General features: G+C 64.4%; 51 protein-coding genes (2 of these 51 only partly in view). 29 read left to right on the top strand and 22 right to left on the bottom strand.

The window, feature by feature from the left end:
• Positions 1-904: the 5' portion of an acetate--CoA ligase family protein gene (locus tag ACIPUD_RS17505; RefSeq protein ID WP_204510723.1), read on the bottom strand. It extends 1226 nt beyond the left edge of the window; 904 of the gene's 2130 nt are visible here — the first part of the coding sequence; its start codon is at positions 902-904; its stop codon lies beyond the left edge, outside the window.
• Positions 905-1252: 348 nt separating this feature from the next.
• Between ACIPUD_RS17505 and ACIPUD_RS17500 the strand changes: the two genes are divergently transcribed.
• The 4 genes from ACIPUD_RS17500 to ACIPUD_RS17485 all read left to right on the top strand — a co-directional run bounded on the left by ACIPUD_RS17500 (position 1253) and on the right by ACIPUD_RS17485 (position 5655).
• Positions 1253-1945, top strand: a complete 693-nt coding sequence (locus ACIPUD_RS17500) for a GntR family transcriptional regulator (protein ID WP_162496371.1) — start codon at positions 1253-1255, stop codon at positions 1943-1945.
• A 78-nt stretch (positions 1946-2023) separates the two neighbouring features.
• Positions 2024-3757: an oxalyl-CoA decarboxylase gene (oxc, locus tag ACIPUD_RS17495; protein ID WP_007608367.1), complete on the top strand. Its 1734-nt coding sequence runs from the start codon at positions 2024-2026 to the stop codon at positions 3755-3757.
• 64 nt (positions 3758-3821) lie between these two features.
• A complete protein-coding gene (gene frc, locus ACIPUD_RS17490; RefSeq protein ID WP_018458582.1) occupies positions 3822-5099 on the top strand; it encodes a formyl-CoA transferase in 1278 nt (425 codons plus the stop codon).
• A 373-nt stretch (positions 5100-5472) separates the two neighbouring features.
• A complete protein-coding gene (locus ACIPUD_RS17485) occupies positions 5473-5655 on the top strand; it encodes a hypothetical protein (protein WP_007608360.1) in 183 nt (60 codons plus the stop codon).
• A 64-nt stretch (positions 5656-5719) separates the two neighbouring features.
• Here the strand turns inward: ACIPUD_RS17485 and ACIPUD_RS17480 are convergent, their stop codons facing one another.
• The 3 genes from ACIPUD_RS17480 to ACIPUD_RS17470 form a co-directional block, all read right to left on the bottom strand.
• Positions 5720-5944, bottom strand: a complete 225-nt coding sequence (locus ACIPUD_RS17480) for a hypothetical protein (protein WP_026233616.1) — start codon at positions 5942-5944, stop codon at positions 5720-5722.
• 54 nt (positions 5945-5998) lie between these two features.
• The gene (locus ACIPUD_RS17475) at positions 5999-6241 is read right to left on the bottom strand and encodes a hypothetical protein (protein WP_026233615.1); all 243 of its coding nucleotides are present in this window, start codon (positions 6239-6241) and stop codon (positions 5999-6001) included.
• 98 nt (positions 6242-6339) lie between these two features.
• The gene (locus ACIPUD_RS17470; RefSeq protein ID WP_007593324.1) at positions 6340-6549 is read right to left on the bottom strand and encodes a cold-shock protein; all 210 of its coding nucleotides are present in this window, start codon (positions 6547-6549) and stop codon (positions 6340-6342) included.
• A 398-nt stretch (positions 6550-6947) separates the two neighbouring features.
• On the opposite strand from ACIPUD_RS17470, the gene ACIPUD_RS17465 reads away from it, so the two are divergent.
• The gene (locus tag ACIPUD_RS17465) at positions 6948-7391 is read left to right on the top strand and encodes an SRPBCC family protein (protein ID WP_026233614.1); all 444 of its coding nucleotides are present in this window, start codon (positions 6948-6950) and stop codon (positions 7389-7391) included.
• Positions 7392-7430: 39 nt separating this feature from the next.
• Here the strand turns inward: ACIPUD_RS17465 and ACIPUD_RS17460 are convergent, their stop codons facing one another.
• Entirely contained in the window at positions 7431-8762 is a 1332-nt protein-coding gene (locus tag ACIPUD_RS17460) for an Hsp70 family protein (RefSeq protein WP_018458577.1), read from the bottom strand.
• Between the two features lie 278 nt (positions 8763-9040).
• Between ACIPUD_RS17460 and ACIPUD_RS17455 the strand changes: the two genes are divergently transcribed.
• The 13 genes from ACIPUD_RS17455 (at position 9041) to ACIPUD_RS17395 (ending at position 24759) form a co-directional block, all read left to right on the top strand.
• Positions 9041-9178, top strand: coding sequence for a hypothetical protein (locus ACIPUD_RS17455; protein WP_018458576.1), 138 nt, complete (start codon positions 9041-9043; stop codon positions 9176-9178).
• Between the two features lie 251 nt (positions 9179-9429).
• On the top strand, positions 9430-10716 hold the full coding sequence (gene oxlT / locus ACIPUD_RS17450) for an oxalate/formate MFS antiporter (RefSeq protein ID WP_026233613.1): 1287 nt from the start codon (positions 9430-9432) through the stop codon (positions 10714-10716).
• A gap of 255 nt (positions 10717-10971) precedes the next feature.
• Positions 10972-12294: an oxalate/formate MFS antiporter gene (oxlT, locus tag ACIPUD_RS17445; protein ID WP_018458574.1), complete on the top strand. Its 1323-nt coding sequence runs from the start codon at positions 10972-10974 to the stop codon at positions 12292-12294.
• 173 nt (positions 12295-12467) lie between these two features.
• Positions 12468-12893, top strand: a complete 426-nt coding sequence (locus ACIPUD_RS17440; protein WP_018458573.1) for a CBS domain-containing protein — start codon at positions 12468-12470, stop codon at positions 12891-12893.
• 104 nt (positions 12894-12997) lie between these two features.
• The gene (locus ACIPUD_RS17435) at positions 12998-14017 is read left to right on the top strand and encodes a 2-dehydropantoate 2-reductase (protein ID WP_085352314.1); all 1020 of its coding nucleotides are present in this window, start codon (positions 12998-13000) and stop codon (positions 14015-14017) included.
• Positions 14017-14802: a fumarylacetoacetate hydrolase family protein gene (locus ACIPUD_RS17430; protein WP_018458571.1), complete on the top strand. Its 786-nt coding sequence runs from the start codon at positions 14017-14019 to the stop codon at positions 14800-14802. The genes ACIPUD_RS17435 and ACIPUD_RS17430 overlap by 1 nt, the downstream gene beginning before the upstream one ends.
• A 285-nt stretch (positions 14803-15087) precedes the next feature.
• Positions 15088-16494, top strand: a complete 1407-nt coding sequence (locus ACIPUD_RS17425) for a hypothetical protein (RefSeq protein ID WP_446481216.1) — start codon at positions 15088-15090, stop codon at positions 16492-16494.
• 183 nt (positions 16495-16677) lie between these two features.
• Positions 16678-16878, top strand: a complete 201-nt coding sequence (locus ACIPUD_RS17420) for a hypothetical protein (RefSeq protein WP_007608336.1) — start codon at positions 16678-16680, stop codon at positions 16876-16878.
• Between the two features lie 70 nt (positions 16879-16948).
• Entirely contained in the window at positions 16949-17596 is a 648-nt protein-coding gene (locus tag ACIPUD_RS17415; RefSeq protein ID WP_085352311.1) for a hypothetical protein, read from the top strand.
• Positions 17597-18623: 1027 nt separating this feature from the next.
• Positions 18624-19619, top strand: a complete 996-nt coding sequence (locus tag ACIPUD_RS17410; RefSeq protein ID WP_247370872.1) for an NAD(P)H-dependent flavin oxidoreductase — start codon at positions 18624-18626, stop codon at positions 19617-19619.
• Between the two features lie 25 nt (positions 19620-19644).
• On the top strand, positions 19645-20613 hold the full coding sequence (locus ACIPUD_RS17405) for a zinc-binding dehydrogenase (RefSeq protein WP_204510718.1): 969 nt from the start codon (positions 19645-19647) through the stop codon (positions 20611-20613).
• Between the two features lie 214 nt (positions 20614-20827).
• Positions 20828-22201, top strand: a complete 1374-nt coding sequence (locus tag ACIPUD_RS17400; RefSeq protein ID WP_204510717.1) for a cation-efflux pump — start codon at positions 20828-20830, stop codon at positions 22199-22201.
• 227 nt (positions 22202-22428) lie between these two features.
• On the top strand, positions 22429-24759 hold the full coding sequence (locus tag ACIPUD_RS17395) for a PAS domain-containing sensor histidine kinase (RefSeq protein WP_446481215.1): 2331 nt from the start codon (positions 22429-22431) through the stop codon (positions 24757-24759).
• A gap of 3 nt (positions 24760-24762) precedes the next feature.
• Here the strand turns inward: ACIPUD_RS17395 and ACIPUD_RS17390 are convergent, their stop codons facing one another.
• The 14 genes from ACIPUD_RS17390 to ACIPUD_RS17325 form a co-directional block, all read right to left on the bottom strand.
• Positions 24763-25656 carry a LysR family transcriptional regulator gene (locus tag ACIPUD_RS17390; RefSeq protein WP_018458564.1) on the bottom strand — a complete coding sequence of 298 codons (894 nt, stop codon included), beginning with the start codon at positions 25654-25656 and terminating at the stop codon, positions 24763-24765.
• Positions 25657-25808: 152 nt separating this feature from the next.
• On the bottom strand, positions 25809-28799 hold the full coding sequence (locus ACIPUD_RS17385) for a bifunctional [glutamine synthetase] adenylyltransferase/[glutamine synthetase]-adenylyl-L-tyrosine phosphorylase (protein WP_354264352.1): 2991 nt from the start codon (positions 28797-28799) through the stop codon (positions 25809-25811).
• Positions 28796-30250, bottom strand: a complete 1455-nt coding sequence (locus tag ACIPUD_RS17380) for a sensor histidine kinase (protein ID WP_247394488.1) — start codon at positions 30248-30250, stop codon at positions 28796-28798. Before ACIPUD_RS17380 ends, ACIPUD_RS17385 begins: the two co-directional genes overlap by 4 nt.
• Entirely contained in the window at positions 30234-30914 is a 681-nt protein-coding gene (locus tag ACIPUD_RS17375; RefSeq protein ID WP_035969420.1) for a response regulator transcription factor, read from the bottom strand. The genes ACIPUD_RS17380 and ACIPUD_RS17375 overlap by 17 nt, the downstream gene beginning before the upstream one ends.
• A gap of 283 nt (positions 30915-31197) precedes the next feature.
• On the bottom strand, positions 31198-32781 hold the full coding sequence (locus ACIPUD_RS17370) for a Do family serine endopeptidase (protein WP_018458561.1): 1584 nt from the start codon (positions 32779-32781) through the stop codon (positions 31198-31200).
• Between the two features lie 232 nt (positions 32782-33013).
• Complete coding sequence (locus ACIPUD_RS17365) at positions 33014-33496, bottom strand: cytochrome c-type biogenesis protein (RefSeq protein WP_026233610.1); 483 nt, start codon at positions 33494-33496, stop codon at positions 33014-33016.
• A 4-nt stretch (positions 33497-33500) separates the two neighbouring features.
• Entirely contained in the window at positions 33501-35483 is a 1983-nt protein-coding gene (locus ACIPUD_RS17360) for a heme lyase CcmF/NrfE family subunit (RefSeq protein WP_446481214.1), read from the bottom strand.
• Complete coding sequence (gene ccmE / locus ACIPUD_RS17355) at positions 35480-35989, bottom strand: cytochrome c maturation protein CcmE (RefSeq protein WP_026233609.1); 510 nt, start codon at positions 35987-35989, stop codon at positions 35480-35482. Before ccmE ends, ACIPUD_RS17360 begins: the two co-directional genes overlap by 4 nt.
• A 37-nt stretch (positions 35990-36026) precedes the next feature.
• Complete coding sequence (gene ccmI, locus ACIPUD_RS17350; protein WP_026233608.1) at positions 36027-37142, bottom strand: c-type cytochrome biogenesis protein CcmI; 1116 nt, start codon at positions 37140-37142, stop codon at positions 36027-36029.
• 131 nt (positions 37143-37273) lie between these two features.
• Positions 37274-37543, bottom strand: coding sequence for a hypothetical protein (locus tag ACIPUD_RS17345; protein WP_007593394.1), 270 nt, complete (start codon positions 37541-37543; stop codon positions 37274-37276).
• 100 nt (positions 37544-37643) lie between these two features.
• Entirely contained in the window at positions 37644-39044 is a 1401-nt protein-coding gene (locus ACIPUD_RS17340; protein ID WP_018458556.1) for a hypothetical protein, read from the bottom strand.
• 158 nt (positions 39045-39202) lie between these two features.
• Positions 39203-40579, bottom strand: coding sequence for an ATP-binding protein (locus ACIPUD_RS17335; protein WP_446481213.1), 1377 nt, complete (start codon positions 40577-40579; stop codon positions 39203-39205).
• 121 nt (positions 40580-40700) lie between these two features.
• Positions 40701-41372 (bottom strand): response regulator transcription factor, encoded by a 672-nt coding sequence (locus ACIPUD_RS17330; protein ID WP_018458554.1) that lies wholly within the window; start codon positions 41370-41372, stop codon positions 40701-40703.
• Between the two features lie 231 nt (positions 41373-41603).
• On the bottom strand, positions 41604-41759 hold the full coding sequence (locus tag ACIPUD_RS17325; protein ID WP_007593402.1) for a hypothetical protein: 156 nt from the start codon (positions 41757-41759) through the stop codon (positions 41604-41606).
• 233 nt (positions 41760-41992) lie between these two features.
• Here ACIPUD_RS17325 and ku point away from each other — a divergent pair, with 233 nt between their 5' ends.
• From ku to ACIPUD_RS17290, 7 genes are all read left to right on the top strand, one after another.
• A complete protein-coding gene (gene ku, locus ACIPUD_RS17320; RefSeq protein WP_018458552.1) occupies positions 41993-42976 on the top strand; it encodes a non-homologous end joining protein Ku in 984 nt (327 codons plus the stop codon).
• A 57-nt stretch (positions 42977-43033) separates the two neighbouring features.
• Complete coding sequence (locus ACIPUD_RS17315) at positions 43034-43270, top strand: hypothetical protein (RefSeq protein WP_018458551.1); 237 nt, start codon at positions 43034-43036, stop codon at positions 43268-43270.
• A gap of 169 nt (positions 43271-43439) precedes the next feature.
• A complete protein-coding gene (locus tag ACIPUD_RS17310; protein ID WP_018458550.1) occupies positions 43440-43622 on the top strand; it encodes a hypothetical protein in 183 nt (60 codons plus the stop codon).
• Between the two features lie 192 nt (positions 43623-43814).
• Complete coding sequence (locus ACIPUD_RS17305; RefSeq protein WP_018458549.1) at positions 43815-43979, top strand: Flp family type IVb pilin; 165 nt, start codon at positions 43815-43817, stop codon at positions 43977-43979.
• 185 nt (positions 43980-44164) lie between these two features.
• Positions 44165-45727: a hypothetical protein gene (locus ACIPUD_RS17300; protein WP_446481212.1), complete on the top strand. Its 1563-nt coding sequence runs from the start codon at positions 44165-44167 to the stop codon at positions 45725-45727.
• Between the two features lie 175 nt (positions 45728-45902).
• Positions 45903-46898 carry a glycosyltransferase family 2 protein gene (locus ACIPUD_RS17295; protein ID WP_018458547.1) on the top strand — a complete coding sequence of 332 codons (996 nt, stop codon included), beginning with the start codon at positions 45903-45905 and terminating at the stop codon, positions 46896-46898.
• A gap of 8 nt (positions 46899-46906) precedes the next feature.
• The gene (locus ACIPUD_RS17290) at positions 46907-47590 is read left to right on the top strand and encodes a class I SAM-dependent methyltransferase (RefSeq protein ID WP_018458546.1); all 684 of its coding nucleotides are present in this window, start codon (positions 46907-46909) and stop codon (positions 47588-47590) included.
• Between the two features lies 1 nt (position 47591).
• On the opposite strand, the gene ACIPUD_RS17285 is transcribed toward ACIPUD_RS17290, so the two are convergent.
• Positions 47592-49037, bottom strand: a complete 1446-nt coding sequence (locus tag ACIPUD_RS17285; RefSeq protein WP_247366786.1) for a hypothetical protein — start codon at positions 49035-49037, stop codon at positions 47592-47594.
• Between the two features lie 198 nt (positions 49038-49235).
• Between ACIPUD_RS17285 and ACIPUD_RS17280 the strand changes: the two genes are divergently transcribed.
• The 3 genes from ACIPUD_RS17280 to ACIPUD_RS17270 all read left to right on the top strand — a co-directional run bounded on the left by ACIPUD_RS17280 (position 49236) and on the right by ACIPUD_RS17270 (position 54121).
• A complete protein-coding gene (locus tag ACIPUD_RS17280) occupies positions 49236-49655 on the top strand; it encodes a hypothetical protein (protein ID WP_446481211.1) in 420 nt (139 codons plus the stop codon).
• A 215-nt stretch (positions 49656-49870) separates the two neighbouring features.
• Positions 49871-51505 (top strand): thiamine pyrophosphate-requiring protein, encoded by a 1635-nt coding sequence (locus tag ACIPUD_RS17275; RefSeq protein ID WP_018458542.1) that lies wholly within the window; start codon positions 49871-49873, stop codon positions 51503-51505.
• Between the two features lie 114 nt (positions 51506-51619).
• Positions 51620-54121 (top strand): GAF domain-containing protein, encoded by a 2502-nt coding sequence (locus ACIPUD_RS17270; protein ID WP_446481210.1) that lies wholly within the window; start codon positions 51620-51622, stop codon positions 54119-54121.
• Between the two features lie 6 nt (positions 54122-54127).
• On the opposite strand, the gene ACIPUD_RS17265 is transcribed toward ACIPUD_RS17270, so the two are convergent.
• Together ACIPUD_RS17265 and ACIPUD_RS17260 are read right to left on the bottom strand one after the other, a co-directional pair.
• Positions 54128-55708 carry an MDR family MFS transporter gene (locus tag ACIPUD_RS17265; protein WP_018458540.1) on the bottom strand — a complete coding sequence of 527 codons (1581 nt, stop codon included), beginning with the start codon at positions 55706-55708 and terminating at the stop codon, positions 54128-54130.
• A 155-nt stretch (positions 55709-55863) separates the two neighbouring features.
• Positions 55864-56379: a YcgN family cysteine cluster protein gene (locus tag ACIPUD_RS17260; RefSeq protein WP_026233606.1), complete on the bottom strand. Its 516-nt coding sequence runs from the start codon at positions 56377-56379 to the stop codon at positions 55864-55866.
• A 295-nt stretch (positions 56380-56674) separates the two neighbouring features.
• On the opposite strand from ACIPUD_RS17260, the gene ACIPUD_RS17255 reads away from it, so the two are divergent.
• Positions 56675-57671: the 5' portion of a transglycosylase domain-containing protein gene (locus tag ACIPUD_RS17255; RefSeq protein WP_085352296.1), read on the top strand. It continues 1292 nt past the right edge of the window; only the first 997 of its 2289 coding nucleotides appear in the window; the start codon lies at positions 56675-56677; the stop codon falls past the right edge of the window.

Below are 57671 nucleotides of genomic sequence, written 5' to 3'. Positions count from 1 at the left end.
TCTCGGCGGCCTTGGGATGGATCGGGTAGATGTCGCCCTTGTAGCCGCCGTTGATGAGGTTCTTCATCACGGAATTGCCGATCTTGCCGTCTTCGGCCGAAGCGCCGACCACGGCAACCGCCTTCGGCTGCATGATGCGGCTCATCGCCGCGACGATCTCTTCGGTCGGGCGCGGCTTCGGCTTGGGCACGTAAGCGAAGTCGACGACGATGCGGACGTCGGCCGCGATCGCGTCCTTGGCCGTCGCGAACACCGGGTTGAGATCGAGCTCGACGATCTCGGGGAAATCGGTGACGAGCTGCGAGACCTTGACGATGACATCGGCGAGCGCCGTGCGGTTCACCGGCTCGCCGCCGCGAACGCCCTTCAAAATTTCATGCGCCTGGATGCCGTCGAGCATCGACAGCGCATCTTGCTTTGTCGCGGGCGCGAGGCGGAAGGTGATGTCCTTCAGGACTTCGACCAGCACGCCGCCGAGACCGAAGGCAACCAGCTTGCCGAACGAGGCGTCGGTGATCGACCCGACGATCACTTCGGTGCCGCCGGCCAGCATCTGCTGCACCTGGACACCCTCGATCTTGGCATCAGACTTGTACTTCCTGGCGTTGCCGAGAATGGTCTCGTAGGCCTTCTCGGCGTCTTCTGCCGATTTGAGGCCAACGATGACGCCGCCGGCTTCGGTCTTGTGAAGAATGTCCGGCGAGACGATCTTCATCACCACCGGGAAGCCCATCGAGGCGGCCATCTTGCCGGCCTCGCCGGCCGATTTCGCCACCCCCTCCTTCGGCACCGCAATGCCGTAGGCGTCGCAGACCAGCTTGCCTTCCGGCGCGGTCAGGCTGGTGCGCTTGTCCGCCTTGACCTGGTCAAGCACCTTGCGGACGGCATCTTTGGAATTGGACATGTGGCTCTCCCTTGACCTTGGTTCTTGCGTTCTCAAAGCGCGCGCGCGTTGCGGCTGCCCGTGATGCTTTCCATTCGCCGCGCTCTGTTCCATGTCGCGGAACGGAGTGGCATAAAGCCGAGATTACTCCGCCGGCTTGGATCAAAAATGGCTGGCGATGGCATTTGGTATGCCAGAAGCCAACTTGTCAAGCTGCAGCGCACCTTAGAACGCTGCAAAAAATAGGCAGCTTGACATTCTGGTATTTGGTATGCCAAAAACTTTCCCGTTAATAATCCTGTAAAAGACGACTCCCACTGGAGGAGATTCGTCGTGTCACTGCGGAAACCAACCAAGGCGTTGCCGAACATGGCCGAGGCAGATATCGCAATCGTTCGTATTGCCCCGGAGTCGAGCTTCAAGAACAAGGCGTATGACGCCTTGAAGGAAGCCATCCTCAAGATGGACATCTACTCGACGCCCGAACCCGTCATGCTCGACGAGCGCGCGTTGTCCGAGCGCCTCGGCGTGAGCCGCACGCCGATCCGCGAAGCCATCGCGATGCTAGAGCAAGACGGTTTCGTGAAGACGGTTCCTCGCCGCGGCATCATGGTGGTCCGAAGGACCAAGAGCGAGATCGTCGACATGATCCGCGCCTGGGCGGCGCTGGAGAGCATGGCGGCTCGCCTCATCACCGCCACAGCGCGCAAGAAAGACATCACGGCGCTGCGCGACTACTTCAAGGAATTTGGCAAGGATCGCCTGCCCGAGGATCACGTCGAGGAATATTCGCGCGCCAACATCGCCTTCCACCAGGCGCTGATCTCGCTGTCGGAATCACCGGTGCTGGTCGATCTCACCAACGACTTGCTGCTGCATGTGCGTGGCTATCGGCAATTGACCATCGGACGCAAGGACCGCACCGCGACGTCGCTTCCCGAGCATCTCGGCATGATCGAAGCCCTGGAGGCGCGCGATACCGAGCTCGCCGAGAAGCGCGCCCGCGATCACACCCTTGGCCTTGCCGCTTACGTCGAAGCGCATGGTCAGGAACTCTTCTAGCCGGCAACGTTCACCAAAGGGCGAGGCATCGCCCCCAAAAGCCTGAAACGGCATCTTGAGACCAGGGAGACAAGGCCCATGCTGAATACCGCGACCAAGTCCGAAGCACCGGGCACCGAGCAGGAATTGACGGATGGTTTTCATCTCGTCATTGACGCGCTCAAGCTGAACGGCATCAACACCATCTATAATGTGCCGGGCATCCCGATCACGGATTTGGGCCGCATGGCGCAGGCGGCCGGTATTCGCATGATTTCGTTCCGCCACGAGCAGAACGCCGGTTATGCGGCGGGCATCGCCGGCTACCTCACCAAGAAGCCCGGCATCTGCCTCACCGTCTCCGCGCCCGGCTTCCTCAACGGTCTCACCGCGCTCGCCCACGCCACCACCAACTGCTACCCGATGATCCTGATCTCGGGCTCCTCCGAGCGCGAGATCGTCGACCTCCAGCAGGGCGACTATGAAGAGATGGACCAGCTCGCGATCGCCAAGCCGCTGTGCAAGGCAGCCTACCGTGTGCTGCACGCCCAGGACATCGGCATTGGTCTTGCCCGTGCCATCCGTGCCGCCGTCTCCGGCCGTCCGGGCGGCGTCTATCTCGACCTGCCGGCAAAGCTGTTCGGCCAGGTGATGAACGCCGATGCCGGCCAGAAGTCGCTGGTCAAGGTAATCGACGCGGCTCCCGCGCAGATCCCCTCGCCCGCTTCGATCAAGCGCGCGCTTGATGTTCTGAAGAGCGCAAAGCGCCCTCTCATCATCCTCGGCAAGGGCGCGGCCTACGCGCAGGCCGACGAGGAGATCAAAACCTTCGTCGAGAAGAGCGGCATTCCCTTCCTGCCGATGAGCATGGCCAAGGGCCTCCTCTCCGACACCCATCCGCAGTGCGCAGGCGCCGCCCGCTCGACGGTGCTGAAGGAATCCGACGTCGTGCTGCTGATCGGCGCCCGGCTGAACTGGCTGCTCTCGCACGGTAAGGGCAAGAACTGGGGCGAAGCGCCCAAGAAGTTCATCCAGGTCGACATCGAACCCAGGGAAATGGACTCCAACGTCGAGATCGTCGCGCCGGTCGTCGGCGACATCGGCTCGGTCGTCTCCGCCTTCAATCAGGCGATGGCTTCGGGCTGGACCGCCCCGCCCGCCGAATGGACCAAGGCGATTTCGACCAAGCGCGAAGAGAACGTCGCCAAGATGGCGCCGAAGCTCATGAACAACAAATCGCCGATGGACTATCACGGCGCGCTCGGCGTGCTGAAGAACGTCATCAAGGATCATCCCGAGGCGATCCTCGTCAACGAGGGCGCCAACACGCTCGACCTCGCCCGCGGTGTCATCGACATGTATCGCCCACGCAAGCGTCTCGACGTCGGCACCTGGGGCGTGATGGGCATCGGCATGGGCCAGGCAATCGCGGCGGCTCTCGAGACTGGCCATCCCGTGCTCGCGGTCGAAGGCGACTCGGCGTTCGGCTTCTCCGGCATGGAAGTGGAGACCATCTGCCGCTACAATTTGCCGATCTGCGTCGTCATCTTCAACAATGACGGCATCTATCGCGGCACCGACGTCAACGGCGCCAACGCCGATCCGGCGACGACGGTGTTCGTCAAGGGCGCCCGCTACGACAAGATGATGGAGGCCTTCGGCGGCGTCGGCGTCAACGCGACTTCGCCGGACGAGCTCAAGCGCGCCGTCAACGAAGCCATGGCTTCGGGCAAGCCGACGCTCATCAACGCCGTGATCGATCCGGCCGCCGGTTCCGAGAGCGGCCGCATCGGCAATCTCAATCCGCAGAGCGTTCTGCAGAAGAAGAAGTAAGCATCCCCTTCAACCCACAAGGTCCCTGCGGGTGCAGGGGTAGATCAGAGTACGGAGCAACACGATGACAAAAGCGCTCGAGGGCGTTCGCATTCTCGACTTCACCCACGTCCAGTCCGGGCCGACCTGCACGCAGTTGCTCGCATGGTTCGGCGCCGACGTGATCAAGGTGGAGCGCCCGGGCGTGGGTGACATCACCCGCGGCCAGCTGCAGGACATCCCGAATGTGGACAGCCTGTATTTCACCATGCTCAACCACAACAAGCGCTCGATCACGCTCGACACCAAGAACCCCAAGGGCAAGGAAGTCCTCACCGAGCTCATCAAGAAGTGCGACGTGCTGGTCGAGAATTTCGGCCCCGGCGTGCTCGACCGCATGGGCTTCCCCTGGGAGAAGATCCAGGCGATCAACCCGAAGATGATCGTCGCCTCTATTAAGGGCTTTGGTCCCGGACCATACGAGGACTGCAAGGTTTATGAGAACGTCGCCCAGTGCACCGGCGGCGCCGCCTCCACCACGGGCTTCCGCGACGGCTTGCCCCTCGTGACCGGCGCGCAGATCGGCGACAGCGGCACCGGTCTGCATCTGGCGCTCGGCATCGTCACCGCACTCTATCAGCGCACCCATTCCGGCAAGGGCCAGCGCGTCACCGCCGCGATGCAGGACGGCGTGCTCAATCTCGCGCGCGTCAAGCTGCGCGACCAGCAGCGCCTCGCCCATGGTCCGCTCAAGGAATACAGCCAGTTCGGCGAAGGCATTCCGTTCGGCGATGCCGTGCCGCGTGCCGGCAACGATTCCGGCGGCGGCCAGCCCGGCCGCATCCTGAAGTGCAAGGGCTGGGAGACCGATCCCAACGCCTATATCTACTTCATCACCCAGGCCCCGGTCTGGGAGAAGATCTGCGACGTGATCGGTGAGCCCTCCTGGAAGACCGATCCGAACTACGCCAAGCCGGCCGTCCGCCTGCCGCGCCTGAATGAGATCTTCGGCCGCATCGAACAATGGACGATGACGAAGACGAAGTTCGAGGCGATGGAAATCCTCAACAAGGACGACATTCCCTGCGGCCCGATCCTGTCGATGAAGGAGATCGCCGAGGACCAGTCGCTGCGCGCGACCGGCACCGTGGTCGAGGTCGACCACCCCACCCGCGGCAAGTACATCTCCGTCGGCAACCCGATCAAGCTGTCGGACTCCCCGAGCGAGGTGGAGCGATCCCCGCTGCTCGGCGAGCACACCGACGAGATCCTGCGCACCGTGCTGGGCTTCTCGGACCATCAGGTCGCCGATATCCACAAGTCCGGCGCGCTCGATCCACCGCAGAAGCAGGCCGCCGAATAAGCGGGCTTATCTCACGACGCGAAAGGCCGCCGGCTTCGGCGGCCTTTTTGTTGGCGCGCAAAGGCTGCATCGCACGATCGGCGCGCTTGCCGCGCCGCCAAGGCTGGATTAAAGATTGGTTCGCGAGGAACAGATGCGGTGGCCGGCCGTTGCTCCCTCGACCGGTGTGCTCCCGGAAATGCGAGCATGCCGGAAATGCCAGCATGCCATCTCCACGGCGAGTGCAGCACGCCTCGCAAAGACCCTGCCCCACGCTGAAGAACTGATCGCCTTCGCTTCCGAGGATGGCAAGTCGGCCTTTCAGTTCGGGCACGGGTGGCGTCGCGTCCGGCACTCGCCAGGACCACGCTCGTTGATCAAATTGAGGGCTTAAATGTCGAAAGATCAATCCTCTGATCGCGCCAAGCGTGAAGCCAACAAGGCGTTCAAGCCTGCGACAACGCAGAAGCCGATCAATGACTATGCGAAGGACCAGAACTCCTTCAACGAGAATCGCGAACGGCTGAAAGCGGAGCGATTGGCCCGGGAGGCGAAGCCGGGAAGCGGCTCCGAATAGGCACGACGATCCCAGACTCCGACCGCGAATTCCGCTAAAGGCGGGGCGCCGAAATCCGCCTGGTCTACAGCATCGAGAGCACGACGATTCCGTCTTCGACTGCACCAGAAGCGAGCTGCGCCCGCGCCATGCGCTCGAACTCGGTCCGGTTCTTGCGAAGATAACTGAAAGCCTGCTTCTGCGTCAGGAACGTCGTCGCAAGACGGCACATCTGTCGTCCCGCGCCAAGCGCGAGAAAGAAGGTGATGGTGCCACCGCCATCCGACTTTATTCTAGGCACGACCCGCACTCTTTGGCATGTGATCGGCCCTCTCCAAATTGTCCTCGGCGCAATGGAAGCCAGTTATGGCGTCACCTTCTTCTTGCGCTTCGTCGGGACGGGCGGCGGCAGCGACGCCTGAAGGGCGGCGTCTGCCGCTTCCTTGGCCTGGCGCAGCTCTCGAAGCCGCGCCATGTTCTTGCGAACATCGACGGCTTGCTTTCCAACGTCCACCATCGCCCGCGCGCCTTCCTCAGCGGCCAAACGCTGACGGTTAGAACGCGCGATGCTTTCGGGTGACGGTTCGGCCGGTCTCTTGGCGCTCATTATTCACCCTGCTCTGCAACGGACAAAAACCCGCTCAATCCTGGGATCGAGCGGGTGGCATGGCCGTTTCAGTACATCCGTGAAACGGCACCAAGGCTTTAGGCCAGCGAGAGATTCTCAGCGCTGACCTTGCCCCGCATCTTGTCGGTCTTGAGTTCGAAGTTGACCTTTTGGCCTTCAGCGAGACCTGCAAGACCAGCCCGCTCGACCGCGCTGATGTGAACGAACACATCGTTGCCGCCGTCGTTCGGCTGAATGAATCCAAAGCCCTTCTGGCCGTTAAACCACTTTACAGTACCTGTCGTCATTTTCTTCTCCAAAGCGCATACGCGCAGGTTCCGCGTGATCGTCACGCAGAACAAATTCTATTCGTCGATGTCTATGGAAAAGGAGCCCGCGGGCGCATTCAACAAGGCACAGCGGCTGAACGAACAGCCTCAACGTATACCTCATCCTCGCCATTTGCAAGGCTTGACGGAATTTAACGGCTCGGGAGCCCGGCGGTAGGTGCAGGACGCGCGCTATTCAGCGCTCATCTTTCGCCCCCCGGCGAGCTGCTCTCGAAGGCTGCCGAGCGCCCCATGCGTGGATCCATCAAAAAAAATCGAGACGCCGCGTCGGATCGGCAGCATCTCCTTCGTCATCTGGACATGAACGGGCAGTAGACGCCCACGTCGAGCCCGGCGATTCATGAGGAAGAATGATCATGCCCAGCACTGTCCGCCTGCACCGCGTTCTCACGACCAGCCCGGAGAAAGTCTATCGCGCCTTCCTGGAGGCGGATGCGTTGGCAAAATGGCTTCCGCCGAATGGCTTCACCTGCACCGTCCATCATTTCGAGCCGAAGGTCAGGGGCACGTTCAAGATGTCGTTCCGTAACTTCACGACGGGCAACAGCCACGCCTTCGGCGGCGAATATCTCGAGCTCGTCCCCGGCGAACGTCTCCGTTACACCGACAGGTTCGACGACCCCAATCTGCCGGGCGAGATCCAGGTCACCGTGATCCTGAAGAAAGTATCCGTCGGCACCGAGCTGGATATCACGCAGGCCGGCATCCCCGACGTCATCCCGCCGGAGGCTTGTTATCTCGGCTGGCAGGAATCGCTGCGCAATCTGGCGAAGCTCGTCGAGCCTGAGATCAAGCAATAGCGATCGGACGCGACTTAGGGGCGGCCGCGTGACCGTAGGCTACGCGCCCGCCCTCGACTGGAGCCCGCCGCTTGCGGTCCAGCGGTCCGGGTCCGGGCTGTGTCCGATCAAAGCAAGGCCGTACGCAATCGACTCGAACTGATCGCCCGACATCAGCCGTTCGTTGCCGAACCGCTCGGCGAACAGTTTTCGAACGGCCGGCACGAAAGACGTGCCGCCGGTCAAAAACACCTTCTCGACCTCGCGCGCGGTGATGCCGGCTTCGCCCAGCACCTTGTCGACGGTGGCCCCGAGCCTCGCGATGTCGTCGGCAATCCAGGCTTCGAAATTCTTCCGCGTGATAGTCGAGCCGATATCGACCCCGCCTCCTTTGAAGCGGAACTCCACCTGATCCTGGGCCGACAGCGCGACCTTGGCGTCGGACACCGCGCGGTACAGCGCAAAGCCGAGGTCGAGATCGACGATGGTGATGAAATCCTCGAGCAGAGCCGGCTTCACCGCGGTGCGCGCAAGCTCCCGGAGTTCGCGCAGGTCGCCGTTGCTCTTCATCATCGCGAGCTGATGCCAGCGCGCGAGATTAGTGTAGTGGCCGGTGGGGATCGGCAGCACCTTGTCGAACGAGCGGAAGCTCGAGCCCTTGCCCAGCCGCGGCGAGACGACGTGATCGACGATACGGTAGTCGAAGGTGTCGCCCGCAATCCCGATGCCGGCATGGCCGAGCGGCTCGGCGCGCAAGGCGCCGCCGGCACGCGAGAACCGCATCACCGAGAAATCGCTGGTGCCGCCACCGAAATCCGCGACCAGCACGGTCGCATCGCGCTCCAGCCGGCGGGCGAAGGAGAACGCCGCGCCCACGGGTTCGTAGACATAGCGGGCGTGGCCGGCGCCGAGGCGCTCGAACGCGGCCCGGTAGCGCTGCATCGCCAGCGCTTCGTCGGGATTGCCCCCGGCGAAGCGGACGGGGCGACCGACTGTAATGGTGGACGTCTCGAAGCCGAATTTATCGCCGCCATGCCGCGCCAGCGTCCGCAGGAACGCCGCCAAAATATCCTCGAACTTGTAGCGCTGCCGGAACACCTGGGTGGTGTTGAAGCTGGAGCTTGCGGCAAAGGTCTTGAACGACTGGAGGAAGCGGTAGACATGGCGTCCTTCCAGGAACTGCTCGATCGCCCACGGGCCGCCTTCAGCCTGGGCGCCGGCTCCCGGCCGGTCCTCCCAGAAGCACAGCGCTGACACGAAGACGCTGTGGCGCTGCTCACCATGGTCGAAGCGGATGGCCTCGACCCGGCGATCGTCCGCCGCAAGGGCCACGACCGTGTTGCTGGTCCCAAAATCGATGCCGATCGAGACGGCGGGCGAGGCGCTCGACATGAACCACTCTGACAGATGATTGGAGGGGGCAGACCACTAACGGCTTCATGTGCCGCTGCCAAGGCTCCGTTTTTGGATATCGACGGTCAAATGGTTCAGTTTCGGCCGGCTTTGGGCATATCCCGCTCAAATCGGCCCATTTAACGGATTATTATGCTGCAATGCGAAGAGCTAAATGCTGCTATGCAATGGCATGCATAGACATTGGCATCTGGTATACATAAATTCCCTTTCGAAATGAGACAGCACTACTGACCGTCTCGAGAAAGGGATTTCCGATGTCCAAGACCGCTTCCGTCGCTCTCGCGCCCTCCTCCACGCTGTTCGCCCGCCTGATGGCAACGATCGACCGCCTCCTGATGGCGAGCGCCGAGATCTCGAATCACAACGGCGACCTGCCGCGCTTTGGCCTGTAGGCCGGACAGCCGCCCGCGCCTGCGCGCGCAGCGGGAGACGGTTTTAGATCAGTCCGCATACTACTTTTGATGAATGGCCCCGGATCACGGGGCCATTTCTACTTGTGCTGTCCTGAGTCACAGCCGCAACCGGGCAAGGTCCTGCGGCATTTGCGCACGGTGACCGGACCAGCGCTTGAAGCTTGGCATAATGCATACAAGAATGCCGTTCCAGCGCTCGCAGAAAAATGAGAGGCGCCACGGGAGGCTTTATGACGGACATGGTGCAAGCAACCGCCCCGACAGCCGCGCGCGTTAGCGACACGTATCGCTGGACGCAATTGGCAGTTGGCGTCGCGGCGATGGTAATGATCGCCAATTATCAATACGGCTGGACGTTCTTCGTCCCCGACATCCAGAAGAAGTTCGGCTGGGATCGCGCGTCGATCCAATGGGCCTTTACCCTGTTCGTGCTGTTCGAGACCTGGCTCGTGCCGATCGAGGGATGGTTCGTCGACAAATACGGTCCGCGCATCGTGGTGCTGGTCGGCGGCGTGCTCTGTGCCGCCGGCTGGGCGATCAACGCGGAGGCGACCACGCTCAACGGCTACTATCTCGGCATGATCATCGCAGGCATCGGCGCCGGCGGCGTCTACGGCACCTGCGTCGGTAATGCGCTGAAGTGGTTTCCGGACAAGCGCGGTCTTGCCGCGGGCATCACGGCCGCTGGTTTCGGTGCGGGCTCCGCGCTGACCGTCGCGCCGATCCAGGCCATGATCAAGGACAGCGGTTTCCAGACCACCTTCCTTTATTTCGGCCTCGGACAAGGCATTATCATCTGCATCCTCGCCTTCTTCCTGCTCGCGCCGAAAGCAGGTCAGGTGCCGAACGCGGTCGTGAACGCCAATCTGCAGCAGACCCGACGCAACTACCAGCCGACCGAGGTGCTGCGTCAGCCGATCTTCTGGCTGATGTACTTCATGTTCGTGATCGTCGGCGCCGGTGGCCTGATGGTGACGGCGAACCTGAAGCCGATCGCGGCGGACTGGAAGATCGACAACGTGCCGGTCACGCTGATGGCGGTGACGATGACCGCGGTGACCTTCGCGGCCACGATCGACCGCGTGCTCAACGGCCTGACGCGTCCGTTCTTCGGCTGGATCTCCGACATGATCGGCCGCGAGAACACGATGTTCATCGCCTTCGGCATGGAAGGTATCGGCATCTGGATGCTCTACCTCTGGGGCCACGATCCGCTCTGGTTCGTGCTGCTCTCGGGCTTCGTGTTCTTCGCCTGGGGTGAGATCTACTCGCTGTTCCCCTCGACCTGCACCGACACGTTCGGCGCCAAGTTCGCGACCACCAATGCCGGCCTGCTCTACACCGCGAAGGGTACGGCCGCGCTGCTGGTCCCGATCGGCAACTACATGCAGCAGTCGTCGGGCAGTTGGGACAACGTGTTTATCATCGCAGCCGGCGCCAACATCCTGGCCTCGGCGCTGGCGATCGCGGTGCTCAAGCCCTGGCGCAAGGTCGTGGTCGCGCAATCGACCGTCTGACGCGCTCCAAAAGCGCTTCTCGCGCAAAACGCCCGGCCTCGCGGCCGGGCGTTTTCGTTGTGCGCGACGTTTTCGTGAACCCGCCGTCCCTAAAGGAACTCCGCAAATTTTCAGGCGCGCGCCAAGATAGGGCTTGCAATCTGGAATATGGTATACCAAGGTCGCCACCGCGCTTGCGACGATAAGCCACAATATTGCGACATCAGGTCATCTTGCGACCGGTGTCGAACCAGACAGGCGCTTGGGAGGTTCTTGATGATTTCCAGCACCGATGGCGCTGTCACGGCCGCGCCTCTCCGCACAGGTTTCCGCTGGCTCCAGCTGGTCATGGGCATCGTCTGCATGGCGATGATCGCCAACCTGCAATATGGCTGGACCCTGTTCGTCGATCCGATCGATCACGCGCACCATTGGGGACGCGCCGCGATCCAGCTCGCCTTCACCATCTTCGTCGTCACCGAAACCTGGCTGGTGCCGATCGAGGCCTGGTTCGTCGACAAATACGGCCCGCGCATCGTCATCATGTTCGGCGGCGTCATGATCGCGCTGTCGTGGATTCTCAACTCCTATGCCGATAGCCTCACCTTGCTCTACGCGGCCGCGATCATCGGCGGCATGGGCGCGGGCGCCGTGTACGGCACCTGCGTCGGCAACGCGCTGAAATGGTTTCCCGATCGCCGGGGCCTTGCCGCCGGTGCGACTGCCGCCGGCTTCGGCGCAGGCGCTGCACTCACCGTCGTGCCGATCGCAGCCATGATCGCAACGAGCGGCTATCAGCACGCGTTCCTCACCTTCGGCATCGGCCAGGGCGTGATCGTCTTCGTGCTCGCCTTCTTCATCCAGCCCCCGCGGATCTCGATCCCGCCGAAGAAGAAGCAGCTCAATCTGCCGCAGACCAAGATCGACTTCACCCCGCCCCAGGTGCTGCGCACCCCTATTTTCTGGGTCATGTATCTCGTGTTCGTCATGGTCGCCTCCGGCGGCCTGATGACCGCGGCGCAGATCGCCCCGATCGCACACGACTTCAAGATCGCCGACACGCCGGTCACGCTCGCCGGCTTTCAGATGGCGGCCTTGACGTTCGCGATCTCGCTCGACCGCATCTTCGACGGTTTCGGACGGCCGTTCTTCGGCTTCGTCTCCGACACGATCGGCCGCGAGCACACCATGTTCATCGCCTTCGGCACCGCCGCGCTGATGCTGCTGACGCTGTCGGCCTATGGCCACGTCCCTGTCGTCTTCGTGCTCGCCACCGCGGTCTATTTCGGCGTGTTCGGCGAGATCTACTCGCTGTTCCCGGCGACCTGCGGCGACACCTTCGGCTCGAAGTTCGCAACCACCAACAACGGCATGCTCTACACGGCGAAGGGGACCGCGTCCCTGCTCGTTCCGCTCGCCAGCGTGATCTCGGCCACGTATGGCTGGAAGGCCGTGTTCGTGGTCGCAGTCGCGCTGAACGCAACGGCGGCCCTGACGGCGCTGTTCGTGATCAAGCCGATGCGCCGCTCCTTCATCCTCGGCAAGGAAGCCGAGAGCGCCAACGCCGCGACGGGGAACGCCAAGACCGAGACGGCATAACGAACACTCCTTGCACGGTGAGACAGGGGCGCAGCGATGCGCCCCTTTCTTTTTGGCTCACGGCAAACGTCAGCATTGTTGCCTCAAGATTTTTCGGAACAGCCAAATCGAGTGCTTGACGATTGGCATTATGTATACCACACTTGCCGCATCATTCACCCAGGGAGGTTGCAATGCTGGTCGGAGACATTCTGCGCAAGAAGACACCGCGCGTTGTCACGGTGCGAATGAACGAAACGGTGGGTATCGCCGCCAAGCTGATGCGCGCCAACAATATCAGCGCACTGGTGGTGAAGGACGTGGTCCGCTCCGAGGGTAACACCGCGGTCGGCATGTTCACCGAGCGCGACGTCGTGCGCGCCGTCGCCGAGCACGGCGCCAATGCCGTCAACGTCAAGGTTTCGCAGCTCGTCTCGGTGCAGCAGCTCGTATCCTGCACCTCAAACGACACGATCGAGCACGTCCGCCATCTGATGAACCGGAATCACATCCGGCACCTGCCTGTCATCGACGATTACAGCCTCGTCTCGGTCATCAGCATGCGTGACATCGCCTCCTTCGTGGACGAAGCGATCAACGGCACGCCGCAAGCAGCTTAAAGCGTCTCACTTCCCCCTGCGACTACCGTCCCCGGCTCGGACCTTCCGAGCCGGACCGGATCTTTCGTCCCGAAATCCGGCTTCCGCTGCTTCGCGAGGATTCCATGAAGATCTGCATCTACGGCGCCGGCGCAATCGGCGGATATCTCGGGGTTCAGCTCGCGCGCGCGGGCGCCGACGTCAGCCTGGTCGCACGCGGCGCGCACCTTGCCGCGATGCGCGAGCGCGGCCTGACGCTGCTCGCGGGCGAGGAGAAGCACACCGTGCATCCGCGCTGCACCGACGATCCCGCCGAGCTCGGTGTGCAGGACTACATCATCATCACGCTGAAGGCGCACTCGATCACCGGCGTGATCGAGACAATGCAGCCGCTGCTCGGACCCCACACCCGCATCGTCACCGCCGTCAACGGCATCCCCTATTGGTACTTCTACAAGCACGGCGGCCAATACGAGAATTCGACGCTGGAGAGCATCGACCCCGGCGGACGGCAGTGGCGCGAAATTGGCGCCGAGCGCGCCATCGGTTGCATCGTCTATCCCGCCACCGAGATCGAGGCGCCCGGCGTGATCCGTCACGTCTACGGCAACAACTTTCCGCTCGGCGAGCCCTCCGGCGAGATCACCCCGGACGTGCAACGCCTCGCCGATCTCTTCGTCGCAGCCGGACTGAAGGCGCCGGTGCTCGACCGCATCCGCGACGAGATCTGGCTCAAGCTGTGGGGCAATGTCTGCTTCAACCCGATCAGCGCACTCACCCATGCAACGCTCGACGTGATCTGCACCGATCCGGCCACCCGCGCGCTGTCGCGCGCGATCATGATGGAGACGCAAGGGATCGCCGAAACGTTCGGCGTCAAATTCCGCGTCGACGTCGAGCGCCGCATCGAAGGTGCGCGCAAGGTCGGCGCGCACAAGACCTCGATGCTCCAGGATCTCGAGCGCGGCCGCCCGATGGAGATCGACCCGCTCGTCACCGTCGTGCAGGAGATGGGTCGCCTCACCGGCGTCGCCACCCCCGCGCTCGATTCAGTGCTGGCGATGGTGACCCAGCGCGCCCGCATTGCCGGTCTCTACGACGGCATCTCGACCCCATCAGATCCGCGCGCACTGGCGGTGGCGTGATGGCTGGCGAGATCAAACAATGGCTCCGCTTCCGGAATAGCGGTGCGACCGGCTTCGGCACGCTAACGTCGTCGGGTATCAGCGTCCATGAGGGCGAGATGTTTGGCCGCCATGCAGCCACCGGCAAGACGCTGGCGCTGTCGGAGGTCGAACTGCTCGCGCCCTGCGTGCCCAGCAAGATCGTCGCGCTCTGGAACAATTTTCATGCACTCGCGGCCAAGCTCAACCAGCCCGAGCCACCGGAGCCGCTCTACCTCCTGAAGGCCACCACCAGCATTACGACGCCAGGCGCGGTGATCCGCCGTCCCTCTTATTACGACGGCAAGACCACGTATGAAGGCGAGCTCGGCATCGTCATCGGCAAGACCTGTGCCCGGGTGTCGCCGGCGGAAGCGGACAGCTTCATCTTCGGCTACACCTGCGTCAACGACATCACCGCCAACGACATCCTGACCAGCGACCCGACCTTCCCGCAATGGGCACGGGCCAAAGGCATCGACGATTACGGCCCGTTCGGCCCCGTCATCGCGACCGGTCTCGATCCGGTCAGGCTGGTGGTCCGCACCATCCTCAACGGTGCGGAGCGACAGAACTATCCGATATCGGACATGATCTTCACCGCGCAGGAGCTGGTCAGCAGGATCTCCCACGACATGACCCTGCTCCCCGGCGACCTCATTGCCGTCGGCACCTCGGTCGGCGTCGGCGTGATGAAAGAGCCGGTGAACATTGTGACCGTCGCGATCGACGGCATCGGCGAGCTGACCAACGAGTTTCGTCTGTAGCTTCTCTCTCCGTCATGGCCGGGCTTGTCCCGGCCATCCACGTTCTGTTGGTGCGGAGGCGAAGGCGTGGATGCCCGGGACAAGCCCGGGCATGACGAGCGCGCTGAACGTCTGCCTCCCAACGCGGGAAACTCGGCTCTCCCCACCCCCCTCAATCGATCGGCTGACGCAACCAGCAGTGGATCGCGCTATCGGAAACCTCTGGCAGGCCCCCGCTGCCCTTGATCTCGGTTCCGCTCTCCAATAGCAATTATGGCGATAATGTGCCGGCGTGAGGAAGTCACGATGTGGCTGTTTTTCCTGGTTGCCTGGTTTGTTCTGCTCACTGCCATCGCGATCTTCGCCCAGCAGGCGCTCGGTTACGATGTCGGCCACCTGCCTGCCTGGTTCGGAGGCCTGCCCGTCCCGCAGCGTGTTGCGACCGGCGCGATCCTGGCCTTGGCGTTGGCACTGATCGGCGCCTCCGCCTGGCGGCTCTCGCGCCAGGACCGGCGCCTCGACACATTGCGCGACCGCCTCAAGAAGACCCGCGAGGACGTGGTCGTCGCCCACGCCCTGCAGAACCACCTCGACGCCACCGTCCAGCACCTGATCGAGAGCGATCCCCGGGAGGCCGTTTCCGCCCTGCACGACAAGCTGGGCGAGACCGAGCAGCGCGCCCTGCTGCAGCGGGGCCGCAACGAATCCACCGACATGCACGACCAGCTCGCCGAAATCCGCCGGCGCCAGCAGGAATTGCGCGATATGGTCGGCAAGGTCGCCGAGCAGCGCCGCGCGGTCGAGCCGGTTTTCACCGAGATCCGCGACCGCCAGAACCAGCTCGAACGCTCGCTGCACGACCTTGAGACCGACGACCGCAAGAACAACCTCGCCGACCGGCTCAAGGACATCGCGGGCGACGTATCGACGCTGCTGTCCCGGGTCGGCGCGGTCCAGGACACCTTTGCGACCCTGAATCAGTACAAGGACGATCTAGCGAAGTCCCACGCTGAGCTGGTGCCGCTGCGCTCGTCGGACGCCGGCCTCAATGCGTTGATCGGCGAGCTGAGCCTCGGTCATGAGCGCCTCGCCAAGAGCATCGACGAGCTCGAAACCGGCGGCGAAGCGCCGCTCGGCACCCGCGTCGAGATGCTGTCGAAGAACAAGATCGAGATCGAGCAGCGCCTGGCCCGCATCGACGACAGCTTCCACATCCTGAAAGGCATCGGGCTCGACTTCGAAGAGCTCGGCGAGCGCCGGGCCCAGCTCGAACGCTCGCTCGCCGGTGTCGAGATCGACGCCGAGGGCGAGACGCTTGCCGACCGCCAGAATGCGCTGAACGATTTTGTTCTCCAGTCGCGCCAGCGCCTCGGTGCGTTACAGGAAACGCTGGCGACGCTGAACGCCTTCAAGACAGAGCTGTCGAAGTCGCAGGCTGACCTCGTCCCGCTGAAGGCGCCTGTGTTCGGAATCGAGGCCATGATCGCGGACGTCGGCACGACGCACGACCTCCTCGCCAAAACCGTCGGCGAGATCGAGGCAAACGGCGACGTCACCCTCGCCTCGCGCGTCGACGCGCTGACCAAGAGCAAACGCGAGGTCGAAGACCGCCTCGCCCGCATCTTCGACAGTTTCAACGCGCTCGACGGTTTGCGAAAAGACATCGGCGGCATCTTCTCGACGATCAGGAACAGCCTGAACCGGATCGGGTGAGGCCGAGTCGCGTAGGCTGGGCAGAGCGCGCCGAAACATTCAGACACATCACATCTCCGCGCGGCCGGCAGATGCCGCCAACATGTCGCGCCGATGCCGCACTGTGGACGCATTCGGCCGCCCTTCTGTGAGGCGTGTCTGGGGGCACGGCGGTGCCGTGTTTGGACCAAACCTTCTAGGGGTATGACTGTGAAGAAGATTGTATTTGTCGTGGGTGCTACGCTTGCTCTGGTAACGGTCGCGAATGCCGCGGATCTGCCGCGCCGCCAGCCCGTTCCCGTCTATTCGGAGCAGGCGCCGATCGGCAAGATGCCGATTGGCAAGAGCCCGGTTGGAAAGGCTCCGATCGGCAAGGCGCCCGGCCCCGTCGCAGCGCGCTACTGACGCGTTAGCGAAATACCCGCAGAAGCAAGCGTAGACTCTGCGTGAGTGGCCGACAGTCGAGGGGCACAGCGTGACGAACAAACCTGATCGATCGGGACCCTGCATCCTTGCGGGATTCGCGCTCGCGGCCATGCTCGCGTGTACGACACCTTCGGCCTCGGCCCACGAAGCGAACAAGCGCGTTGCTGACGCAAACGCGCTTGCCACGACCGACACCGTATCACGGCCGGCGCCATCGACCCGGCGCCCGGTCGCGCGCGCGGAAAAAGGTCCGTACTACGTCGATTTCCGCGCCCGCACGGCGGCGAGCTGGGGCCACGCCTTCGTCTGGTACGGCAAGACCAGCGAGCGCGCCGTCGAAGTGGCAGGGCTCACGCCCGCCGGCGACACCTGGGCCTATGTGCTTGGTCACCTCACCTGGGTGCCGGCGGAGACCGGCGCGAGCTACGGCGATCTCGACCCGGAGTATCTGACCGCGAACTACCGCGTATATCTGAACGAAGCCGACGCCAAGCGCGTGTTTGCCTATATCAAGAAATTGCAGGCGAGCTCGCCGGTCTGGAACGCCGAGACCACCAATTGCACCGGCTTCATCGGCGACATCGCCGAGTACATGGGATTGAAGGTCCCCTACCGCTGGCAGCGCCCCGAAAACTTCGTCAACAGCCTCAAGGAAATGAACGGCGGCCGCCAGATGGTGCGGCTGTCGACGGAATAGCCCGGCAGGGTTCGCCCGTCGGGCAAAACAGCCGCACAAATTTCGCGCGCCGCCTGTCAATCCCCGTCTGCCAAAATATTCCATTTTACCGAAATTCGGATTTGGCGTACCTACGACACACCCTGACCCGGGACAAGGGGCGGATCGCGATCGTCACGGACCGCGGGTTGGGCAGCGATGGACGCGACGGCGTCGGGCGCGGCGAGCCTTGCAGGGCGGGAAACCGTGAGCACAGGCTTTTGCGCCTACGACACGGCGCCGACAGCGTCTTCGCATGGCTTCGGGTGCGAGCACACGCCAGCTCCCGAAGACCCAGCGAGGACGTGCGCGGACGGCGAAGTCGTGTGGTCCTGACGCCCGGGGTCTGTGCGTCAAGTCCTGTGGTGATGCGTGCTGCCCGACCGGGCGCTTGCATCAGCCATCTGCGGGGCGACGGGGGCAATAGTGCATCGCTCCCCGGGGAGAGCACGAAGTAAGCCGTAAACCACCGCGCAGGGAAGGCCGGGCGATTGGCTGACCTGTGGTCCACCCCGTGTGCATTCTTCTGGCGCACGGACTTGCGGGTGCCAGCCGGCGCCCGGCCTTCCCTGCGCCCTTGTCATGACGAGGGCGATGCGATCAGGCAAAGCTCGGGCGAAATGCGCCGCGAGGATGCGAAGATGCGTCTGCTGTTTGCAAGTCGGATCGAGATTGATCGGAAGATTGTGCGTCCGTGCCCCGGACGCAGCGCAGCATCCCCCGGCAGAGCGAAGCATCGTCCGGTTCGACGGTGCGCTGCAGAGCCGGCGCCCATCTTTCAGAGCGCTCGCTGGGCATGGGTCGCGGCTCTGCGCGGCAACGCGAAGAGGCGTTGCAGCGCGTCCGGGACACGAGCCCGCGTCAATTATCCGCCTCACGGAATCCCCCCACTCCCCGCATGATCGCCCCGCCTCCACCGCACGCCCTCGCAATAGACTTTTCCCGACCCGGGCGGCATCCTGCCGGCATCGACCGATAAAAGAGCGCCACGCAAGCGGGGAAACAGATCATGCTGCAGACACGGTTCACCAAGCTCGTCGGAGTCGAGCACCCGATCGTCCAGGGCGGCATGCAGTGGGTCGGGCGCGCCGAGCTGGTCGCCGCCGTCGCCAATGCCGGCGCGCTCGGCTTCATCACGGCGCTGACCCAGCCGACACCGGAGGACCTCAGGAAGGAGATCGCCCGCTGCCGCGATCTCACCGACAAGCCGTTTGGCGTCAACCTCACCATCCTGCCCGCAATCAAGCCGCCGCCTTATGCCGAATATCGCGCCGCCATCATCGAGAGCGGCATCAAGGTGGTCGAAACCGCCGGCAACAAGCCGCAGGAGCATGTCGACGAGTTCAAGAAGCACGGCGTCAAGGTCGTGCACAAATGCACCAGCGTCCGTCACGGGCTCTCGGCCGAGCGCATGGGCGTCGACGCCATCTCGATCGACGGGTTCGAATGCGCCGGCCATCCCGGCGAGGACGACACCCCCGGCCTGATCCTGATCCCAGCCGCCGCCAACAAGATCAAGATCCCGATGATCGCCTCCGGCGGCTTTGCCGACGCCCGCGGCCTCGTCGCCGCACTGGCGCTCGGCGCCGAAGGCATCAACATGGGCACCCGCTTCATGGCTACCAAAGAGAGCCCCATTCATCAGCTCATCAAGGAGAAGATCGTGGCCAATGACGAGCGCGAGACCGAGCTGATCTTCCGCACCATGCGCAACACCTCCCGCGTCGCCAGGAACGAGATCTCGACCAAGGTCGTCGCGATGGAGAAGGAAGGCGCCAAGTTCGAGGACATCCGCGAACTCGTCGCGGGCGCCCGCGGCAAGATGGTCTACGCGACCGGCAACTCGGACGAAGGCATCTGGTCGGCGGGCCAGGTCCAGGGCCTGATCCAGGACATCCCGACCTGCGTCGAACTGATCTCCCGCATCGTGCGCGAAGCGGAGGCCATCATCCGCAGCCGGCTCGAAGGCATGATCGTTCATCCGACAGCGCAGGCTGCGGAATAATCACTGCAAGAAGTGAGAGCAATTCATGAAGGCTTATGTCTACGGCCCTGGTGGCGCTACGATTTCCGACGTCGCTCAACCAAAGCCTGAAGGCACGCAGGTGCTGGTCCGGGTCCGCGCCTGTGGCCTCAATCGCGCCGACACCGGCATGCGCAAGGGCCACGCCCATGGCGCGGCCGGCGGCGCCGGCACCGTGCTCGGCATGGAATGGGCCGGCGAGGTCGCCGCGCTCGGACCGGATGCCAAGGGCCTCAAGGTCGGCGACCGCATCATGGGCTCGGGCGGCGCGGCGTTTGCCGAATACACGCTGGCCGATCACGGCCGCCTTTTCCACGCGCCCTCGAACATGAACTTCGAGGAAGCCGCCACCCTGCCCGTGGCACTCGCGACCATGCACAACGCCGTCGTCACCATCGGCGGCGTGCAGCCCGGGCAAGCCGTGCTGATCCAGGGCGCCAGCTCCGGCGTCGGCCTGATGGCGATGCAGATTGCGAAGCTCAAGGGCGCCAGGCTCGTGATCGGCTCCTCGACCGATGCTTATCGCCGCGGCCGGCTGAAGGAGTATGGCGCCGACCTCGCGGTCAATTCCTCCGACCCCACATGGGTCGACGAGGTGCTGAAGGCGACGAACGGCGAAGGTGTCGACCTCATCGTCGACCAGGTCTCGGGAAAGGTCGCGAGCCAGAACCTCGCGGCGACCAAGGTCAAGGGTCGCATCGTCAATGTCGGCCGGCTCGGCGGCACCCATGCCGATTTCAATTTCGACCTGCACGCGGCCCGCCGCATCGACTATGTCGGCGTCACCTTCCGCACCCGCACCATCGAGGAGATCCGTGAGATCTTCGACGAGGTCAAGAAGGACATCTGGGGCGCGGTCGAGTCGCGAAGACTGCGGCTGCCGATCGACAAGGTGTTTGCCTTCAACGATATCGACAAGGCGTTCGAGCACATGGAGGCCAACAAGCACCTCGGCAAGATTGTCGTGACGGTGTAGTGGCCGCGACGACCAGAGAGAGCGGCAGCGCACCAGTCTCTCCACTCGTCATGGCCGGGCTTGTCCCGGCCGTCCACGTCTTTGTCGCTCCGAAGAACGTGGATGCCCGGGACAAGTCCGGGCACGACGGAGTTCACCCGCTCCTGCAACTCACTAGCGTCTACGCCTGTGGATCGTCGCTTGATGTTCACCCGCGGCCTGCTAAATCCCCGCCATGAGCTCCCAACACAACAAGACCTCAGTCGCAGCGATCTCGATATTCGCCAGCGGCGGCATGGCGGCGGCCAAGTTCGCGGTCGGGATCGCGATCGGCTCGCTGGCGCTAATCTCCGAGGCGCTGCATTCGTCGATCGACCTGGTCGCCACCATCATCACCTGGGCGGTGGTGCGGGTGTCCGACAAGCCGGCGGACGAAGAGCATCATTACGGCCACGGCAAGCTCGAAAGTGTCTCGGCACTGGGCGTCACCGCCCTGCTCTACGTGCTCGCCGGTGGAATCCTGGTCCAGTCCTACAGCCATCTCCGAGAGGGAGTTGCGCCGCCGACGATCTCCGCCGTCCCTTTCGTCGTGCTGGTGATCGACATCGCCGTCAATTTCTGGCGCGCCCGTGCCCTGCACCGTGCCGCACGGGAGACCAGGAGCCAGGCGCTCGCCGCCGATGCGCTGCATTTCGCCTCCGACGTGATGGGCTCGTTCGCCGTGATCGTGGGCCTGATCCTCGCCGGCCTCGGCTTCTGGTGGGGCGACGCGGCTGCCGCCGCCGCAGTGGCCGTGATGATCGCCCTGCTCGGCCTGCGCATGGCCGGCTCGACCGTGCAGACGCTGGTGGACCGCGCTCCGGAAGGCGCGCATGAGACGGCCACGGCCGCGATCCGCAGCGTGCCGGGCGTGATCGACATCGAGCGGCTCCGCGTGCGCATGGTCGGTGCCACCACGTTTATCGACACGATCGCAAAGGTGCCGCGGACCTACCCCATCGACCGGGTCGAGGACATCAAGCGCAACGCGCAAGCAGCCGTCGAGACGGCCTTCGGCGATACCGACCTCACCTTCACCGCAGTCCCCGTGGCGCGCGACAACGAGACCGTGCGCGACCGCATCATGGTCATCGCCCACAATTCGGGCCTCGCCATCCACCACGTCACCGTGCACGATCTCGGCGCCAAGCTGATCGTCAGCATCGACCTCGAGGTCGACGGGGGGATGCAGCTCTACGCCGCCCATGACGTCGCCAACACGCTGGAACGCAACATCCAGGAAGAGTTCGGCGCAGATGTCGAGGTCGACGTCCACATCGAGCCGCTGGAACCGGAACTGCCGTTCGGGGTCGATGCCGAACCGGAACGGGTGCGGGCCATCGCCGCAGCCTTGACGGAATATGCCGCCAGCGGCGAGATCCACGACATCCATAATGTTCGCGTCCGCAACACCGACGCCGGCGAGATCGTGAATTTCCACTGCCGCGCCGAGCCGTCGATGAGCGTCATCAGGGTGCACGAGCATGTCGATGCGATCGAGCGCGCGTTGCGGCGCGCGTTCCCGAGCGTGAAGCGCGTCATCAGTCACGCCGAACCGCCGCGTGCGTGACAGAGAATGTGCGAGGAGTCACACGTTCTCGTTTCGGACTCGCCGCGCACGTAAGTTTGCGGACGCACGACGCACAAACTGCGCGTTGGATAAGAATAAATTCGCGTTAACGATTCGTTGACTCTCGACAGCCCGCGAAATCTGGATTCAAATCGAGCATGATTCGGAAGCGATGTGGGGCTGCTTCCGAACTCAAGTTGCAAGCAGGTTTCCAGGGGGCTTTAGGCATGTCGCGTGCAGACGCCGCGAACGCGTGCGTCCAATCCGATTCGATCAAAGGATTGGCGCAATCGATCGCGAAACCTGCCTATCATCGGCTCCTGATCGCGGAGCCTGCGCTACGCCGCGCCGTGCCGACGCTCATCATCGCATTCCTGATCACGATCTGCCTCGGCGCGTTCGTGCAGGTCGTCGACCAGACGCGCCAGAAGCGGCTGGTGATCCGCCACGACATCTCGGCGCTCGCCGACCTGCTCGCCGAGCGTATCGACCGCCTCACCTCCGGGCGACAGGAGCGGCTGAAGAACATCGAGAGCCTCCCGGCGTTGCTGCCCGACCTCATCCCAATCTGGGGCACCGCCTCGGGCCGCCACGTCATCGTCACCTCGGCTGGAATCGACCGCCGCATCCTCGCTCGCATCCCGATCGACAGCGATCCCTCGGGCAACGACCGCCTGCTCGACGCAATCACGACGGCGCAACTGCTGGCGGCACCGCCGCGCGACGACAACATCTCCGACATGACGCTGCCGAACGGCAACGCCGCAATGGCGACCGCGCGGCAGATCAAATCGTTGCCCGGCTTCGTGACCGTGATCCAGGAGCGCAACGAGCCGATCTGGGGCTCGGACGCCGCGCTATCGGTGACGCTGTCGGCCACCACCGGCTTCGTGGTCCTGATCCTCGGCTTCGCCTTCCACTGGCAGTCCACCCGTGCCCGCGAGGGCGACCTGATCAACGACGCCGTGCGCGGCCGGATCGACACCGCGCTCAACCGCGGCCGCTGCGGGCTGTGGGACTGGGACCTGTCGCGCGGCCGCATCTTCTGGTCGCAGTCAATGTTTTCAATGCTCGGCCTCGACGGCCGCAACGAGCTCCTCACCTTCGGCGAGGTCAACGCGCTGGTGAAGTCCGACGACATCGACCTGTTCGAGATCGCCGACCAGCTCATCTCCGAGAAGATCGACCACATCGACCAGACCTTCCGCATGCAGCATGTCGACGGCCACTGGATCTGGCTCCGCGTCCGCTGCGAGAAGACCAGCGGCGCGACCGATTCCAGCGTTCACCTGATCGGGATCGCGGTCGACATCACCGAGCAGAAGAGCCTCGCCGAGCGGACCGTGGAAGCCGATTTGCGCCTGCGCGACGCGATCGAGACCATTCCCGAAGCCTTCGTCCTGTGGGACGCCAGCGACCGCCTGGTGCTCTGCAATTCGCACTTCCAGCGCCTGCACAAGCTGCCCGACAGCGCCGTCATCCCCGGCACCTCCTACGAGACCGTGCTGGAGGTCGGCCGCATGCCGGAGGTTCGCACCCGGCACAACGAGACTGCGAGCCAGGGCCCCGGCGCGCGGACCTTCGAGGCGCAGCTCGACGACGGCAGCTGGCTGCACATCAGCGAGCGCCGCACCAAGGACGGCGGCTACGTCTCGGTCGGCACCGACATCACCCGCATCAAGGAGCACGAGCAGAAGCTGGTCGACAACGATCTACGCCTGCGCGCCACCGTCATCGACCTTAAGCGCTCGCAGGCAGCCCTGGAGCGCCAGGCGGGCGAACTCGCCGATCTCGCCGAGAAATACCAGCGCGAGAAGACCCGCGCCGAGGAAGCCAACCAGACCAAGTCGAAATTCCTCGCCAATATGAGCCACGAGCTGCGCACGCCGCTGAACGCGATCATCGGCTTTTCCGAAATCATGGGCTCGGGCATGTTCGGCGAGCTCGGCTCGGAGAAGTACCAGGAATACTGCCACGACATCCTGACCAGCGGGCATTACCTGCTCGAAGTCATCAACGACATCCTCGACATGTCCAAGATCGAGGCCGGCCGCATGAAGCTCGACATGGAAGAGCTCGACCTGGCGCAGACGCTGGCGGAATCCCTGCGGGTCGTCACCGGCCGCGCGCAGGACAAGCACCTGACGCTCGACGCCGACATCGCAAAGTCCATCTCCGTCGTCGCCGACCGTCGCGCCACCAAGCAGATCATCGTCAATTTGCTCTCCAACGCCGTGAAGTTCACGCCCGACGGCGGACGCATCGTGGTGCGCAGCCGGCAGCTCGACGACAGGATCGTGCTGATGATCGCCGACACCGGCATCGGCATCGCGCCGCATTCGCTGGCGCGGCTCGGCCGCCCCTTCGAGCAAGTCGAGAGCCAGCTCACCAAGACCTATCACGGCTCGGGACTGGGGTTGGCGATCGCCCGCTCGCTGGCGCAGCTTCATGGCGGCTCGATGCGGCTGCGCTCCAAACTCGAGGTCGGCACCGTCGTGCGCGTCACCCTGCCCCGCAACGCGATCAAGTCGGCGTCCGGAATATCGGCCGCGGCCTGAATTCTACGATTGCAGCGACGGCGCGACTTCTCGCGCGACATTGACCAGCGCCGCGATCAGCGGCGTCATCGGATCACGCTGCGGGATCACCATGCCGATGCTGTAATTGACATCGGGATCGATGATCGGGATCGAGCGCACCGTATCGGACAGGCCGAGCGTCTCGGCGAGCTTGGCCGGCATCACGCTGGCCCAGCGCCCCGTCTTCACATGCGTGAACAGCACCAGCAGCGAATTCGAGGTCAAGGTCGGCGTCGCCTCGGCGCCGACCGAACGTAACGCGCGGTCGATGATGCGGCGGTTCTGCATGTCGGGCGTCAGCAGGCACAGCGGCACCTGTCCGACCTCCCGCCACGTCACCGTCTCGCGATCACCGAACATTCCATCCGGCGCGGTGAGCAGACGATAGCTCTCGCTGTAGAGCGGAATGGTGCGCACCTTGCCGATCGGCTCGTTCTCGATATAGGTCAGGCCTGCATCCACCTCGAGATTCTCGAGCAACCCCAGCACCTCGGATGAGGTGGTGGACTGGATGCGGAAACGCACCTCGGGATGCCTGGCGCGGAACGGCGTCGTCAGCGCAGCGACCATACCGAGCACGGTCGGGATTGCCGCAATTCGGATCTCGCCGGAGAGCTGATGCTTCAGCCCGTTGATCTCGTCACGCATCGCGCGGGCATCGCCCACGATCCGCCGCGCCCAATCCAGCGCCCGCTCGCCTTCCGGCGTAAAACCCTGGAAGCGGGAGCCGCGCTGGACCAACATCACGCCGAGGATCTCCTCGAGCTGCTTCAGCCCGGTCGACATCGTCGGTTGCGTCACGCCGCACATTTCGGCGGCCCGGCCGAAATGCCGTTCCTTCGCCAGCGCCAGCAATAGTTCAAGCTTGTCGAGCAACCGTTCGTTCCCTCGGATCGTATGGTGGCATGCAAGCTAGCATGCCCTACCCCTTGCGACACGCAAAAACCGCCACGAATGCCTAGCGCTGCATCCAGCGCGTCGCCGCGACGCCCGCGGCGCGGGCTTGGAGCCGAACGTGCGGGAGGCGCTCACCTCGCTGAAGCCGACGACGACGTCCCTTCCAGCAGCGCCCTGAAGACACGGCGCACCTCGCTCTGCGTCTCCTTCACGCGCGCCTCCAGCGAGGAGAAATGCGGCGCATCGCCGGCGCGTGCCATCACGCGCAGAAGGTCGGTGCCGGCGGTCTCCGGCTTGAACCGGTCGCTGACGCAGAGCCGCAGGATCTGCGTCAGGTCGTGATACAGCCGCGCCGCGGCCCGCAATATCTCGGTCTCCGATTGCGCGAGCACGCCAAGCCTACATGCATTTTCCAGCACCTGCATGGTGCCGGCGTCGAGAATCTCCGGCTTCTCGTGCGCATGCACGAGCTGGAGATATTGCGCGATGAAATCGATGTCGACCATGCCGCCGGCGGCATATTTGAGATCCCAGCAATCGGCCTCGCCCTTCTCCTGGGCGATCGCGCGCCGCATGTCGGCAACATCGTTGGCGATGATTCCGGGATCGCGGCGGCGGGTCAGGACATCGCGGATGACGCGCTCGATCCGTTCCCGGAATTCGGGCGAAGCGGACACGACGCGCGCGCGCGTCAGCGCCATGTGCTCCCAGGTCCAGGCCTCGTTGGCCTGGTAGTCCGCGAACGAGACGAGGCTCGAGGCCACAGGGCCGGCACGCCCCGAGGGGCGCAGCCGCATGTCGATCTCGTAGAGCACTCCGTAATTGGTGCGCGTCGTGAACGCGCTGATCAGGCGTTGGGTGAAACGCGCGAAGTAATGTGCACCTTGCAGCGACTTCGCACCGTCGGAGTCCGGACTGTCGCCGTCGAAATCGTAAAGCAGGATCAGGTCGAGATCGGACGACGCGGTCATCTCGCGGCTGCCGAGCCGGCCCATCGCGATGATCGCGGTCTCCTGCCCCTTGATCCGGCCATGCTGGGCGGCGAAGCGGTCGGCGACGAGGCCATGCACGGTATGGACGATGCCCTCGGCGACGTCAGCAAAGGCCGTGCTCGCTTGCTGCGCCGAGACCGTGCCCGAGAGAATGCGCGTGCCGATCAGGAACAGGCTCTCCTGCCCGAACAGGCGCAGGCGGTCGAGGAACTCTTCGTAAGAGCCGGCATCCTGCACCGTGCTCGCAAGCCGCCCCGACAATTCCTGCCTGTCGGGCATGGCACCGAAGAAGCGCGGATCGATCAGGCCGTCCATGAGCTGCGGCTGCCGCGCCAGCATCTCGCCGAGTCGGGGCGCCGCGCCCAGCACCAGGGCGACCAGTGCGACGAGATCGCGGTTCTGCCCGAGCAGCGTGATCAGCCGGCCGCCGCGCTGAAGCGCTCCAAGGAAATGGTCGAACGCCACGACGGCCCGATCCGGCTCCTCGGCATGAGCGAGACCGTCGATGAGAGCCGGCACGAATTCGACGAATGCGTTGCGCGTCGCTTCGACGCGGAACACGCGGTACTCGCCGGTGATCCAGTCACGCACGGTCTGCGCGACGGCGGCAGGCTTCTTGAAGCCGAGCGTGGCCAGATACTGAAGCAGCCGCGGATCGTCGGGACCCGCACTGTAGTCGAGCGCCGGCAGCTTGGCCGTGCCGGTCGGATCGTCGCCTTCGAACAGTTTTTCGTAGTGGCCCTGGACGATCTCGAGCTGCCGCAGAAGGTCGCGGGCAAAGGCCTCGCGATCCGGATAGCCGAAGAACCAGGCGAAACGCTCGACCGCCTCCTTGTCCTCGGGCAGCGTGTGGGTCTGCTCGTCTGCGATCATCTGGAGGCGATGCTCGACCCGGCGCAGGAATTGGTAGGCCGTGGTCAGCTCGTCACGCGCCGAAACCGTGATCCAGTTGCTGGAAGCAAGCACGCCGAGCGCGGCGAGCGTCGGCCGCACACGCAGTTCGGGATGTCGCCCCCCGGCGATCAATTGCTGGGTCTGGGCGAAGAACTCGATCTCGCGGATTCCGCCGCGCCCGACCTTCACGTTATGCCCTTCGACCGCAACCTCGCTCTGGCCGCGATAGGTCTGCATCTGCCGCTTCATGTCGTGAACGTCGGCAAGCGCGGCAAAGTCGAGATGCTTGCGCCAGACGAAGGGCGCGATCTCCGCGAGCAGCGCCGCGCCCGCCCTGGGATCGCCGGCGCAGGCTCGCGCCTTGATCATCGCGGCGCGCTCCCAGGTACGCCCTTCCCGCTCGTAATAGTTCAGCGCGGCGTCGCGCGAAATCGCCACCTGCGTCGAGGATGGATCGGGACGCAGGCGCAGATCGACGCGGAAGACGTAGCCGTCATAAGTGCGCTGCTGGAGAATGCGCGCCATCCCCTGCGTCACCCTCACGAAGAACGGCTGGGGTTCGATATCGGCGGCGAGCGTCGTATTGTCGGGATCGAAGAACACGATGAGATCGATGTCGCTGGAATAGTTCAGCTCGCCTGCGCCCATCTTGCCCATCGCAAGCACGATCAGCCCGCAGCCCTCCTCCGGCGCCTCGGGATTGGGCGGCGAGAGCTTGCCGCGTGCGGCTTCCTGCCGCAGGAGGTACTGAAGCGCCGCCCGCACCGAGGACACCGCGACATTGGTGAGCGCTGCGGTCACCCGCATCACCGGCCAGACCCCGCCGATGTCGCACAATGCGATCAGGAGCGCGGCCTCCGCCTTCATGCGGCGAAGCAGCCGCATCACCTCGGCTTCATCGGATGCCGCGAGCACGGCGCCGTTCGCCTCCGCGATCAGCGTGGCGAGATGCGCATCCGGATCGCATTCCAGCAGCCGGATCAGGCGCTGCGGATCAGCGCGCACCAGTTCGAACAGATAAAGCGAAAATTCCGCGATGCCAGCCAGCGTGTCCCGCGCGAAGGGATGAGCCAGCAGCGTTTCAAGACGGGTGAATTGCGCTGGCTCGAGCTCGGCCAGCCAGCTTTCAAAACGTCCTTGGTCGGTGACGGAAGCGGCAATATGGGGAGCCTCCGCGAAGCGTGCGGCAAGTCTCTCACCATGCTTGTCCGCGTTTCCCGGCGCGGAGTGGTTCATGCCACCTTCTGTGGCACATCCGGCATTGGCGGAGCAACCCTGTCGCCCGCGCGCGCCGGCAGCACCAGCGTGGCGACAAGACCGGGCTGGGCGTCACCCAACCTTAACTCACCGCCATGCAATGTCGCGACCGCGGAGGCGAGACTGAGACCGAGGCCGGATCCAGGCAGCGTGCGGCTCGCTTCCAGCCGCACGAATCGTTCCACCACATGCTTGCGGTCGCCTTCGGGGATTCCGGGACCGCGATCGGTGACGCTGAGCAGCACCTGATCGCCCTCGCGCCTCGATTCGATCGTGATCTGCCTGCCCTCCATGCTGACCACGGTTCCCGCGGATTGCGCGACCGGCTTGCCGTATTTGATCGCATTCTCGACAAGATTGGCGAGGGCTTGGCTGATCAACTCGCGGTTGGCGTGAACCGGCGTCGGCTCGCACCTGACCTTCAAAGTCATGCCGTCGTCTTCGGCCAGCGGCTCGTAGAGTTCGTGAATGCCGTTGGCGACATCGGCCGCGTCGAAATCATCCATGTTGCCGCGCGCCTGCCCGGACTCGGCGCGCGCGATCATCAGAAGCGCGTTGAAGGTACGGATCAGCCCGTCGGATTCCTCGATGGTCCGCTCCAGCGCGGCGCGGTAATCGGCCTCGCCGCCGGATTTCGCCAGCGCCTCCTCGGCGCGGTTGCGCAGGCGCGTCAGCGGCGTCTTGAGATCGTGGGCGATGTTGTCGGAGACCTCCTTCAGCCCCGCCATCAGCGCCTCGATCCGCTCCAGCATGGCGTTGAGATTTTCGGCGAGACGGTCGAGCTCGTCGCCGCTGCGCCCTACCGGCAGGCGTTCGCTGAGATCGCCAGTCATGATCCGATGGGCGGTGCCGCTCATCGCATCGATGCGCCTCAAAACCCTGCGCGCCACAAAGATGCCGCCGCCCAGGCCGAGCACAACGACGATCAGGATCGACCATTGCGCGGCCTTCGCCACGATGCCGAACAGCCGTCGCCGCTCGGCCAGATCGCGTCCGATCAGAAGCCGGAAGCCGTTTTCCAGTTCGGTGACGCGGACGAGCGCAAGGTGGTCGCGATCGTCGGCGTCCTCGATACGCCGGTAGGCGGTCTCGGACCAGCCGCGCTTCGCCATCACGCCGGGCGCCAGCGAGCCGACATTACCGGCGATCGCCTGCCCGGTCGGCGTCGTCACGAGATAGAGGTTGGCACCCGGACGCAGCGCCCGGTACTCGATCGCGAGCACGAGAGCGCGCAAGCCGCGGCGGCCGTAGATCTCGCTGATCTCCGAGGTCTCGGCATTGACTGTCTGCGTGATCTCCTCGGTGATCAGCCGCCGCGTATTCCAGGCGAAATAGGCCAGCAGCGAGGCCGCGAACATCGCGAACAACAGCAAATAGACCAGCGTCAGCCGGAATGCCGTGGTGCGGACGAGTTTACCGAATGCCGTCACGGATCATGTATCCCGCGCCGCGGATCGTGTGCAGCAGCGGCCGCTCAAAACCCTTGTCGATCTTGGAGCGCAGCCGCGAAATGTGCACGTCGATGACGTTGGTCTGCGGATCGAAATGATAGTCCCAGACGTTCTCCAGCAGCATGGTGCGGGTCACCACCTGGCCCGCATGCTTCATGAGGTATTCGAGCAGGCGGAATTCGCGCGGCTGGAGCGTCAGCTCGTCCTTGCCGCGCGCGACGCGATGGGAGAGCCGGTCGAGCTCGAGATCGCCGACGCGGTACAGCGTGTCCTCGGCCGGACCGCCGCGGCGGCGCGACAGCACCTCGACCCGGGCCAACAGCTCGGCGAAGGAATAGGGTTTCGGCAGATAATCGTCGCCGCCAGCGCGCAGGCCCTTGATGCGGTCGTCGACCTGGCCGAGCGCGGAGAGAATCAGCACTGGCGTCGAATCGTCCTTGTCGCGGAGCGCGCCGATCACCGACAGGCCGTCGCGCTTGGGCAGCATGCGGTCGACCACCAGCACGTCGTAATCGCCGTTCTCGGCCATGGCAAGGCCTTCCTCGCCGTCGGCGGCGTGGTCGGCAATGTGCCCAACCTCACGAAAAGCCTTCACGAGGTAGTCGGCGGATTCGCGGTCGTCTTCGATGATGAGGAGGCGCATCGTGCGTTCGGCAACGGTCAAGGGAGTGAACCTTCTCTAAACATGGCGCGAGCGGCAATCGCATGCAAGCCGAGTGAGAGACTCTGGCATCGAGAAAAAGGCGGGCGGTGAAGCTGGGGGGACTTCACCGCCCTAGGCCTTCCGACGGAGGGGGGCGTATTCCACCGGAAGGTAGATAGGGGAAGCAAACGTTGCGCTGCTCCCCCGAAGGGCGCCGTCGGCGGGGGCGACTGATGCCGGCGACACCCTTCATCTCGGAGGCCTCCTGAGGCCGAGCCCTTGGTTAGCCCTTCGCGATGGGCACGGCGACGAAGCGCGACTGACCGCCGCTCTTCACCCGCATCAGGACGCTGTTCTTGTTGTCAGTCCGCGCCGTGTTGATGGCGTCGCGAACTTCGCCGGCGGTGCTCACGCTCTTGCCGCCGACTTCGAGAATCACGTCACCTTCCTTGAAGCCGCGTTCGGCTGCGGCGCTCTTCGGATCGACTTCGGTGACCACGACGCCTTCCTTGCCGGCGCCGGCCACGGAATCGGCGGGCGCGACGGTCATGCCGAGCTTGGGCACGTCGGTGCCGCGGCTCGCGCCCTTGCCGCTGTCCTTGTCGATGTCGGCCTTGGCTTCGATCGTGTTCGGCAGCTGGCCGAGGGTGAGGTTCACCACCTTGTCCTGGCCCTTGTGCAGCACGTTGAGCTTCACGGTCGCGCCGGGCGCCAGGCCGCCAATGGTGCGGGCGAGCTCGCGCGCGTCCTTGACCGATTCGCCGTTGACCGACGTGATCACGTCACCGGACTCGATGCCGGCCTTGGCCGCCGGACCATTCGCCTGCGGCTCCGCAACCAGCGCACCTTCGGCCTTCTTCATGCCGAGGCTGTCTGCGATGTCGGGTGTCACCGGCTGGATCTGCACGCCGATCCAGCCGCGGCTGACCGAGCCCTTGTCCTTGAGCTGCGCCACCACGCTCTTCACGGTGCTGGCGGGGATCGAGAACGCGATGCCGACGCTGCCGCCGGAAGGCGAGTAGATCGCGGTGTTGACGCCCATCACCTCACCATTGGTGTCGAACGCGGGACCGCCGGAATTGCCCTTGTTCACGGGGGCGTCGATCTGGATGAAATCGTCGTAGGGGCCGTTGCCGATGTCGCGGCCGCTGGCCGAAACGATGCCGGCAGTCACGGTGCCGCCGAGGCCGAACGGGTTGCCCACCGCGAGCACCCAGTCGCCGATCCGCGGCTTGCCGTCGGCAAGCTTCGCGAACGGGAAGTTCGAGCTGCCCTCGACCTTGATCAAGGCAAGGTCGGTGCGCTGGTCGGTACCGATCACCTTGGCGGTGTAGGTCTTGCCGTCGTCGGTGGTCACCTCGACCTTGTCGGCGCCGTCGACCACGTGGTTGTTGGTCACGGCAAAGCCATCAGCCGAGATGAAGAAGCCGGAGCCCTGGCCCTGCACGACGCGGCCACGACCGCCACCACCCTTCAGGCCCGGGACGCCATCCGGACCGCCGAAGCGGCGGAAGAACCGCTCCATCGGCGAGCCCGGCTGGAACGGCGAGGAGGAATCATCGCCGTCGTCGTTGCTCGCGGTCTTCTCCTTCATGTTGACCTTCACCGAGATCACCGACGGCTTCACGCGCTCGACAATGTCGGCGAAACCGATCGGGCGTTCGACCTTGCGGACCTCGTTGTTGACCTGCGCAAGCGCCGGGGTCGAGAACAGGTCGGCGGGCGAGGTTGACGTGCCGAAGCCGTAGACGGCGGCGCCGAGGCCGGCGACGACCGAGGCCATCAGCGCGATCTTGCGGGCCGAGAAAACGGGCCGGCGGGGCTGCCGGTAGGACGGAAGGTTCGAGAGGTCGGAACGGTCGGTCATGCAGAGATCTCCAGGGCCTTGAAATCCATTTGGCGCCTGACGGCGGCACCTTACGAACCTGAAGATGGGGGCTGTCGCCTTACCGTGCGCTGGCGGCGGGGTTAAACTTTTGTAATGAACCGGACATGCGGATGCGGCAGTTTATCGCGGCCAAAACTAGTGAACCTGCAGGAACTTAACCAAGTTCCAGGAACCCCCGCGCAGTGCCGGCTTGATGCGCGCAGCAACGTAGCTAGCTGGATTTGGCTTCATCCGCCATCAATGCGGCGAGCCGCGCTTCCTCGTCGGGCGTGAGCGGCGGAGCCGGTAGGTCTGCACCATTTCGCGCGCGCCGGCGGATTTGCAGCCATAGCGCCAGGCTGCCGCCAATCAGCAGCAACGGCGCGAGCAGCCACAGCAGCATGTTCTGGCGCTCGAAGCGCGGCTTGAGCAGCACGAACTCGCCGTAGCGCGCGACCAGGAAATCGAGCACTTGCGAATTGCTGTCGCCGGCCGCGATACGCTCGCGCACCAGGAGCCGCAAATCGCGCGCCAGCGGCGCATCGGAATCGTCGATCGACTGGTTCTGGCAGACCATGCAGCGCAGCTCACGCGACAGATCGCGTGCACGCGACTCCTTCACCGGATCCGACATGATCTCGTCCGGCTGCACGGCATGCGCCGCAGGCAAGGCCAGCAGCATCAGCGCGATGAACGCGACCATCATTCGGCGCATCAGATCACTCCGCCGGCTGCAGGCGCTGCTTGGCACGCGCCGGTTTCGGCGCGCCGACTCGCAGGCGCCGGTCCGACAGCGATAGCACGCCGCCGAACGCCATCAGCACCGGTCCCCACCAGATCAGCAGCACCAGCGGCTTGTGATAGATGCGCACGGCAATGGCGCCTTCGGCAGTGGCGTCGCCGAGCGAGATGTAGAGCTGGCTGGCGCCGCGCGTCAGCAGCGCGGCCTCGGTGGTCGAGGAGCCGCGGGTGGTGAAGCTGCGCTTGGACGGCGTCATCACGCTGAGCATCTCGCCGTCGTGGCTGACGTTGAATTCGGCGATCATCTCGTGGAAGTTCGGTCCCTGGCGCTGAAACAGGCCGTCCAGCTTGACGTCATAGCCGGCGACATGGGCGACGTCGTTCTGCTTCATCGTCGCGATATATTCGCTGTTCCAGGTGGTCTCGCAGACGATTCCGATCAGCGCAACGCCGAGGCCGGCATGCGCAAATACCGAGCCCCAGGCCGAGCGCGGCAGACCGCGGGCACGATGCAGCGTCGTCGCGAACGGCAGCCGGAACAAGCCGGTTCGTTCGGCCAGATCCGTGACGGCGCCGGCAATGACGAAGACGCCAAGTCCGATTGCCAATGGCGCGAGCGCGCTGCCGCCGCGCACCCAGCCCCAGACCATCGCGACGGCGATAAGCCCGGCAACGCCGGCCGCCAGCAGGCGTTGGGTGACGCCTAGCAGATCGCCGCGTTTCCACGCCAGCATCGGCCCGAACGGCACGGCGAGCAGCAATAGCGTGAACAGCGGAGCGAAGGTGAGATTGTAGAACGGCGCGCCGACCGACATCTTGAAATCGGCGAGCATCTCCATCGCCAGCGGATAGAGCGTGCCGAACAGCACCACCGCGCAGGCCACAGTGAGCAGCAGATTGTTCAGCACCAGCGCACCCTCGCGCGAGATCGGTGCAAACAGGCCGCCCTGCTTCAACGACGTCGCGCGCCCCGCGAACAGCGACAGGCTGCCCCCGATGAACAGGCAGAGAATCAGGAGAATGAACACCCCGCGGGTTGGATCGGTCGCGAAGGCATGCACCGAGGTGATGACCCCCGAGCGCACCAGGAAGGTCCCAAGCAGCGATAGCGAGAAGGTCAAGATCGACAAGAGGATGGTCCAGACCTTCAGCGCGTTGCGCTTCTCCATCACCAGAGCCGAATGAAGCTGCGCGGTGCCGGCAAGCCAAGGCATCAGCGAGGCGTTCTCGACCGGGTCCCAGAACCACCAGCCGCCCCAACCCAGTTCGTAATAGGCCCAGTACGAGCCCATGGCGATACCGAGCGTCAGGAAGATCCAGGCGACCAGCGTCCACGGCCGCACCCAACGCGCCCAGGCGGCATCGATCCGCCCCTCCAGCAACGCCGCGATCGCGAAGGAAAACGAAATTGAGAAGCCGACATAGCCGAGATAGAGCATCGGCGGATGCACGGCGAGACCGATGTCCTGAAGCACCGGATTGAGATCGCGTCCCTCGATCGGCGGGTTGGTGATGCGCAGGAACGGGTTGGAGGTCACCAGGATGAAGAGATAGAAGGCGCTGGCGATCCACGCCTGTACGGCCAGCACGTGCGCGCGCAGCGACAGCGGCAGATTGTTGCCGAAGGCCGCGACCAATCCGCCGAACAGCGCGAGGATCGACACCCACAAGAGCATCGAGCCTTCATGGTTTCCCCACACGCCAGTGATCTTGTAGAGCAGCGGCTTCATGGAGTGGGAATTCTCGTAGACGTTGACGACGGAGAAGTCCGACTCCACGTGCAGCATCACAAGCGCGATGAACGACGCACCGACGAACAGAAGCTGCGCCAGCGCAGTGGAGCGCGCCACATTCATCAGCGCGTCATCGCGCAGCCGCGCGCCGATCAGGGGCACGATGGACTGGATCAGTGCCAGTCCGAGCGCCAGCACCAGCGCGTAATGTCCTGACTCCGCGATCACCGAACTGCTCCCTGCGGATTGCCCTGCGCGGTCGTGGCCGCGGGCTTGACGCCGTCGGAAGCTTTGGCGCCGTAATCATCCTTCCAGTGCCCCTGCTTCTTCAGGGCATCGGCGACGTCCTTTGGCATGTAGGTCTCGTCGTGCTTGGCGAGCACGGTGTCGGCCTTGAACACGCCGTCAGCATCGAGCGCGCCTTCGGCGACGACGCCCTGCCCTTCGCGGAACAGATCGGGCAAAATGCCCTTGAAGGCGACCGGAAGCTTTGCGCCGCCGTCGGCGACCTCGAAGGTCACAGCGAGATTGTCGCCGCGCTGGAGCGAGCCGGGCTGCACCAGGCCGCCGAGGCGAAACCGCTTGCCGGGCGCAACGTGCTTCTCGGCGACCATGGTCGGCGTCGAGAAGAACACGATGGAATCGCGCAGAGCGTTGAGCACCAGCGCGGCCGCGAGGGCGAGCACGGCAAGCGAGCCGCCGATGATGGTCATACGTCGCTGCTTGCGCGTCATGGCGTATCCATTCCCTGCCCGTCTCGTCCTGACATCATCATCCGTCGAGCCCGAGTGTCTTGAGGCCTTCATCAAGCTGGCGCAACCGTGCTGCATCGTTGGCAACCGCCTGGCGGGCATCGGTCGATGCCCCCACCGCCTTGTCGCGATCACCCATGACGAGATAGGCGCGCACCAGGCGCAGCCAACCCTCGACGTCGTCGCCGTTCTGCTTGAGGCGCGTGGCGAGCCGTTCGACCATGCCGCGAACCATCGCGTTGCGATCGACCTCTTTCATGTCCTTGGAAGCTGCGAGGGTCTCATCCGACAGCGCCGGCATCGTCGCGCCACCGCCACCGACCCGCGCGAGCGAGGTCTGCACCAGAGGTCGCCACGGCGCATCCGCCGGCGCTTTCGCCAGCAGCGCGCGCCAGATATTGGCGGCATCGGCCTTGCGGCCGTCCTGCTCGGCGGCGAGACCGAGAAAATAGTTCGCCTTGGGGTCGTCGGCGCTGAGCGCGCGCGCGCGCTCGAACTCGGTCTTGGCTTCGGCGGTCACGACGCCGCCGGCGGCGGCCGAGATCGCTTCGCCGAGATCGGACCGGCGCTCCGCGCTCTCGCCATTGTAGGTGAGCGAGTTGCGATAGGCGCGCACGGCGTCGTCGAAGCGACCGAGCCGTTCCAGCACGGGCGCGATCACGTTCCAGCCGCGCCCGTCGGTCGGATTCTTTTCCAGATGTTGCTCGACCTGTACGACCAGATTCTCGAGCGACTGCGCCATGCCGGACCCGGATCCGCGCTCCCGCTGCGCCAGTGGAAAGTCCTGAAGCCTGGGCGAGCCGAGCGGCACATAGACACCAATCGCAACCAGCGGCAGGCCGGCAAGCGCCAGCACGGCCGCCGCGCGGCGCCATTTGAGGCTGGATTTCGGTGCCGTTGCGGGCTCGCTGCCGGCCGCGGCAAGCAGCCTGCGGCTGACCTCGACGCGCGCGGCCTCGGCTTCGGGCGCGGCGATCAGCCCTGCGGCAAGATCACGCTCGATCTCGGCGAGTTGGTCCTTGTAGACCGCGACCTCGCTGCCCTGATTTTGCGCGCGTCCGCTACGGCCGAGCGGCAAAAGCACGGCGAAGATCGCCGCGACCGTCATCAGCGCGAACACGAACCATAGCATCATCTGGCAAGCTTCCGGCAGCGCGCAAGCCGCGCCCACAGGTCGCTTTACACCACGGCCGGACGATGCGGCAATTGACAATTGTCAATTCGGCGCGACCGCGCACAGTCCCGAAATGGTGAAAATCCAACGGCTTAGCCGATCTCGAAGTCCGCGCTTTGAGCGGCGTCCTCGCCATGCCCGTTGAAGGCCTTCAGGAAATATGTTCCCGGCTCGATAGCGTCGGGCAATCTGATGCGCAACGCCCCGACGGGAACGGGTGATGCAACCCTGGTGACGGTCTCAGGAAGCTGCCGACCGCTTGCCTTCTCGACCAGCACCACCTTCGCGCCGACCATCAGCCTTTGATATTTGGCAACAACGACGCGATTCTCGATTTCGATGGAACTGATAACGGATTTCATGCGCCCACAGATAGAAATATAAAAAACCTGCACGGCGACCGTAGGGCCAGCCACCGACACCGTCAACCTGAAATTGTGACTACTGAAATATACGCCTAGATCAGCTAGCGCGCGACGATTTGCGCTCGCCCGTGGCCGCGTTCTCCGCGGCGCGGCTCATCAGCGAGGCATAATCATCGCCGAACAGCACCTGGCAGAAGCGGATCGCGGCCTGCACCTGCTGCTGCCGATAGGTGCGGACCTTGTGATCGGCGCCGCGCAGCGACTGCACCAGCTGCTCAGTCGAACGCTCGACATATTGCTGGAGGTCGGAATAGGTGCGCAGTGTCACCTCGTTGATCGCAAGCTCGCTCGCATAATTGCGGCAGGTGGCGACGAAATCGATCAGCGCGACGGTTTCCTCGACCTCGGTGCTGTCGATCCGCGCGCCCGGCGGAATGTCCTTCTCGGCGCGCTGGCGCAGGATGCGGCGGACGCGGCCGGGAACACTGTCGATCTCGGATTGCAGCGCGTTAGAGATGTCGGCCCGGATCGAGGTCAACTGCTTGCCCCAGGCGGAATCGTTGCGCAGGTCGAGCTCGGTACGCAGGCCTCGCACGCCGTCGTGCAGCGTCTTGAGATTGGCGGCGACATTGTCGAAATGGCCGCGCTTGATGTCCATGCGCAGGATGGCCGCCACGCAGGACAGATCATGCAGCGCGATCGTGACGGCGACGCCATAGGGCGTTGCCGCAACACGGATCTCGTCGTCGGATGCGGCAATCTTGATGGCGAGGCGGATGATCTGCCACGGCGCGGTCATCCGCTGCACGACGATGGAGAGCGCGAAGGGCAGCATCTGCGGGGTCTGGAGGACGGGAATGTTGAGCGCTGCAGTCACCGATGCGATCTGGGCATCGCCGAAGGCGCGCAAAGAGCGCGGCAGCTTCTCGTTCAAGGTGGCAATGGCGTCGCGGACCGCGAGCACCGCCCCGCTCGAATAGAAGTCCTCGATCACGTTGGGCGGGCCAACGCGGGCGAGCGCACGCGACTTGTCGCCCCCGCCCGGCCCCGTCAGCTCGAAGATGGCATCCGCAGCGACCGCCTGGAGCTTCGAGGTCAGCGCTTCGACCTGGCCTGCGCTGTCGGCCGGCGTGCGCGCCAGCGCCGCCTCGAGTTCCTTCAGCTTGTCCGGAGCACCGTCGCGGCCGAGCCATTGCCAGATCGGAGCCAGCGAGGAGCGGCGGACCTGCCCGACCCGGATCGGAGCGCCTGCTTCGACGAGGAATGGTTCCAGCACCTGGAACAGCAGCCGCGACAGATCGTCCGTACGCGGCGGTGCGGCCTCGTCGGCTTCCGTCTTGCGGACAATCTTGCGCAACTGATCGAGCACGAGGGTTGCCACGGCCGTGTCCTGGCCGCGCTCGAGCGCACGCTCGAACTCTCGCATCAGCAGCGCCTGCGCCTGCGGCGGGAGCTGCGCGAGATAGTCCCTCAGCCGCTCGATCGATGTCTGGCTCATGCGCCCGGGTAATGAACGGTAAATGGCGGACGTGGGATCCGTCCTCCTCGATCATAGGTGGGGCCACTTAAGAAGCCGTTTAGGAAGTCGCTCCGAATACCCCTGGTTTCGTCCGGATCGGGGTGCCGCAAGCCAAATAGTCGCGTCGGAACAAGGGATTATATTCCGGGGAGGACCAGCTCCGCCCGCAGGCCCCCCGTCGGTGCGCGGCCGAGGGAGAGGCTGCCGCCATAGAGCGCAGCGAGCTCGGTCACGATCGACAGTCCCAGGCCCGATCCGGGCTTGGACTCGTCGAGCCGCTGGCCGCGCCGTGAGACCTGGGTGCGCTCGGCCTCCGACAGGCCGCGGCCGTCATCGTCGACGATGATATGCAGCCGCGGACCGATGCTCGCCTGCTGCGGCGCTTCCGCCAGAACTTCGATGAAGACCCGCGACGCCGCCCATTTGCAGGCGTTGTCGACGAGGTTGCCGACCATCTCCTCCAGATCCTGCCGCTCGCCGCGAAATTTCGCCGACGGATCGGCCTCGGCCTCGACCACGATGCCGCGGCCGCGGTGGATCTTCTCCATGGTCCGCCGCAGTGCCTCGATGGCCGGTGCCACCTCCGTCACCGTCGCAACGACCGAGACCCGCGCCGCGATGCGCGCGCGCTCGAGATGATGGGCGACCTGGTCGCGCATCACGTCGGCCTGCTCCATCACCTTGGCCGCGAACGGATCGGTGGCATGCGCGCCGGCCTCGTTCAGGATGACCGAGAGCGGTGTCTTGATGGCGTGGGCGAGATTGCCGACATGGGTGCGCGCGCGCTCCACGATCTCGCGATTGGCGTCGATCAGCGCGTTGGTCTCGCGCGCCAGCGGTGCGATCTCGACCGGGAACTCGCCCTCGAGCCGCTCCGCCCGCCCGGACCGGATGTCGGCGATGGATTCGGAGATGCGCTTGAGCGGCGCGAGACCGAAGCGGACCTGAAACACGGTGGTCAGCAGCAACACGATACCGAGCGCGGTGAAGGTGCCGCCGAGGTAGTAATCGAAACTGCGCGTCTCGTCGAAAATCTCGGTGTCGTCACCGGCGACACTGACGAGAAATTTGCCGTCCGCGCCGAGATCGACCGGCCGCTCCACCATGCGCAGGTTCTGTCCCTCTGGACCGTCGACATAAGCGATCCGGATGCCCGCGGCTGTGAGCTCGGTGCCCTGCTCTTCAAGCTTTGGCAGCTTCTTGTCCCAGAGCGAGCGCGAGGAGCGCACCTCCGGCTTTTCGGTGTCGGTCCGCGTGATCTGCCAGTACCAGCCGGACAACGGCAATTCGAACAAGGGCTCGCCGAGCGACTGGAACTGGCGGTCCGGCGGCTCGTCGGGGGTGGCGACCTCGGCGATCAGCGTGCGGAGATAGAGATTGAGCCGGCGGTCGAAGGCGCGCTCGGTGGCGTTCTTGTAGACCGACGACAGCACCACGCCGGTGATGGCCAGGATCACGACGAGCCACGCGGTCGCCGACAGAAACAGGCGGTTCGCAAGCGAGCTGGCGGGCATCGGAATGATCCCGGAGGCGCGGGGTGGCATGGCGTCGGAACTCATGACCCGAACAAGGCCCCTGCTGCGCCGCCCGTCAAGCCAAGATACGTCTAGACGAGATAGTTCGAGACACCGCGCTTCAAGCGCCGGGGGCCGGCGGGGTCAGGAGATAGCCGAGGCCACGGACAGTCTGGATGATGTCGACGTCGAGCTTCTTGCGGATGCGGCCGACGAAGACCTCGATCGTGTTGGAGTCGCGGTCGAAGTCCTGGTCGTAGAGATGCTCGACCAGCTCGGTACGGGACACGACGCGCCCCGAATGGTGCATCAAGTAGGCCAGAAGCCGATATTCGTGCGACGTCATCTTGATGGGATTACCCGACACGCTGACCCGGCCGGTCCTGGTGTCGAGCGTGACGGGGCCGCAGGTCAGCTCGCTCTGCGCGTGGCCGGTGGAGCGGCGCAGCAGCGCGCGGATCCGCGCCAGCACCTCCTCCAGGTGGAACGGCTTTGCGACATAGTCGTCGGCACCGGCATCGAAGCCCTGGACCTTGTCGCTCCAGCGGTCGCGCGCGGTGAGGATCAGGACCGGCATGGTGCGGCCGTTGCGCCGCCAGGCCTCCAGCACCGAGATGCCGTCCTTCTTCGGCAGGCCGATGTCGAGCACCACGGCATCGTAGGGCTCGTTGTCACCGAGAAAATGCCCCTCCTCCCCGTCAAAGGCGCGATCGACGACATAGCCGGCGTCGGTCAGCGCCTTGGTAAGCTGGCGATTGAGATCGGGGTCGTCCTCAACGACGAGCAGGCGCACGCTTCTCTCCAGAATTAGGCCGCATGAACACCTGCACAGATGAGCAATTCCGGCGTGAACTGAATATGAACACCGGGGAACCGGCCGCGTTACTTTTTGGTCATATCCGACCAGTTCGCAGTCAACGCACTGCGCCCGCCATGCCACCGGACGAACCGACGGCATGGCGGGCGCAATGTGCCGCGTTACGCGGCGAGTCGGAAGGTGCAAACCGTCCGGTCGATCTGCCGATCAGGTCCGGAAGAACACGAACCAGATGACCGCGAGGATCAGGATCGCGAGCCCGGTTGATATGGCGAGCAGCGCCGCCACCGACGGCCCAGGCTCGCCCTGGCGCGCCTCCGTCGGAGTTTCCACGATCTGACGTTGGTCTCGCGTGGTTGCCATGGTGACCTCAATTTCTGGCCGTCGCATCGGATGGCCGCGACTCCTCGCGGCGAATGTCCAGTGGCAACGCATGATCGGATATGATGTTCCGGTTTTTGCAGCCGGATCGGGCTGCAACCGCGCGCCGGGCGGCCGATTAACGCAGTTGCAAGATTCAGCGATCCGCCTTGCTATGATTCGGTGTTCCCCGATGGTATCTTCGTCTTCTGTCCCCGTTGCGTTTGGAGTAGCCCATGGCCCCCCGCGCCAATTGGAAGGGTTTTCTGCGTTTGTCGCTCGTGACCTGCCCGGTCGCGCTCTATCCGGCCACTTCGGATACCGAGAAAGTCTCGTTCAACCAGATAAACCGCAAGACCGGCCACCGGATCAAGTACCTCAAGGTCGACGCCGAGACCGGTGACGAGGTGACTTCGGAGGACATCGTCAAGGGCTACAAGGTCGACACCGACACCTATATCGAGGTCACCAAGGACGAGCTCGACGACATCGCGCTGGAGTCCACCCACACGATCGAGATCGACGAGTTCGTACCGAAGACCGACATCGACAGCCGCTATCTGATCCGCCCCTACTATCTCGTGCCCGACGGCAAGGTCGGCCACGACGCATTTGCGGTGATCCGCGAGACGATCCGGAGCATGGACAAGGTCGCGATCGGCCGCGTGGTGCTGACCAACCGCGAGCACATCATCGCGCTGGAGCCGCTCGGGAGCGGCCTGATGGGGACGCTGCTGCGCTACCCCTACGAGGTGCGCGGCGAGAAGGACTATTTCGACGACATCCAGGACGTGAAGCTGACCAAGGACATGCTCGACCTTGCAAAGCACATCGTCGAGAAGAAGTCCGGCGCGTTCGAGCCTGAGCTGTTCGAGGACCATTACGAGACCGCACTGATCGACCTCATCAACAAGAAGCGCAGCGGCGCGCCCATCGCAGCAAAGGCCGCGCCCAAGACCAGCGGCAACGTTATCAACCTCATGGACGCGCTGAAGAAGAGCATCGCGAACGAGAAGGACGCAGGCCCCGCGGCGAAGGTGGCCAAGGACGTGACCAAGGACGCCGTCAAGGGCAAGAAGCCGAAGAAGCGCGTCGAAGGCCAGCGTGAGATGCTGCTGCCGATCACCGGCAAGGGCGGCAAGGACACTGCTGCGAAAGCCGCTCCCAAAAAGGCGGACAAGCCGGTGCGCGCGCCGGCCCGGGCGAAGAAGGCCGGCTAGCGGCATCGCACAGCGCCGACGCCGTGATGCTGCCCCTCGTCGATCGGCCGACCTGACATGCCCTGGTCGACCGCGTTCGACGAACCCATCTCGTTACGTGGCGGGCGCAAGCTGCGGACGCTGCAAGAAGCTGCCGATCACATCATGCGACTGCCCGAGGATACGCAGGATGCGAGCCACTGGCAGACCGCGATCGAAACCCTGATCAACGCGGCCGAGACCGGCGGCGGCTGGATGATGTTCGCCCGCATCGCGGTGTTGCGGGCGCTGAATGCGGACGGTCGGCGCGAGTGAGCCGGGCGCCCCGCTCGAGAACAGGCTCAACAATCCGTTAAGTCAAGCCGCGCTTTCAGCGTCTGCCTGCGGCCGGAGGGCACGTAATCCTACGGAAGACAAAATTAACCGACGCTTCCCGCTCAGCGCAGCATCGTCGCCCCTCGATTGAACTCGGGGTTGCAGGCTCGTGAAGCAGCAGGACGCCAGAAAGAATTACATCGGCATCGTCAACGACGCGGCCGAGGAAGAAAGCCTGGCCGGCAGCTCCGCGCGAGCGCAGCCGTCCGTGGTCAGCTATCTGGTCGGACGTCTGGCGATAGTGCTGAAACGCTCCAGCAAGGCCGCACCGGAACGCCAGATCTCGTCCTGAGACGGGATGACGACATCGCCAAATGCGTCCGAATTGGGTGACGAAACCTTAAGTCAATCGATGTCACCATATCAAACGGCAGGTGAGGACCATCCGCCCTGCGTTTTGGCGCGCTCACGAAAACTTAGTGAATCAATTTACCATTCCGAAAACGGCACCGGCCTAGGTTGGACGGATGAACAGGAGTTGACGATGACTTTGCTCAAGTCATTTCTTGCCGACGAAAATGGTGCCACCGCCATCGAGTATTGTCTGATCGCCACCGGCATCGCGTTCGCGATCATCACGGCCGTGAACAACACGGGCAGCGCACTCCTGAGCAGCAAATTCAACTCGATCAGCGCGGCGATGAAGTAGCCGGCATAGCCGGCGCGCCGCAATCGCATCAGCACGAATCCGCGTGCAGCGCGCCGGATGATAGGCTCCTCCTTCCGATGCGGCGGCGACCCCAGTTTGATTTTCGCGAAGTTCGCATTATTGGCGTTGTGTCGCGCGGTTGCGCTGTCGTAGAGCGTAAGCTCAAACTCTAGCGGCCCTATGACATGATTCCTTCCGACAAGCCGACCTCGACAATCTGGGCTCGTCTTGGCTCGGACCGATCGACGCCGATCAGCGTTCTTGCTGTCCTGGCGGCCCTGTCGTTTCTTCCGGTGCTGCTGACCCCTATCCCCGCGATGGTCGACTATCCCAATCATCTCGCCCGGATGTACATTCTGAGCCAGAACGGCACTCCCAATGCCAATCCGTATTACGAAGTGGCCTGGGCATTCTATCCCAACCTTGGAATGGATCTGCTGGTCCCGCAAATGGCGCGGCTGATCAACGTCGAGAACGCCACGCGCCTGTTTCTGCTCCTGAGCCAATTGCTGATCGTCGGAGGCGCGCTTTTGCTCGAATGGGCCCGGAAGGGACGGGTCCATCTCGCCGGCTTTGCGGCGCTCGCTTTCCTTTATTGTCTGCCGTTCAGCTGGGGCTTCGTGAATTTCGAGTTCGGACTGGGCCTCGCTCTTTGCGGCATCGCCGTCTATCTGATGCTCGCGGAGCGCCCATGGCCACTGCGTTTCGTCGTCAACATGGTCTTCGTCGCTGCGCTGTTTGCAGCACATTTCTTCTCCCTCGGCGTCTATGGCGCGACGCTCGGCGTCTACGAGCTCTCGCGCATCCGCCATGGGCGAAGGTCGTACGGGGTCGCCGCCGCGCGGCTCGGCGCGTTGGCCATACCGGCGCTTGCCCTCTTTGGGATCATGCGCATGACCGCGGGATCGATCGGAAGCGAAGGAACGAGCTGGTTCATCGGATTCAAGCCGATCTGGCCGTTGCGCATCATGAACGGTTACAATCTGACGATCGCAGCGGCGACCGGGCTTACGCTGATGGTCTCGCTGTTCTTCGCCGCAAGACGCGGCGTCCTCAAGCTCGAAACAGCCGGGACCTGGCTCGCGATCGGCTTCGCGCTGCTCTACGTCGTCATTCCCTCGAAGCTGTTCGGAACCTCGTTCGTCGACCTGCGCGTCATTCCCGCTGCGGCTCTGATCCTGCCGGCCTTCTGCTCGCTGACGCTGCCCAGCCGGGCGTGGAGAATGGCAGCGCTCGCCGCGATCAGTGGCGTCATACTGATCAATCTCGCCGTCGTGCTCACGGTGTGGCTGCCTTACCGCACCGACTATGCGGCCATCGTCGAGTCGTTCCACAAGATCGATCGCGGCTCGCGCATCCTCGTCGCCAGCACGGACGACAATGGAGACCCGCCCTTCGCCGACCTCACCTCATATCCGATGTACTATGCACCTACGCTGGCCGTGCACTATGCCAACGCGTTCGTGCCCAATCTATTCACGGAAGCGGGCAAGCAGCCCGTGCGGCCACGCGAGGACGTGCGCCGTCTTGCCATTCCCTACGGGGGGCCGGTGCCGCTGGGCGTGCTTACCGCGATTGCGGCAAGCCGGCCGCCGGCAGGCGTTCCGCCGTTCGTCCGCACCTGGCATCAGGACTTCGACTATCTCTATGTCCTCGGGCCGCGAGCCGCAAACCCGCTGCCGGATCTGCTGGAAGCGCTGGACACCTCTGAGCGATTTGTTCTCTACAAGATCCGCCGCAAGTCCTAGACCGCAAGTCCTAGGCCGAAGCCGCGGCTGCCCAGCGTGGTTAATCGGGCATCACCATCTGCACCCGCCTTTTGGAAGCCACCGCGGTGCCCCATATCCTTAATGGTTGTGGCAAGGCGACCTTAACCACCGCCGGCATAGACTTCCGCTCCTGCAACGAGTTGGACTCTCTCGCATGGCGGCCAATTTCCAGTCGATCCGCTACAGCCTCGTCATCCCCGTGTTCAACGAGGAAGCCGTGCTGCCGGTGCTGCTGCGCAGGCTCGACCTCGTCTTGTCCCGGCTCGACGGGCCGGCAGAGGCGATCTTCGTTGACGACGGCAGCAGCGATTCCAGCTCGATCGTGCTACAGGCACTCGCCACGCGCGACCCGCGCTTTCGCTATATCGGCCTGTCGCGAAATTTCGGGCATCAGATCGCCATCACCGCCGGCATGGACGCCGCGCAAGGTGAAGCGATCATCGTCATGGATGCCGATTTGCAGGATCCGCCCGAAGTGATCGAGCAATTGATCGCAAAATGGCAGGAAGGCAACGACATCGTCCACGCCCGCCGCCTGTCGCGCGACGGCGAAAGCCGATTCAAGCGCGCGACCGCGCATCTGTTCTACCGGCTTCTCGGCAGGATGTCCTCGGTCGGCATCCCCGCCGACGTCGGCGACTTCCGCCTGATCGATCGCAAGGTGCTCGACGCGCTTCGGCAGATGCCGGAGCAGGACCGCTTCGTACGCGGCATGATCGCCTGGCTCGGCTTCCGGCAGGCGGAGGTCACCTTCCACCGCCTCGAGCGAGCAGCGGGCGAGACCAAATATCCGCTGTTCAAGATGCTGCGGCTCGCGATGAACGCCGCGCTCGGCTTTTCCGATCTGCCCTTGCGCCTGGCAATCTGGTGCGGATTGACGGTCTCAGGTCTGGCACTGCTCTATGGCGGCTGGGTGATCCTGTTGTGGCTCAGCAACGATAGTCATCTCGTGACCGGCTGGTCCTCGACGATGGTCGTCATGTCCCTGCTGTGTGGAATGAACATGCTGATGACGGGTATCGTGGGGCTTTACGTCGGCCGCATCCATGCCGAGGTGAAACGTCGACCGCTCTACGTGGTGCAGACCCGCGCTGGCTTCGACCGCAACGAGGCGGCAGCCGCACCCGCGATCCACGCCGTCAACGAGTGACACAGCGCATGACCGAGCTCTTCGACGGCTATCACGACAACTACCGTGACGTGGTCCAATCCTCGATCGACTTCTCCGGCTTGCCGCATCATTTCTTCATGCGCGCCAAGGCCGATCTGCTGGGCAACCTGATCGCGCAGCGGCTCGACACGGAGAGGCCCGACATGCTGGACGTCGGCTGCGGCGTAGGCAGCCTTCATCCACTGCTGCACGGCATGGTCGGCCGCTTGAGCGGCATCGACGTCTCGTCGGCCAGCCTGGCGCAGGCGCGCGCTGACAACGGCAGGGTCGACTACCGTGAGTTCGACGGCCGCACCTTTCCTTTCGACGATGCCAGCTTCGATCTGGTCACGGCCGTCTGCGTGATGCACCATCTCGTGCCAACGGAATGGGCGCAATTCATCGCGGAGATGCGGCGCGTGACGCGCCCCGGTGGACTCGTCTGCGTCATCGAGCACAATCCGTACAACCCGCTGACCCGTCTTGCCGTCGCGCGTTGTGAGTTCGACCGGGACGCCGTCTTGCTCGGGGCCGGCACAACCCGAAAATTGATGGCTGCCGGCGGCTTGCGCGAGATCGGTGCGCGCCATTTCCTGCTGCTGCCCTGCGACACCAAGCCGTCGCGGCGTCTCGAAGCGACCCTGAGCGGCGTGCCGCTCGGCGGCCAATACGCCGCCTACGGGACCGCTTGATCTATCTTTGCGGTATATCTCGCCGCTTGTGCACGACCGCCACGTCGTCGCTGTAGACGCGCTGCCATTGGGGCAGCCGGTCCAGCATCGCTATAGCCGGCGTCCCCGGCGCGAGCAACGTCGCGCCGATGCTGTATTCGTCGAGCAATCTGAGAAAGTCGCCGAGATCGACGAGCGCCAGGGCGCGATTGTAGCGGTTGATGAACGCTCCCCCGTACAGTTCACCGCGACCGTCGATAAAGGTGGGAATGCCGGCAAAGATCAAATAGCCACCGAAGGTATAATCGTTGAGCACGTGCCCCGCTGCGGCGAGGTTGGCTTCAGCGATGGCAGCCTGAGGGGTGATGGCCGGAGCCGGCCGTATATCACGGGCCAGCGTCGCCCCGCTCACCGCAATCAACACACCGAGGGCGGCCAGGTTCAGGCGGCGCGACGAGCCGGCCGCATCTTTCCCAATCGGTCCGCCGAACTTTCGCCCCAGCGGAGCCGCCAGATAGAGCGGCGCCAGCATGGCCAGCAGATCCGCATTGCGGATCTGGGCCAGCGCGAAATGCAGCAAGCCGATCACGACCAAGGCCCGGACCACCGGCAGCGTCACGCCGCGCGAGAGCGCGAAGATCCCGGCCAGCAGCAACAGCTCGAAGAAGCCTATATGGCTGAAATCCTGCGGCCGCCATTCCGCGATCCAACCGAGCGCGGGGCCGAGGCCGAGCGTGGTCAGCGGCATCAGCAGCGGTTCCGGCCCGTAGGGGGTCAGGCAGGACGCCGCGACCGCAAGCGCCGTGAACGGCAGCCAACGCAGGAATACGCGTGGCCATTCACTACGCTCCTCGCAGAGCAGCGCCTCGAGCCCTGCAGGGCCGATCAGTCCAAGCGCCAGCACCACACTGCCGTGCAGATTGGCCCACACGACCAGCAGCGGAAGGGCCCAGTACGGCGGAGGCCCTCGACAATCCATGCAGCGTACCAGGGCCGCCGCCCAGGTCACCATCAGCGGCAGCACCAGTACATGTGGCCGCGCCAGCATATGCGGCGCCAAGAGGATGACGGCCACGATCACCATGAGCAGCGTCTGGGTCGGCGAAAGCTCGCGCAGCAGGAAGAAGGTGAACAGGCCAAAGGCGAGCGCTATCGCCGCGGCGCCGACGACGAGGACGCCTGGCCAGCCGGCGAGCGCGTAGGCTGCGGCGTAGATCACCTCCGAGAGCCATTCGAAGGTGATCCAGGGAGCGCCGTGCCTCGAAAAGGAAAATGGGTCGGTCGCTGGCAGCGTGCCATGCGCGATGATCCAGCGCCCGACCTCGATGTGGGAATAGCTGTCGGGATCATTGAGCAGCCGCGGTCCAAGGATCAGCAGCAGGCCATAGACGCCAAGGCTCACCAGCCAGGGAAGCGCCGCACGCGCCGAAAACGGTTGAACCTCGCTGTGGACGACCTGGTCACTCATGGCGAGCGCAAGTTAGGGCGCAAGCGTTAAATTCCTCTTTGACTTGACAGGGCCTGGCTTGGTGCGCGGCGGGCCGGTCACGCTTTGTGAACTATATTCCCGGTAGCGAAATCCGGGCTGCGGCGCTTTGACGACCATGCGGGTCCTGATACGCTTCACACTGTCAATCGACGAACCACGGCGGCTTGAAGGATGCGGATGAGAAGCGTGATGCTCTTGGCTTTCAGCCTCATCTTTGTTGGCGTCTGGTCGCAGGACAGCGCGAGAGGGCAGACTTCGGCCGCGCCGTCGGTTTCGCTTTCTCCGCCCAATGCATCGCCGCCGCATGCGGGCGCCAAAACTTCCAGACCTCCGCCGGCAGCATCCATCAGAGAAGCTTCGCCGCCGGTGATCGGCGGGCTTCCATCGGCGCCGAACCCAGCTGCCGACTACGATGGCTTCAGCGTAGGTATCGGCGACGGCAACGACACCTCGAGCCAGGTAGTCCCGCCTGTGAGGTCACGCAATGCGAAGGGCTCCAGGGCCGATCCGGGTGCGAAAGGCGCCGCTGAGCAATTGATCGATCAAGAAGGCGAGTCGCTGAAACGCAAGCTGATGATCTGCCAAAGCTGCAAGTAGCGGTCGTAGTCCGGATGGAGCGCAGCGAAATTCGTCACTGGTCTATCCGGGTGGAACGGCCCCGGATTGCGCTGCGCTCCATCCGGGCTATGGCACTCGCTGCATAGCTGACCCACCGCGACTCTCATCGTCCGCGCTTTACCCTCCCCGGATTTCCTGATCCTCTCTCCCCTAATCGGCCGGAGCAACCGGCCTACGCCAGGGAGAGAGACGCCATGAAGCTCGGCACCGCGATTGCGGAAATCATGAAGCGCGAGGGGATCGGGATCCTCTGCGGCTATCCGGTCAACCATCTGATCGAGCATGCGGCCAAGGCCGATATCCGGCCGGTGATGGTGCGGCAGGAGCGCGTCGGCATCCACATGGCGGATGCGATCTCGCGGGTGACATCGGGACGCTCGATCGGCGCGTTCTGCATGCAGCATGGCCCCGGTGCGGAGAATGCGATGGGCGGCGTTGCGCAATGCTACGGCGAATCCGTTCCCGTACTGGTGCTGCCAATGGGCTATCAGCGCAGGCTTGCGCATATCGAGCCGAACTTCAATTCCAGCGAGGCGATGAAGGCGTTTTCGAAATCGTCGGAGCCGATCATCCTGGCCGCGGAAGTCGCCAACATTTTTCGCCGCGCCTTTACCAAGCTGAAGAACGGCCGCGGCGGCCCTGTGATCGTCGAGATCCCTGCGGACATGTGGAACGAGGAGGTGCCGGAGCCGCTGAACTACACGCCTGTGCTGCGCACCCGCTACGGCGCGGATCCCATTCATATGAAGGAGGCGGCCGACCTGCTCGTCAACGCCAAGCGCGCGGCGATCTATGCCGGCCAGGGCGTGCATTACGCCCAGGCGTGGCCACAACTGAAGCGGCTGGCCGAACGGCTCGCCATTCCCGTCACGACCAGCCTTGGGGGCAAATCGTCCTTCCCGGAAACGCATCCGCTCTCGCTCGGCTCCGGCGGCCTTGCGGTGCCGCGCGCCGTGCCGAAGTTTCTGGCTGAGGCCGACCTCATTTTCGGCATCGGCTGCTCCTTCACTGAAACAAGCTTCGGCATCGCGATGCCCAAAGACAAAACCATCATCCACTCCACACTCGATCCGAACCATCTCAACAAGGACGTGGAAGCCAGGATTGGCCTCGTCGGCGATGCCGGGCTTGTGCTCGACGCGCTGCTGGAGGAGATCGGCAAGACCGTCAGCGCGGATCGCGACGCGTCGGCGGTGGCAGCCGAGATCGCGGCTTCGCACAAGGAGTGGCTGGCGAAATGGATGCCGAAGCTCACCAGCAATGATGCGCCCTTGAGCCCCTATCGCGTGCTGTGGGACCTGCAACATACCGTCGACATCCGCAACACCATCATCACCCACGATGCCGGCAGCCCCCGCGACCAGCTTTCGCCGTTCTGGAAGTCGGTCGAGCCCCTCACCTATCTTGGCTGGGGCAAGACGACGCAACTCGGCTACGGCCTTGGGCTGGCCATGGGCGCAAAGCTCGCAAAGCCTGACAAGCTCTGCATCAATGTCTGGGGCGACGCCGCGATCGGCTTCACCGGCATGGATTTCGAGACCGCGGTGCGCGAGCGCATCCCGATCATGTCGATCCTGCTGAACAATTTTTCAATGGCGATCGAATTGAAGGTGATGCCGGTCTCGACCGAGAAATATCGCTCGACCGACATTTCCGGAGACTACGCCGCGATGGCGCGCGCCTTCGGCGGCTATGGAGAGCGGGTGACGAGACCTGAGGACATCACCCCCGCGATCAGGCGCGGCATCCAGAAGACGCAGGAAGGCGTTCCCGTGCTGCTGGAGTTCATCACCAGCAAGGAGACCGAGGTGTCGCGGCCGGGCACGTGAAGCGGGCCGGATTCCGGCAGCAAAACTCGCTGTCGCGGAGGCTGGCTCCGGCCGCAGGAGATGTGATAATCCGCCTCGGTGCCGCGCTTGTCGCGGCATCAAGCCGGATTGCGAATGACCGCCCCTTCCAACGACATCGCGGAATTTAAACGCCTGTTGCAGGCGGCCACAGCCGAGAACGCGCAGCTTCGCAGCGAGCTCGCGATTGCGCGCGATCGTCAGAACGCCAGCGCCGGGATTCTGCGCACCATCGCGGCCTCTCCGTCCGATGCCCGGCCGGTCTTCGAGGCGATCGCGTCCAGCTCCCGGCGCTTGCTCGGCGGCTTCTCCGCCACCGTGCTTCAGTTCATCGAGGACGAGCTCCACCTCGTGGCGTTTACACCAACGAGCCCCGAGGCGGACGAAGGGCTCAAGGCGTCGTTCCCGCGCAAGATTGCCGACTTTCCGACCTTTGCGCTGGTGCGTGGCGGCGAGACGATCCAGTTTCCCGATAGCGAAGCCGCGGAGGTCCCGGAGCTGAATCGGAACCTTGCGCGGCTGCGCGGCTTCCGCAGCGTGCTGTTCATGCCCCTGATGAATCGGGCGACGCCAGTCGGCATGATCAGCGTCACGCGCGCCGAGCCCGGCGCGTTCGCAGCCGACCACGTCCAGCTGCTCCAGACCTTCGCCGATCAGGCAGTGATCGCGATCGAGAATGCGCGCCTGTTCAACGAGACACGCGAGACGCTGGAGCGTCAGACCGCCACCGCCGACATTCTGAAAGTGATGGCCGCCTCGCCGTCCGACGTACAGCCGGTGTTCGACGCCATCGCGGCCAATGCCAACCGGCTGATCGGCGGCTTCTCCACCGCGGTGCTGCGCTACATTGGGGGCGCGGCGCACCTTGCGGCGTTCACGCCGACCGATCCGGCCGGCGATCGCGTGCTGCAGGCCTCGTTCCCGGTGCCATTCGCGCAGTTCCCGCCCTACCGGCTCGTGGCCAATGGTGTGGCGGCGCAATTGCCCGACACCGAAGTCGAACCCGCAGCCCGCGACATCGCGCGCGCCCGGGGCTACCGCAGCATGCTGTTCGCGCCCTTGATGAGCGACGGCGCGGCGATCGGCGTCATCATCGCCACGCGGCGCGCGACCGGCGCGTTCGGCGAGCATCACGTGCGGCTATTGCAGACCTTCGCTGACCAGGCGGTGATTGCGATCAAGAATGTCAGCCTGTTCAACACCACGAGGGAAGCGCTGGAACGGCAGACCGCGACCGCCGACATCCTCAAGGTGATCGCGGCCTCGCCCGCGGATGTGACGCCGGTGTTCCAGGCGATCTCCGACAGCGCCAAGTCCCTGGTCGGCGGACATTCCTCCACCGTCACGCGCGTCATCGACGACCTGCTGCACCTGGCCGCCTTCAGCACCGACAACGAAGCCGGCAATGAAGAGCTGCTCAATTCGTTCCCGGTGCCGCTGTCGGCATCCGGCATTCACAGCCGGGTGGCAAGAAGCGGAGAGTTCGCATTCCGCAGCGACATGCAGAACGAGCCCGACCTCACGGACGCCATGAGAGAGCTGGCGCGGACGCGAGGCTATCGCAGCATCCTCGTGATCCCGATGCTACGCGACGGCGTCGCGATCGGCACCATCGGCGTGACGCGGCCGGAGGCCGGTCCTTTCCCGGACAAGGCGATCGCCCTGCTCAAGACCTTTGCAGACCAGGCCGTGATCGCCATCGAGAACACGCGCCTGTTCAACGAGGTGCAGGACCGCACCCGGGACCTCGCCAAATCGCTCGACGATTTGCGCGCTGCCCAGGACCGGCTGGTCCAGACCGAGAAGCTGGCTTCGCTCGGCCAGCTCACCGCCGGCATCGCGCACGAGATCAAGAACCCGCTCAACTTCGTCAACAACTTTGCATCGCTCTCCGCCGAGCTGACGGACGAGCTGAACGCGGCGCTCGCGCCTGTCCCGCTCGCGGACGACGTTCGTAGCGAGGTCGACGAGCTGACCGGACTGTTGAAGGACAATCTCGCGAAGATCGTGCAGCATGGCAGGCGCGCCGACTCCATCGTCAAGAACATGCTGCTGCATTCCCGCGAGGGCGGCGGCGAGCATCGGCTGAGCGACATCAACGCACTGGTCGAGGAGAGCCTCAACCTCGCCTATCACGGCGCCCGCGCCGAGAAGCCACAGTTCCACGTGACGCTGAAGCGCGAGCTCGATCCGGCGGCCGGACAAGCGGAAGTGTTTCCGCAGGAGATCACCCGGGTGCTGCTGAACCTAATCTCGAATGGCTTCCACGCGGTCGCCAAGCGCAAGTCGGATGACGGCGCCGCCGATTACGAGCCGGTAGTGATCGCCGCGACACGCGACCGGGGCGACAGTATCGAGATCCGCATCCGCGACAATGGCACCGGCATTCCGCACGAGGTGAAGGAAAAGATGTTCGATCCGTTCTTCACCACCAAGCCGGCCGGCGAAGGCACCGGCCTCGGATTGTCGATGAGCCACGATATCGTGGTGAAGCAGCACGGCGGCACAATCGACGTCGCGACGGAGCCCGGCGCGTTCACCGAGTTCACGATTCGATTGCCGCGAAGCAGCAGCTTTCCGGACGGACGCCGCGGCTAGCGGTTCTTATTCCGCCATCTCGACGGGTTGCGTCGTGGACGGACCGGCCAGCGGCCGCTCCTCCATCATGATCAGGCAGAGCGCGGCGCCAGCCATCAGCGCGGTGGCGGCGCCGAAGACGTAGCGGAACGCATGCCGCATGTCGTCCGCGGGGATCGCATTGACGGCGCCGTGATGCTCGCCGGCGAGCGGAACGTCGGCACCGAGCGCGATGAGCAGGATGGCCGCGAACGCCGCAACCGTGAACGAGGACATAAGCGAGCGGAAGAAGTTCAACGCGCCCGTGATGGTGCCGACCTGCGGACGGGCGACCGAATTCTGCACCGAGACGACGCAGACCGGAAAGGTGGTGCCGAGGCCAAGCGCAAACGCAGCCATCAGCGTCAGCAGCGCCCAGAGCGGCAACGTCGTCAACGTGAGGCCGAGGCCGCACAGCGCTGCCCAGGACGTTCCTACGATGGCGACCCGCTTGTAGTGCTTGGCCCGCGCCATGGTGCGACCAGCGATGGCCGCGCCGCAGGTCGAGACCGCCGCGAGCGGAATCAGCGCGAGGCCCGCTTCGCTGGCGCTGAGGTGATAGACCGCCTCGTAATAGAGCGGCAGCTGCACCGTGAGGCCCGTGATCGCACCGAGCGCGCAACCGCCGGCCGTCAGCCCGAACGGCACAACCGATCCTCCGAGCAGCGGCAGCGGCAGGAACGGCTCTTCCGCCCGGCGCGCGTGCCACACGAAGGTGACCGCGAGCGCTACAGCGCCGCCCACCATCGCAAGCACGGTGGGCGAGAGCCACGGGAAGCGCGTGCCCCCCCAGGTCAGCACCAGCATGAAGACGACGGCAGAGGCCATCAGCAGCACGCCGCCGATCCAGTCGACCTTGCGCTTGCGGTGGAACACCGGAATCTTCTTCATCCTGGGCAGCAGCAACGCGATCGCCGCCGCCGCGAGCGGCACATTGATCCAGAAGATCATCGACCAGTGCAGATGCTCGGCGAACACGCCGCCGATGACCGGGCCGAGAATGCCGCCGACCATCCAGACGCTGGAGAAATAGGCTTGATACTGGCCGCGCTCGCGTGGGCTCACGACGTCGGAGATCACGGTCTGCACCACCGGCATGATGCCGCCGCCACCCAGTCCCTGGAGACCGCGTGCAAGAATCAGCATCGGCAGGTTCGGAGCGATCGCGCACAGCACCGAGCCCGCGACGAACAGGCTGAGCGAGATGATGATCATCACACGGCGCCCGTAGATGTCGCTGAGCGTGCCGAAAACCGGCGCGACCGCGGTCGAGGCGAGCAGATAGGCGGTGATGACCCAGGAGAGATTGGAGACGTCGTGGAACTGGCGTCCGATGGTCGGCAGCGCGGTGGCGACGATGGTCTGGTCCAGTGCGGCCAGGAACATCGTCAACATCAGGCTGATGACGATGGTGCGGACCTCGTCCTGCGACAGCGGCGCCGGCGGCGCGAGCGAAGGAGCGTCATCGACGCTCAAGACCTCGCTCGGAAGGCGCGACAATTCCTCGGCGATGTCGTCGGGCAATGTCTGGGTGTCGGCAGAACTGCTCTGCCGCTCGAACTTGTTCATCTCGACCGGAAGCCATGAGGCGGCGCAACACCGCGAAGGATTCGTTCTATGCAGTCAATGTAGACAGCAAAGTTCTTCTCAGGCAGGCACCGCGGCGCATGGGAGCATCCCACCCCACGGCCATCGCGAGGACGTGATCTACCTGGTGCGGCGGATCAGTCCTTCGGACGTCGCTTCAGGCGCGCCCGTTTTGGCAGCTGCGCCGGCCACTGCACGATGTGGTTCTCGAGCTCATCGTCCGGAATCTCGACCTCGCTGCCTTCGACCCGTCCGCGTACGGAGACGCCCGCGTCATGCACGGTGTCGGGATCGCCTGACACCAGGGGATGCCACCAATAGAGGTCGCGGCCTTCCGCAACAAGCTTGTAGCCGCAGCTCGGCGGCAGCCAGTTCAGGGTGCGGACATTGGCCGGGGTCAGGCGGACGCAGTCCGGAACCTTGTCGGAACGATTCGCGTAGTCCTTGCAGCCGCAGGTCACCCCATCGAGCAGCTTGCAGCCGACATGGGTGAAATAGATGTCGCCGGTGCCATCTTCCTCGAGCTTGTTCAGGCAGCAGCGGCCGCAGCCGTCGCACAGGCTCTCCCATTCGGGCCCCGACATCTCTTCCAACGTCTTGGTTTTCCAGAAGAATCCTTCCTGGCCTGAAGGTCGTTTGGGAGCTGCGGTCATGCGCCTCAACAAAAGTTCGAAAGAGCTACGGTTGGTGCCATCTAGGGCGTGCGGCCGTGGGGCTGCAAGCAACGCCCGCGTGAGGCCCGTAATGAACCGGGGTCAATTAGGCCTGTTGTTCAAAATCGCAAGCGTGACCATTGGTTTATAGGCCCTGCTCGGCTAGAAGGAACAGCGAGTCCCCACCGTCGCTGGCCGGGCGCCTTGGGTTTGCCGCAACACTCCCGCAAGACGTCTCGATGCCGCCCCCGGCCGGGTGCTTGAACGCTTTCGAACCAAGCCGCAAGGGTTCTAGGTGCGCCAGATCATACCACCGCATTGGAAGGCCCGGATCCGGAATTTCTTCCTGGACCTCGATGCGCGCATCGACTCCTCGCTGTTCTCCTCGGCCAAGGGCATCCGCGAGCTCTACGAGCGCTACTCGACCTTCATGGACCGCTTCTATGTCGGGCGTTGGAAGCGCTGGGTGTTCATCGAGCCGCTGTCGGAGGCCGCGACGCTGGGCCTCGGCGGCCTGGTTGTGATGCTGACCCTCGCCATCCCCGCCTTCCGCGAGACCGCGGACGAGGACTGGCTGAAGAAGTCCGACCTCGCGGTGACCTTCCTCGACCGCTACGGCAACCCGATCGGCAGCCGCGGCATCAAGCACAACGATTCGATCCCGTTGGAAGATTTTCCGGACGTGCTGATCAAGGCGACGCTCGCGACCGAGGACCGCCGCTTCTACGAGCATTTCGGCATCGACATCGCCGGCACCGCGCGCGCGCTCGTCACCAACGCCCAGGCCGGCGGCGTCCGCCAGGGCGGCTCTTCGATCACCCAGCAGCTCGCCAAGAACCTGTTCCTGAGCAACGAGCGCACCATCGAGCGCAAGGTCAACGAAGCCTTCCTCGCGGTCTGGCTGGAATGGCGCCTGACCAAGAACGAGATCCTCAAACTGTATCTCGACCGCGCCTATATGGGCGGCGGCACCTTCGGCGTCGACGGCGCCGCGCATTTCTACTTCAACAAGTCGGCACGTGACGTGACGCTCGCCGAAGCCGCGATGCTCGCCGGCCTGTTCAAGGCGCCGACCAAATACGCGCCCCACATCAACCTGCCCGCCGCCCGCGCCCGCGCCAATGTCGTTCTCGACAATCTCGTCGACGCCGGCTTCATGACCGAGGGCCAGGTGTTCGGCGCCCGCCGCAACCCCGCCTTCGCGGTCGACCGCCGCTACGAGGCGTCGCCGAATTATTATCTCGACTACGCCTTCGACGAGATGCGCAAGCTGGTCGACACCTTCCCGAAAT

The organism is Bradyrhizobium sp. CAR08 (assembly GCF_052871955.1).
Note: the sequence above shows the minus strand (reverse complement) of the source record. Positions and strands in the feature narration are given on the sequence as shown.

Bases quoted from the DNA above. Each gene is read 5' to 3' on its own strand.
- ACIPUD_RS17465 (WP_026233614.1), top strand. From the start codon at position 6,948: ATGCCCAGCACTGTCCGCCTGCACCGCGTTCTCACGACCAGCCCGGAG.
- ACIPUD_RS17370 (WP_018458561.1), bottom strand. From the start codon at position 32,781: ATGACCGACCGTTCCGACCTCTCGAACCTTCCGTCCTACCGGCAGCCC.
- ACIPUD_RS17460 (WP_018458577.1), bottom strand. From the start codon at position 8,762: ATGTCGAGCGCCTCGCCCGCCGTCTCGATCGGCATCGATTTTGGGACC.
- ACIPUD_RS17430 (WP_018458571.1), top strand. From the start codon at position 14,017: ATGGCTGGCGAGATCAAACAATGGCTCCGCTTCCGGAATAGCGGTGCG.
- ACIPUD_RS17335 (WP_446481213.1), bottom strand. From the start codon at position 40,579: ATGCCCGCCAGCTCGCTTGCGAACCGCCTGTTTCTGTCGGCGACCGCG.
- ACIPUD_RS17410 (WP_247370872.1), top strand. From the start codon at position 18,624: ATGCTGCAGACACGGTTCACCAAGCTCGTCGGAGTCGAGCACCCGATC.
- ACIPUD_RS17455 (WP_018458576.1), top strand. From the start codon at position 9,041: ATGTCCAAGACCGCTTCCGTCGCTCTCGCGCCCTCCTCCACGCTGTTC.
- ACIPUD_RS17295 (WP_018458547.1), top strand. From the start codon at position 45,903: ATGGCGGCCAATTTCCAGTCGATCCGCTACAGCCTCGTCATCCCCGTG.
- ACIPUD_RS17470 (WP_007593324.1), bottom strand. From the start codon at position 6,549: ATGACGACAGGTACTGTAAAGTGGTTTAACGGCCAGAAGGGCTTTGGA.
- oxc (WP_007608367.1), top strand. From the start codon at position 2,024: ATGCTGAATACCGCGACCAAGTCCGAAGCACCGGGCACCGAGCAGGAA.
- ccmI (WP_026233608.1), bottom strand. From the start codon at position 37,142: ATGATGCTATGGTTCGTGTTCGCGCTGATGACGGTCGCGGCGATCTTC.
- ACIPUD_RS17400 (WP_204510717.1), top strand. From the start codon at position 20,828: ATGAGCTCCCAACACAACAAGACCTCAGTCGCAGCGATCTCGATATTC.
- ACIPUD_RS17285 (WP_247366786.1), bottom strand. From the start codon at position 49,037: ATGAGTGACCAGGTCGTCCACAGCGAGGTTCAACCGTTTTCGGCGCGT.
- ACIPUD_RS17325 (WP_007593402.1), bottom strand. From the start codon at position 41,759: ATGGCAACCACGCGAGACCAACGTCAGATCGTGGAAACTCCGACGGAG.
- ACIPUD_RS17345 (WP_007593394.1), bottom strand. From the start codon at position 37,543: ATGAAATCCGTTATCAGTTCCATCGAAATCGAGAATCGCGTCGTTGTT.
- ACIPUD_RS17275 (WP_018458542.1), top strand. From the start codon at position 49,871: ATGAAGCTCGGCACCGCGATTGCGGAAATCATGAAGCGCGAGGGGATC.
- ccmE (WP_026233609.1), bottom strand. From the start codon at position 35,989: ATGACGCGCAAGCAGCGACGTATGACCATCATCGGCGGCTCGCTTGCC.
- ACIPUD_RS17420 (WP_007608336.1), top strand. From the start codon at position 16,678: ATGACTGTGAAGAAGATTGTATTTGTCGTGGGTGCTACGCTTGCTCTG.
- ACIPUD_RS17340 (WP_018458556.1), bottom strand. From the start codon at position 39,044: ATGAGCCAGACATCGATCGAGCGGCTGAGGGACTATCTCGCGCAGCTC.
- ACIPUD_RS17280 (WP_446481211.1), top strand. From the start codon at position 49,236: ATGAGAAGCGTGATGCTCTTGGCTTTCAGCCTCATCTTTGTTGGCGTC.
- ku (WP_018458552.1), top strand. From the start codon at position 41,993: ATGGCCCCCCGCGCCAATTGGAAGGGTTTTCTGCGTTTGTCGCTCGTG.
- ACIPUD_RS17265 (WP_018458540.1), bottom strand. From the start codon at position 55,708: ATGAACAAGTTCGAGCGGCAGAGCAGTTCTGCCGACACCCAGACATTG.
- ACIPUD_RS17405 (WP_204510718.1), top strand. From the start codon at position 19,645: ATGAAGGCTTATGTCTACGGCCCTGGTGGCGCTACGATTTCCGACGTC.
- ACIPUD_RS17500 (WP_162496371.1), top strand. From the start codon at position 1,253: ATGGCCGAGGCAGATATCGCAATCGTTCGTATTGCCCCGGAGTCGAGC.
- ACIPUD_RS17260 (WP_026233606.1), bottom strand. From the start codon at position 56,379: ATGACCGCAGCTCCCAAACGACCTTCAGGCCAGGAAGGATTCTTCTGG.
- ACIPUD_RS17375 (WP_035969420.1), bottom strand. From the start codon at position 30,914: ATGCGCCTCCTCATCATCGAAGACGACCGCGAATCCGCCGACTACCTC.
- oxlT (WP_018458574.1), top strand. From the start codon at position 10,972: ATGATTTCCAGCACCGATGGCGCTGTCACGGCCGCGCCTCTCCGCACA.
- ACIPUD_RS17315 (WP_018458551.1), top strand. From the start codon at position 43,034: ATGCCCTGGTCGACCGCGTTCGACGAACCCATCTCGTTACGTGGCGGG.
- ACIPUD_RS17435 (WP_085352314.1), top strand. From the start codon at position 12,998: ATGAAGATCTGCATCTACGGCGCCGGCGCAATCGGCGGATATCTCGGG.
- ACIPUD_RS17440 (WP_018458573.1), top strand. From the start codon at position 12,468: ATGCTGGTCGGAGACATTCTGCGCAAGAAGACACCGCGCGTTGTCACG.
- ACIPUD_RS17385 (WP_354264352.1), bottom strand. From the start codon at position 28,799: ATGAACCACTCCGCGCCGGGAAACGCGGACAAGCATGGTGAGAGACTT.
- frc (WP_018458582.1), top strand. From the start codon at position 3,822: ATGACAAAAGCGCTCGAGGGCGTTCGCATTCTCGACTTCACCCACGTC.
- ACIPUD_RS17425 (WP_446481216.1), top strand. From the start codon at position 15,088: ATGTGGCTGTTTTTCCTGGTTGCCTGGTTTGTTCTGCTCACTGCCATC.
- ACIPUD_RS17475 (WP_026233615.1), bottom strand. From the start codon at position 6,241: ATGAGCGCCAAGAGACCGGCCGAACCGTCACCCGAAAGCATCGCGCGT.
- ACIPUD_RS17305 (WP_018458549.1), top strand. From the start codon at position 43,815: ATGACTTTGCTCAAGTCATTTCTTGCCGACGAAAATGGTGCCACCGCC.
- ACIPUD_RS17290 (WP_018458546.1), top strand. From the start codon at position 46,907: ATGACCGAGCTCTTCGACGGCTATCACGACAACTACCGTGACGTGGTC.
- ACIPUD_RS17395 (WP_446481215.1), top strand. From the start codon at position 22,429: ATGTCGCGTGCAGACGCCGCGAACGCGTGCGTCCAATCCGATTCGATC.
- oxlT (WP_026233613.1), top strand. From the start codon at position 9,430: ATGACGGACATGGTGCAAGCAACCGCCCCGACAGCCGCGCGCGTTAGC.
- ACIPUD_RS17270 (WP_446481210.1), top strand. From the start codon at position 51,620: ATGACCGCCCCTTCCAACGACATCGCGGAATTTAAACGCCTGTTGCAG.
- ACIPUD_RS17300 (WP_446481212.1), top strand. From the start codon at position 44,165: ATGATTCCTTCCGACAAGCCGACCTCGACAATCTGGGCTCGTCTTGGC.
- ACIPUD_RS17365 (WP_026233610.1), bottom strand. From the start codon at position 33,496: ATGCGCCGAATGATGGTCGCGTTCATCGCGCTGATGCTGCTGGCCTTG.
- ACIPUD_RS17485 (WP_007608360.1), top strand. From the start codon at position 5,473: ATGTCGAAAGATCAATCCTCTGATCGCGCCAAGCGTGAAGCCAACAAG.